Source organism: Clostridioides sp. ZZV15-6388 (assembly GCF_020657755.1).
Taxonomy (GTDB): Bacteria; Bacillota; Clostridia; order Peptostreptococcales; family Peptostreptococcaceae; genus Clostridioides.
This window is the reverse complement of sequence record NZ_JAGWCU010000024.1, coordinates 1-55,840: the sequence shown is the minus strand read 5'-3', so window position 1 is coordinate 55,840 and position 55,840 is coordinate 1. Positions and strand designations below refer to the sequence as shown.

Annotated in this window: 48 protein-coding genes; 38 read left to right on the top strand and 10 right to left on the bottom strand. The window is 30.1% G+C overall.

Going from position 1 to position 55,840, the window contains the following annotated elements; translation table 11 throughout:
• Positions 1-558 precede the first annotated feature (558 nt).
• The 3 genes from KGF48_RS14085 to KGF48_RS14075 all read left to right on the top strand — a co-directional run bounded on the left by KGF48_RS14085 (position 559) and on the right by KGF48_RS14075 (position 6,851).
• A complete protein-coding gene (locus KGF48_RS14085) occupies positions 559-2,262 on the top strand; it encodes an InlB B-repeat-containing protein (RefSeq protein WP_227839509.1) in 1,704 nt (567 codons plus the stop codon).
• A 176-nt stretch (positions 2,263-2,438) separates the two neighbouring features.
• On the top strand, positions 2,439-5,054 hold the full coding sequence (locus KGF48_RS14080) for a cell wall-binding repeat-containing protein (RefSeq protein ID WP_227868161.1): 2,616 nt from the start codon (positions 2,439-2,441) through the stop codon (positions 5,052-5,054).
• Between the two features lie 126 nt (positions 5,055-5,180).
• The gene (locus KGF48_RS14075) at positions 5,181-6,851 is read left to right on the top strand and encodes a bifunctional diguanylate cyclase/phosphodiesterase (RefSeq protein ID WP_227868160.1); all 1,671 of its coding nucleotides are present in this window, start codon (positions 5,181-5,183) and stop codon (positions 6,849-6,851) included.
• 102 nt (positions 6,852-6,953) lie between these two features.
• On the opposite strand, the gene pflA is transcribed toward KGF48_RS14075, so the two are convergent.
• Positions 6,954-7,688, bottom strand: coding sequence for a pyruvate formate-lyase-activating protein (pflA, locus tag KGF48_RS14070; protein WP_227839506.1), 735 nt, complete (start codon positions 7,686-7,688; stop codon positions 6,954-6,956).
• A 159-nt stretch (positions 7,689-7,847) separates the two neighbouring features.
• Positions 7,848-10,079: a formate C-acetyltransferase gene (gene pflB, locus KGF48_RS14065; RefSeq protein ID WP_227839505.1), complete on the bottom strand. Its 2,232-nt coding sequence runs from the start codon at positions 10,077-10,079 to the stop codon at positions 7,848-7,850.
• A gap of 360 nt (positions 10,080-10,439) precedes the next feature.
• Between pflB and KGF48_RS14060 the strand changes: the two genes are divergently transcribed.
• From KGF48_RS14060 to KGF48_RS14015, 10 genes are all read left to right on the top strand, one after another.
• Positions 10,440-11,435 (top strand): calcium/sodium antiporter, encoded by a 996-nt coding sequence (locus tag KGF48_RS14060; protein ID WP_227839504.1) that lies wholly within the window; start codon positions 10,440-10,442, stop codon positions 11,433-11,435.
• Between the two features lie 90 nt (positions 11,436-11,525).
• Positions 11,526-13,139 (top strand): DEAD/DEAH box helicase, encoded by a 1,614-nt coding sequence (locus KGF48_RS14055; protein ID WP_227839503.1) that lies wholly within the window; start codon positions 11,526-11,528, stop codon positions 13,137-13,139.
• Between the two features lie 593 nt (positions 13,140-13,732).
• Entirely contained in the window at positions 13,733-15,823 is a 2,091-nt protein-coding gene (locus KGF48_RS14050; RefSeq protein ID WP_227868159.1) for a molybdopterin-dependent oxidoreductase, read from the top strand.
• Between the two features lie 86 nt (positions 15,824-15,909).
• A complete protein-coding gene (gene spoIIAA / locus KGF48_RS14045; protein WP_227829681.1) occupies positions 15,910-16,245 on the top strand; it encodes an anti-sigma F factor antagonist in 336 nt (111 codons plus the stop codon).
• A 13-nt stretch (positions 16,246-16,258) separates the two neighbouring features.
• A complete protein-coding gene (gene spoIIAB / locus KGF48_RS14040) occupies positions 16,259-16,687 on the top strand; it encodes an anti-sigma F factor (protein WP_227829680.1) in 429 nt (142 codons plus the stop codon).
• A gap of 22 nt (positions 16,688-16,709) precedes the next feature.
• Complete coding sequence (sigF, locus tag KGF48_RS14035) at positions 16,710-17,474, top strand: RNA polymerase sporulation sigma factor SigF (RefSeq protein WP_227433403.1); 765 nt, start codon at positions 16,710-16,712, stop codon at positions 17,472-17,474.
• Positions 17,475-17,702: 228 nt separating this feature from the next.
• On the top strand, positions 17,703-18,140 hold the full coding sequence (spoVAC, locus tag KGF48_RS14030) for a stage V sporulation protein AC (protein ID WP_003418420.1): 438 nt from the start codon (positions 17,703-17,705) through the stop codon (positions 18,138-18,140).
• A gap of 135 nt (positions 18,141-18,275) precedes the next feature.
• The gene (spoVAD, locus tag KGF48_RS14025; RefSeq protein WP_227839501.1) at positions 18,276-19,289 is read left to right on the top strand and encodes a stage V sporulation protein AD; all 1,014 of its coding nucleotides are present in this window, start codon (positions 18,276-18,278) and stop codon (positions 19,287-19,289) included.
• A gap of 12 nt (positions 19,290-19,301) precedes the next feature.
• Entirely contained in the window at positions 19,302-19,664 is a 363-nt protein-coding gene (spoVAE, locus tag KGF48_RS14020; protein WP_169468704.1) for a stage V sporulation protein AE, read from the top strand.
• Between the two features lie 170 nt (positions 19,665-19,834).
• A complete protein-coding gene (locus KGF48_RS14015; protein WP_227839500.1) occupies positions 19,835-20,854 on the top strand; it encodes a LacI family DNA-binding transcriptional regulator in 1,020 nt (339 codons plus the stop codon).
• Between the two features lie 123 nt (positions 20,855-20,977).
• Here KGF48_RS14015 and KGF48_RS14010 read toward each other — a convergent pair whose 3' ends face one another.
• Positions 20,978-21,847: a LysR family transcriptional regulator gene (locus tag KGF48_RS14010; RefSeq protein WP_227839499.1), complete on the bottom strand. Its 870-nt coding sequence runs from the start codon at positions 21,845-21,847 to the stop codon at positions 20,978-20,980.
• Positions 21,848-21,995: 148 nt separating this feature from the next.
• Between KGF48_RS14010 and KGF48_RS14005 the strand changes: the two genes are divergently transcribed.
• Genes KGF48_RS14005 through KGF48_RS13990 form a run of 4 tightly spaced genes read left to right on the top strand, consistent with a single transcriptional unit; the run spans position 21,996 to position 25,450 of the window.
• Positions 21,996-22,838, top strand: coding sequence for a DUF3100 domain-containing protein (locus KGF48_RS14005; RefSeq protein ID WP_227839498.1), 843 nt, complete (start codon positions 21,996-21,998; stop codon positions 22,836-22,838).
• Positions 22,839-22,852: 14 nt separating this feature from the next.
• Complete coding sequence (locus KGF48_RS14000; protein WP_227829675.1) at positions 22,853-23,317, top strand: hypothetical protein; 465 nt, start codon at positions 22,853-22,855, stop codon at positions 23,315-23,317.
• A gap of 13 nt (positions 23,318-23,330) precedes the next feature.
• Entirely contained in the window at positions 23,331-24,476 is a 1,146-nt protein-coding gene (locus KGF48_RS13995) for a M20 family metallopeptidase (RefSeq protein WP_227868158.1), read from the top strand.
• Between the two features lie 38 nt (positions 24,477-24,514).
• Positions 24,515-25,450: a DUF1177 domain-containing protein gene (locus KGF48_RS13990; protein WP_227839496.1), complete on the top strand. Its 936-nt coding sequence runs from the start codon at positions 24,515-24,517 to the stop codon at positions 25,448-25,450.
• A gap of 184 nt (positions 25,451-25,634) precedes the next feature.
• Here the strand turns inward: KGF48_RS13990 and KGF48_RS13985 are convergent, their stop codons facing one another.
• Entirely contained in the window at positions 25,635-28,304 is a 2,670-nt protein-coding gene (locus tag KGF48_RS13985) for a transglycosylase domain-containing protein (protein ID WP_227839495.1), read from the bottom strand.
• Between the two features lie 214 nt (positions 28,305-28,518).
• On the opposite strand from KGF48_RS13985, the gene yunB reads away from it, so the two are divergent.
• Complete coding sequence (yunB, locus tag KGF48_RS13980; RefSeq protein WP_227433393.1) at positions 28,519-29,217, top strand: sporulation protein YunB; 699 nt, start codon at positions 28,519-28,521, stop codon at positions 29,215-29,217.
• A gap of 260 nt (positions 29,218-29,477) precedes the next feature.
• Here the strand turns inward: yunB and KGF48_RS13975 are convergent, their stop codons facing one another.
• Positions 29,478-30,485, bottom strand: coding sequence for a SpoIVB peptidase S55 domain-containing protein (locus tag KGF48_RS13975; protein WP_227868157.1), 1,008 nt, complete (start codon positions 30,483-30,485; stop codon positions 29,478-29,480).
• Positions 30,486-30,712: 227 nt separating this feature from the next.
• Between KGF48_RS13975 and KGF48_RS13970 the strand changes: the two genes are divergently transcribed.
• The 4 genes from KGF48_RS13970 (at position 30,713) to KGF48_RS13955 (ending at position 34,809) form a co-directional block, all read left to right on the top strand.
• Entirely contained in the window at positions 30,713-31,597 is an 885-nt protein-coding gene (locus KGF48_RS13970) for an N-acetylmuramoyl-L-alanine amidase family protein (RefSeq protein WP_227839493.1), read from the top strand.
• Between the two features lie 342 nt (positions 31,598-31,939).
• Positions 31,940-32,116, top strand: a complete 177-nt coding sequence (locus tag KGF48_RS13965) for a hypothetical protein (RefSeq protein WP_227839492.1) — start codon at positions 31,940-31,942, stop codon at positions 32,114-32,116.
• Between the two features lie 472 nt (positions 32,117-32,588).
• Entirely contained in the window at positions 32,589-34,139 is a 1,551-nt protein-coding gene (locus tag KGF48_RS13960) for an ABC-F family ATP-binding cassette domain-containing protein (protein WP_227839491.1), read from the top strand.
• Between the two features lie 28 nt (positions 34,140-34,167).
• On the top strand, positions 34,168-34,809 hold the full coding sequence (locus tag KGF48_RS13955; RefSeq protein ID WP_227829668.1) for a TIGR01906 family membrane protein: 642 nt from the start codon (positions 34,168-34,170) through the stop codon (positions 34,807-34,809).
• 108 nt (positions 34,810-34,917) lie between these two features.
• Here the strand turns inward: KGF48_RS13955 and KGF48_RS13950 are convergent, their stop codons facing one another.
• On the bottom strand, positions 34,918-35,178 hold the full coding sequence (locus tag KGF48_RS13950) for a cysteine-rich small domain-containing protein (protein WP_227839489.1): 261 nt from the start codon (positions 35,176-35,178) through the stop codon (positions 34,918-34,920).
• A 208-nt stretch (positions 35,179-35,386) separates the two neighbouring features.
• Here KGF48_RS13950 and hflX point away from each other — a divergent pair, with 208 nt between their 5' ends.
• The 4 genes from hflX (at position 35,387) to KGF48_RS13930 (ending at position 38,829) form a co-directional block, all read left to right on the top strand.
• Entirely contained in the window at positions 35,387-36,670 is a 1,284-nt protein-coding gene (gene hflX, locus KGF48_RS13945; protein WP_227829666.1) for a GTPase HflX, read from the top strand.
• Between the two features lie 7 nt (positions 36,671-36,677).
• Positions 36,678-37,346 carry a HEAT repeat domain-containing protein gene (locus KGF48_RS13940; RefSeq protein ID WP_227829665.1) on the top strand — a complete coding sequence of 223 codons (669 nt, stop codon included), beginning with the start codon at positions 36,678-36,680 and terminating at the stop codon, positions 37,344-37,346.
• 85 nt (positions 37,347-37,431) lie between these two features.
• A complete protein-coding gene (locus tag KGF48_RS13935) occupies positions 37,432-37,875 on the top strand; it encodes an NUDIX domain-containing protein (RefSeq protein ID WP_227433384.1) in 444 nt (147 codons plus the stop codon).
• Positions 37,876-38,184: 309 nt separating this feature from the next.
• Complete coding sequence (locus KGF48_RS13930; protein WP_227839487.1) at positions 38,185-38,829, top strand: YigZ family protein; 645 nt, start codon at positions 38,185-38,187, stop codon at positions 38,827-38,829.
• 118 nt (positions 38,830-38,947) lie between these two features.
• On the opposite strand, the gene KGF48_RS13925 is transcribed toward KGF48_RS13930, so the two are convergent.
• Complete coding sequence (locus KGF48_RS13925) at positions 38,948-39,319, bottom strand: sulfite exporter TauE/SafE family protein (protein ID WP_227829663.1); 372 nt, start codon at positions 39,317-39,319, stop codon at positions 38,948-38,950.
• Complete coding sequence (locus KGF48_RS13920; RefSeq protein WP_227829662.1) at positions 39,319-39,705, bottom strand: sulfite exporter TauE/SafE family protein; 387 nt, start codon at positions 39,703-39,705, stop codon at positions 39,319-39,321. The genes KGF48_RS13925 and KGF48_RS13920 overlap by 1 nt, the downstream gene beginning before the upstream one ends.
• A 177-nt stretch (positions 39,706-39,882) precedes the next feature.
• Between KGF48_RS13920 and nadE the strand changes: the two genes are divergently transcribed.
• Positions 39,883-40,638 (top strand): NAD(+) synthase, encoded by a 756-nt coding sequence (nadE, locus tag KGF48_RS13915; protein WP_227433380.1) that lies wholly within the window; start codon positions 39,883-39,885, stop codon positions 40,636-40,638.
• 82 nt (positions 40,639-40,720) lie between these two features.
• Positions 40,721-41,440, top strand: a complete 720-nt coding sequence (locus KGF48_RS13910; RefSeq protein ID WP_227829661.1) for a YebC/PmpR family DNA-binding transcriptional regulator — start codon at positions 40,721-40,723, stop codon at positions 41,438-41,440.
• Between the two features lie 191 nt (positions 41,441-41,631).
• Here KGF48_RS13910 and KGF48_RS13905 read toward each other — a convergent pair whose 3' ends face one another.
• Positions 41,632-42,636 carry a substrate-binding domain-containing protein gene (locus KGF48_RS13905; protein WP_227839486.1) on the bottom strand — a complete coding sequence of 335 codons (1,005 nt, stop codon included), beginning with the start codon at positions 42,634-42,636 and terminating at the stop codon, positions 41,632-41,634.
• A gap of 280 nt (positions 42,637-42,916) precedes the next feature.
• Between KGF48_RS13905 and KGF48_RS13900 the strand changes: the two genes are divergently transcribed.
• From KGF48_RS13900 to KGF48_RS13855, 10 genes are all read left to right on the top strand, one after another.
• The gene (locus KGF48_RS13900; protein ID WP_227839485.1) at positions 42,917-43,822 is read left to right on the top strand and encodes a hydroxymethylglutaryl-CoA lyase; all 906 of its coding nucleotides are present in this window, start codon (positions 42,917-42,919) and stop codon (positions 43,820-43,822) included.
• Positions 43,823-43,891: 69 nt separating this feature from the next.
• Positions 43,892-45,154 (top strand): SLC13 family permease, encoded by a 1,263-nt coding sequence (locus tag KGF48_RS13895; protein WP_227839484.1) that lies wholly within the window; start codon positions 43,892-43,894, stop codon positions 45,152-45,154.
• 76 nt (positions 45,155-45,230) lie between these two features.
• A complete protein-coding gene (locus KGF48_RS13890; protein ID WP_227839483.1) occupies positions 45,231-46,424 on the top strand; it encodes a CoA transferase in 1,194 nt (397 codons plus the stop codon).
• Positions 46,425-47,033: 609 nt separating this feature from the next.
• Positions 47,034-47,828: an enoyl-CoA hydratase-related protein gene (locus KGF48_RS13885; protein WP_227839482.1), complete on the top strand. Its 795-nt coding sequence runs from the start codon at positions 47,034-47,036 to the stop codon at positions 47,826-47,828.
• A 95-nt stretch (positions 47,829-47,923) separates the two neighbouring features.
• Positions 47,924-49,264 carry a GntP family permease gene (locus tag KGF48_RS13880; RefSeq protein WP_227839481.1) on the top strand — a complete coding sequence of 447 codons (1,341 nt, stop codon included), beginning with the start codon at positions 47,924-47,926 and terminating at the stop codon, positions 49,262-49,264.
• A 137-nt stretch (positions 49,265-49,401) separates the two neighbouring features.
• On the top strand, positions 49,402-50,634 hold the full coding sequence (locus KGF48_RS13875) for a CaiB/BaiF CoA transferase family protein (RefSeq protein WP_227482977.1): 1,233 nt from the start codon (positions 49,402-49,404) through the stop codon (positions 50,632-50,634).
• Between the two features lie 18 nt (positions 50,635-50,652).
• Positions 50,653-51,795, top strand: a complete 1,143-nt coding sequence (acrC, locus tag KGF48_RS13870; protein ID WP_227839480.1) for an acryloyl-CoA reductase — start codon at positions 50,653-50,655, stop codon at positions 51,793-51,795.
• Between the two features lie 10 nt (positions 51,796-51,805).
• On the top strand, positions 51,806-52,600 hold the full coding sequence (locus tag KGF48_RS13865; protein ID WP_227829652.1) for an electron transfer flavoprotein subunit beta/FixA family protein: 795 nt from the start codon (positions 51,806-51,808) through the stop codon (positions 52,598-52,600).
• 13 nt (positions 52,601-52,613) lie between these two features.
• Positions 52,614-53,633 (top strand): electron transfer flavoprotein subunit alpha/FixB family protein, encoded by a 1,020-nt coding sequence (locus KGF48_RS13860; RefSeq protein ID WP_413841237.1) that lies wholly within the window; start codon positions 52,614-52,616, stop codon positions 53,631-53,633.
• 98 nt (positions 53,634-53,731) lie between these two features.
• The gene (locus tag KGF48_RS13855) at positions 53,732-55,108 is read left to right on the top strand and encodes a sigma-54 interaction domain-containing protein (RefSeq protein ID WP_227829650.1); all 1,377 of its coding nucleotides are present in this window, start codon (positions 53,732-53,734) and stop codon (positions 55,106-55,108) included.
• Between the two features lie 162 nt (positions 55,109-55,270).
• Here the strand turns inward: KGF48_RS13855 and KGF48_RS13850 are convergent, their stop codons facing one another.
• Positions 55,271-55,615: a hypothetical protein gene (locus tag KGF48_RS13850; protein WP_227433370.1), complete on the bottom strand. Its 345-nt coding sequence runs from the start codon at positions 55,613-55,615 to the stop codon at positions 55,271-55,273.
• Positions 55,616-55,840 lie beyond the last annotated feature (225 nt).

The following is a 55,840-nucleotide window of genomic DNA, read 5'->3' as shown; positions in this document are numbered from 1 at the left end:
CTATACTTTTACTGATAATCAATTATTAGAAATGTGAAAAAATTTTGAATGGCTTTGATATACATTTTTTATAATATTATTATAGTTTTTTTTACATAAAAAAAAACCCTTTTATAACAAATGGAAACTATGATAACCATAGTTAAAATAATTATTTTAATTAAAATAATTATTTTAATTAAAATAATTATTGATACTCTGAACATATATCACAACTAATTTTCATGAAATTGAAAACAATTAAAGTTAATTACTTTAAGTAATATAAATATATAAAATATCTTACGCTATTGTTTTTTTAGGCTGTTTAATTCTACAAAAATAAAATCAAAATATCTAGTCTATAAAGTATTAATATATTTGTGTAAAAATTAAATATATTTTTTATTTAATAAAAAGGATTTCAAGTAAAAATTAAATAAACTATAAAAACTTCACTTTTAAGATAGACTTCATAATAGATTAATTAGACTTTAAATAAATAGTTTTGATAAAGACTATGCAAAATAAAGTATGAAAAATCTGTTTGAAATAAAAAATATTGGAGGGGGATTTTTAATGAAACACAGATTAAGTAAACTAACATCTTTTGTGGCAACCTTAGCTTTAGTTGTTGGTGTAGGAGTACCATCATATGCACAAACTTTACCAGATAAAGTTAATAATGAAGTACTACAAAGTACAGAGCGAAGATATGATATTAATGGAAGATATCAAGTTGACCTTCGTGCAAATATGGGAAATGGATATGTAACATTTTTCTCATTATTTGTCCCATGTGGTGGGAACTCATTAAATGTAAAGTATGTATGGGGAACTGATCCAAAGGGAGGTTCTCAAGAAGGTTGGGTATTACAAATTAATGGGGAAAAAGTTTCAACTATTTATGGAACAAGCTATGGATTCCCTAATGGCATACCATCTGCAGGAATAACAGGAAGTCAAATGACAGGAATTTATTCTTTTGTGACAAATCGAGACATGTCTGGAGTAAATTGGAGCTATACATCACCTAATACAGGGAATGGAAACGCTACAAGAACATCATATGCATCTACTGAAATTTCAAATGCAAAACTTTCTATTAAGGTCAATTATAAAAATAAAGAAACAGGAGCTATAGTTGGGTCATATACAACTCGAGTTCCAGCTAAGTATGGAAATAGCACAGTTACACCTGATGCTACACAAATTCCTGCTGGATATAAATTAGAACCAGCAAGTCAATCTAAAGTGGTGAATCTTGCTCAAAATGGAGTTAACCCAAATGAAGTTAATTTTACAGTAATTCCTGATAAGGCTGGAGTGCCAGAAGAAAATCGTGTTCTTATAGTTGGATTTAAGGATAAAGATGGAAATAATGTTGGAAGTACTTATATAGAAGAAATTCCAGATATACTAGGCTCACATGACGTAACACCAAACACATCAAAAGTTCCTAATGGTTATAAGCTTGATCCTTCTAATCAAACTCAGACTGTTAATTTACAACCAACAGGGCTTGACAAGAGTATTGTTTACTTTACAGTAAGTCCTGATATTCCACTTGTAAATCGTATAGTTACAGTTAACTTTAAAGATAAAGATAGTGGAGCAATAATTGGAGACCCATATACAGTTACACTACCAGCTAAATATGGAAATCATAGAGTGGAATCTGATTCTACAAAGGTACCAAATGGATATGTACTTAATCCAGACAACCAATTTGAAATGGTAAATCTTAGTACAAGCGGTCTTGTACCAGATAGAGTTTACTTTACAGTAAGTAAGATGCCTTCAGAAGCAGAACGTACTTTAACAATTGGTTTTAAAGATAAGGATGGTAATATAGTTGGAGATACGTATACAGAGGTTGTTAATGCTGTACTTGGAGACCATACAATAACTCCAGACTCTACAAAGGTTCCTGCTGGATACAACTTAGACCCAGTAAGTCAATCTCAAATAGTTGCACTTGATTCTTCTGGAATTAATCCAAACACAATTTATTTTACTGTAACTGAAAAAACTTATAGGGTAGCTTATAGTGCAAACTTCCCTTCAGGAGTAACTGTTTCAGGTATGGCTCCTGTTGATACAACAGAATATAAAAAAGGAGATACTGTGACTGTTTTAGGAAATGTTAATGGGCTTAATGCTGATACTTATACATTTGTAGGATGGAGTACAGTTAGAAATGACTCATCAACAATAGTATCAGGTACAATCACTATGGACGAAAGAAACATTATATTATATGCAGTGTGGCAAAAAAATTAATAATATAAGTTGTTTATTATTGTAATTTATAATCTAAAATCGTATTTAATATTTATATAAGAATAAGATTTTAATAATTATAAGAAATACTGATATAGATTTTATCAGTATTTCTTTATTTTACAAATTACAAAATGAAAAATAAAATTAATTTTTATATAAAGGGGAGGGTTTTGATGAATAAAAAGTTAAAAAAGTTAACTATATGCATACTTACATTTGCTATAATTCCTTTAAATTATTCAAATGTTTTTGCTGATTATGATTTAAATAAGATATTTAATAAGCAGATTCAAGATAAAAGCTTAAGGCGAGTTAATAATATTACAATAACTTATGATGATAATGGGGCTACTGGAGGAACGATAAATGAAGCTATATTTAATGGGGGAAATGTTATTCCTGGACCAGTAATAACAGGTCAAAAAGTATATGACCTTGATAATTTTGATTCTTATTTAGCGTTCAGTAATAATCTTACAAGAGCAAACTATCATACTGATGCTTGGAGTGTCTCAAGGGACCATTTGGCAAGTGGTACTCAACCATATGGAAGCGGAGAAATTCTAATAGGAACAGATATCGATAGAGATACAACACTTTATGCCATTTGGATTCCAGACTTTTTACAAGTAAGATATAACGGAAATGGAAATACTTCAGGTAATGTTCCATCAGATTCAAATAAGTATCATCAGAATGCTACTTTGCAAATTAAAGGAAATGAAGGTGACCTTAAAAAAACAAATTATAAACTTACAAAATGGAATACAAAAGCTGATGGTACAGGAACATCTTATAATTTAGGCTCAAGTTTTGAGGTATTATTAAACGATTATGACAATTTTAACGTAGATCTTTATGCACAATGGGAGTATGATTTGCAACTGGATGGTAATGGAGGAACAGGTACACTTCCAGAACTACCAAAACCAGGAGAGGCTGACAAATTCCCAGGGTCAGGTGGACTTATCAATGGTGATGAAGAATTCATAGGGTGGAATACAGAAGAAGATGGAAGTGGCACATCTTTCAAAGAAGGGGACCCTATTCCGCCAAATATAGCAGGAGATACGATATATGCACAATGGGGATATAAATTAGATTATAACTTAAATGGAGGAACAGGAAGTATATCAGAAGAAAAACATAAAAAAGGCGCTGAAGTAACTGTTACAAGTCAGATACCATCTAAATCTGGAGCAATATTTATGGGATGGAATACAAAAAATAATGGTGAAGGTACTTCATACAGAGATGGTGATAAATTTAACCTTACAAAAAATACAACTTTATTTGCACAATGGAAAGAAGAATGTAGAGTAACATATGATAAAAATGGAAGTACAGGTACAGCGCCAATAGATAATAATATATATGGAAAAGGAGATGAAGTTACTATACTTGGTGATAATGGTTTAGTAGCACCTTCTGGTAGAGGAGGCAATTTTTATTGGAGTACAAAAGCAGATGATACAGGAAGTAGGTATAAAGCAGGAGAAAAGTTTAACATAAAGGATACAAATACAACTCTTTATGCATTTTGGACAGATAAATACAGAGTTAAATATGAAAATAATGGTGGACAAGGAGATGTACCTGAAGATGAACTGCATGATGGAAATACAAATACAAGTGTAAAAGCGAATACAGGAAATCTTACAAAAGAAGGGTACAAATTTATTGGATGGAATACAAAACCAGATGGTAGTGGAACTCCATATAAAGGTGATGGAAGTGATATAATTAATGTTGATGATAATATAGTACTTTATGCGCAATGGGAGAAGATACCTGATAACCAAGGAGATAATGATAATTCAGGTGGAAATAGTGGTGGAAACAGCGGAGGAAGTAGTGGAGGTTCATCCACTAATACAACTAGTCCATCAGAAGAAAATTTAACAGGTGATGATAGATACAAAACTGCTATAAAAATAAGTAAAAGAGGTTTTGAATCAGCTGAAAATGTGATACTGGTAAATAGTACATCAATACCAGATGCCCTATCAGCAACTCCATTTTCATCTACTAAAAATGCACCTATTTTATTAACTGAAAAAGATAAATTAAATGCAAATACAGAAGAAGAGATAAAAAGATTAAAAGCAAAAAATATTTATATAATAGGTGGAGAAAATACATTAAGCTCTGATTTAGAAAAAGAATTAAAATTAAAAGGGCTTACTATTATAAGAATAGGTGGAGTAGATAGATATTCAACTTCTCTAAGACTTGCTAAAGAAATAGATAAAATAATAGATGTAGAAAAAGTATCTGTAGTCAATGGACATGACGGATTAGCAGATGCAATAAGTGTTGGTGGCATTTCAGCACAAAATAAAACTCCAATAATTCTTACAAATGTAAAAAATGAGATAACATCTATTAAAAAATTTATAGATGAAGAAGAAATATCAAAATCTTATATTATAGGAGGAGAAACTTCTTTGCCAAAATCTATAGAAAAACAGTTTCCAAATCCAAAGAGAATAGGTGGAGAAGATAGAAATAAAACAAATTCAAAAGTAATAGAAGAGTTTTATAAGGATAAAGAACTAAGAAATCTTTATGTAACAAAAAATGGGATGTTAAGAGAAAATGATTTAATAGATGCTTTAACAGTAGGTGTTTTAGCAGGTAAAAATAAATCACCAGTAATGATTGTAGAAAAATCACTTGATGAGTCTCAAAAAACTTTAGTTAAAAGTAAGAAATTTGATAAGATAACTAAGGTAGGAGGAAATGGAAATGAAGATGCATTTGATGAGATAAAAAGATTAGTAAAATAGTATAATATAAATAAGAATATTTTGTTGATTAAACTACACCAATAGTAATAAATTATAACCCTACTTTATTTTTATTATAAGTAGGGTTATAATCTTACTATATTACTTATATTGTAGGGGGAAAAGATGAGAGAAGAATCGAACTCTTTAAATTTAGATCATATAGAAATTTTCTTTGAACTTTTGTCTCAAAGCACAGAAGATTATATATTTTTTTGGGATATAAATAGGAATAAATTTAAAATTTCTTCAGCAATTTTTGATGAATTTAACTTAAGTAAAGATATGGATTCTGATGTAGTCAATTGTTGGAGTAAAACTGTTTATCCAGATGATGTCAAAGTATGGAAAGATGATATACAAGCGTTGGTAGATGGAAAAAAAGATGAACATAATTTAGAATATAGATTAATTAATAAATATGAAGAAGTAGTATGGATTTCTTGTAGAGGGAAGGCTTATGTATCAGATGACCAAAAAACTATAATTATAGTTGGTAGAATAAAGAATATAGGTGAAAAGAATAAATTTGATTCTATCACAGGAACCTGGAATAGAGAACAATTTGAATACAGAATGAATTGTATTATAAAAGAGAAAATCTATACAAGTGGAGCTATATTTATCATGGATATTGATAATTTTAAAAATATAAATGAGAAATATGGGCACTCTTATGGTGATAAGGTTTTGCGTGCAATTGCTACAGAAGTTTTAGAATATTTACCTAAGGATGTTAGATTGTACAGATTAGATGGAGATGAATTTGCATTTTTTTACCCTATGTGCAATAAAGAAACGATAGAGAATTTATATGAAAAAATACAATTGTATACAAATACTCAGCATGAAATCGAATCAAATAAGTACTATTGTACAGTAACTGCGGGGGTTGCTATGTACCCAGAAGATGGAGATAATTATTTGGACTTATTTAAACATGCTGACATTGCACTAGATATCGCAAAAATGGGTGGTAAAAATAGAATGAAGTTTTTTTCAAAAGAACTCTATGAAAATAAGTTGAAAGTAATTTCAATGCAACAGAAATTGAGAGAGTGTATTGAAAATGATTTTAATGACCTTGAGTTATTTTTCCAGCCACAGGTAGATGCATCTACCAAAAACGTTATAGGAGCAGAGGCACTTTTGAGATGGCATTCAAATACTTATGGAGAAGTATCTCCTGTTGAATTTATACCAATACTAGAACAAAGTAATCTAATTATACCAGTAGGAAAATGGATTATAAAAGAGGCCATAAAACAGTGTAAAGAATGGCATAAAGTAAATCCAGATTTCAAAATATCTGTAAATGTATCGTATATTCAATTAAAAGAGGATTTTTTTAGAGATTTTATAATAGAATGTTTGATAGAATATCAATTAAAACCTGAGTTTTTGATTTTAGAACTAACAGAGAATTGTTGGATACCAGATATAAATTTATTGAATGACAAGTTTATCAGTTTAAAAAGTATTGGAGTACATATTGCAATTGATGATTTTGGTACTGGGTATTCATCTTTAAATTATCTTAAAGAGTTATCTGTTAATATAATAAAGATTGAAAGAAGTTTTGTTAAGAATATTACATATAATAGTTATGAACATACCTTTCTAGAATATATTATTAAATTAGCTCATATTATCAATTTGAAAGTTTGTGTTGAGGGTATTGAGTCTTATGAAGAATACAATATAGTGAAGAGTTTAGGTGTAGATATTATTCAAGGTTTTTTATTTGGCAGACCTGTAAGTGCATCTGAGTTTTATAGACTTAAATTATCAAATTGATGAGTGTAGATAAAGTATATTAAAAATAAGGTAAAATATAAGGTTTTTTAAATCGTATATTTTACCTTATTTTATTGTGATAGTTATTAATCTCAAGGAGTATTAGCTATTATATACTTTTGCTCCAAACTTAGAGATTATTTCACTAGCTTTTTTTATATCTTCTTTGGTAGCATCAGGAACATCTTTTAACTCATAATCAACGCCTAAATTTTCCCATTTGTGTATTCCCATAGAATGATATGGTAGCAATTCGAATCTCTCTACATTTTTTAATGTAGCAACGAATCTACCTAATCTTTCTAAGTTATCTATATCATCAGTAATCCCAGGAACTAAAACATGTCTTATCCATACTGGAATATTTCTTGATTCTAAGTGTTTAGCAAGTTTTAAAGCTTTATCCATACCCACACCAGTCAAATCAATAGATTTTTCTTCAACCATATGTTTTAAATCAAGCAAAACTAAGTCAGTATTATCTAAAACTGAGTCTATAGTTTCTATATCTACAAATCCAGATGTATCTAGACAAGTGTGTATGTTATTTTCTTTAGCTTTTTTAAATAGTTCACTTAAAAACTCTGGTTGAAGAGTAGACTCGCCACCAGAAGCAGTAATACCTCCACCAGAAAACTTCATAAAAGAAGTATACTTAAGAGCATCAGTTATTATTTCATCAACTGTATATTCTTTTCCAGATTTGGTATCCCATGTATCTCTATTATGACAGTATTTGCATCTAAGAGGACATCCTTGAAAGAATAGTATGTATCTTATTCCTGGGCCATCTACAGTACCAAATGTTTCTATAGAGTGTACTTTTCCCTTAATCATAGAGTTCACCTCACAATATATTTTGATAACTTTATTAATAGTTATAATATTTCTCTAAAAAAGGCCATCTTATACCAGAAATAATCCGAATATAAGATAGCCATTTATTTTTATTTTCTACACAGTAGTAATCTTAGCTAAAGTATAAAAATTTAAAGACTAAGCCATTTTACCGTGGAATGTTCTGTTTATAACATCTAATTGTTGTTCTTTAGTTAATTTTATGAAGTTAACTGCATATCCAGAAACTCTTATAGTTAATTGTGGATATTCTTCTGGATGTTCCATAGCATCTTCTAAAGTAGCTCTATCAAATACATTAACATTTAAGTGATGAGCATTTTGAGCGAAGTAACCATCCATCATTGCAGAAAGATTATTTATTCTTTCAGCCATATCTTTTCCTAAAGCACCAGGTACTATAGAGAAAGTATTAGATATACCATCTTGAGCATGCTCATATGGTAATTTAGCAACTGAAGATAATGAAGCTAAAGCACCATTAGTATCTCTACCATGCATTGGGTTTGCACCAGGAGCAAATGGAGCACCAGCTCTTCTACCATCTGGTGTATTACCAGTTTTCTTACCATAAACAACATTTGAAGTTATTGTAAGTATAGATTGAGTAGGATAAGAATTTCTATAAGTTTTATTTTTTCTTATCTTATTCATGAAGCTTTCAACTAGCTCTACAGCTATACTATCAACTCTATCATCGTTGTTTCCGTATTTTGGATAATCTCCTTCTATTTCGAAATCAACAGCTATTCCTTGTTCATTTCTGATAGTCTTAACTTTAGCATGTTTTATAGCAGATAATGAATCCGCACAAACTGATAATCCAGCCATACCACAAGCCATAGTTCTAAATATATCTCTATCATGTAATGCCATTTCTAATGCCTCATAAGAGTATTTATCATGCATATAGTGTATTACATTTAAAGTATTTACATATAAGTTTGCTAACCAATCAGTAAATGGTTCAAATTTACTCATAACTTCATCAAAATCTAAATACTCAGAAGTTATAGGCTCAAATCTTGGCCCAACTTGAGCACCAGATTTTTCATCAATACCACCATTTATAGCATATAATAAAGTTTTTGCTAAGTTAACTCTAGCTCCGAAGAACTGCATTTGTTTACCTATTTTCATTGCAGATACACAACAAGCTATACCGTAATCATCTCCCCAGTATGGTCTCATTAAATCATCATTTTCATATTGAACTGAACTTGTATCTATAGATACTTTAGAACAGAAATCTTTGAATCCTTGAGGTAATTTAGTTGACCATAAAACTGTTAAGTTTGGTTCTGGTGATGGTCCTAATGTATATAGAGTATTTAACATTCTAAATGAGTTTTTAGTAACTAATGTTCTACCATCTACTCCCATACCTCCTATACACTCAGTTACCCAAGTTGGGTCTCCAGAGAATAAGTTGTTGTAATCAGGAGTTCTTAAGAATTTAACCATTCTTAACTTCATAACGAAATGGTCCATATATTCTTGTAGTTCTTCCTCTGTTACTGTTCCAGCTTTTAAATCTCTTTCAAAGTATATATCTAGGAAAGTAGATGTTCTACCTAAAGACATTGCAGCACCATTTTGGTCTTTAACAGCAGCTAAATAACCAAAGTATAACCATTGTACAGCTTCTTTTGAGTTAGTTGCTGGTTTTGATATATCAAATCCATAAGATTCAGCCATTTTTTTAAGTTCGTTTAAAGCTGATATTTGTTCAGTTATTTCTTCTCTTAGTCTTATAACTTCTTCATCCATACAAGAAACTTCTAATGATTTCTTTTGTTCGATTTTATCTTCTATTAAGGCATCAACACCATATAAAGCAACTCTTCTATAGTCACCTATTATTCTACCTCTACCATAAGCATCTGGAAGACCTGTTATTATACCAGATTTTCTAGCAGCTCTCATTTCTGGAGTATATGCGTCAAAAACTCCTTGGTTATGTGTTTTTCTATATTTAGTGAATATTTCTTTTATTTCAGGGTCTAATTCATATCCAAAAGCATCACATGAATTTTCAACCATTTTTATACCACCATATGGCATAACCGCTCTTTTTAAAGGGGCATCCGTTTGTAATCCAACTATTGTTTCTAATACTTTATCTAAATATCCTGGAGCATATGCAGCTATTCCAGAAATAGTTTTTGTATCTACATCTAAAGTACCACCATTTTCTCTTTCTTTTTTAAATAAGACCATTGCTTTGTCCCATAATTTTTTAGTGTTTTCAGTAGCACCAGCTAAGAAAGAGTCATTTCCTTCATATGGAGAATAGTTTAATTGTATAAACTCTCTGACATTTACTTCTTTAGTCCATCTTCCTGTTTTAAATCCTTGCCATGCATTCATTAAGTATTTCCTCCTTAGATTTAAATGATAAATAATGTTATTAAAATTAATTTTTATATACTTAATTTATTTTATATATTTTTTAAAAAATATATTTTCTAATATAATAATAACATATTATACGTATCCTGTATACATGAAAAATAAAAAAATGTCGTTTTAAAGTATAAAACAAATTATATGTTAGTAATGTGATGAAATTATACCCATATATTAATAAAATGAAACAAATAAATGTCTAAATTAATAAGGTAATATTTGAAAAAATTATAAATTAGAAATAAATAAATCTCAGTACAAAAAAGAAAAAGCATACATCTTTACAACTTGAATATTTATTTAATAGGGGGAGGTGATATATTGTTTATCACAGTGATATTATTTTTAGTAGGTTTCCTATTAATTACTAAAGGCGCAGATATCTTTATAAATTGTACTGTAGAGATAGGTAGAAAAACGAATATTTCAGAAATTATACTTGGAGCAACTATTGTTAGTTTTGCAACAACATTGCCTGAATTTACAGTGTCATTACTTGCTTCTATTGATGGTCACACTACAATGAGTTTAGGAAATGCAATTGGTTCTATAATATGTAATACAGGATTAGCATTAGGGTTAGTTGTTTTTATAAGTCCATTTAATGTAGATAAAAAAATGTTTTTTTCTAAGTCTTTACTATTAATAGTATCTGTTATAGTTTTAATTTTATTGGGGTTAGATGGAGTTATAACAAGAGGAGATTCATTATTACTTATAATAATATTGATTTTTTATATGGTTAATAACTATAAGAGTGTTGTAGGGAAATCGCATACTAAAAATAGAGGTGTTCAAAAAAATACTATTAAAGAAATACCTACAAAGAAGAGTAAACAGTACAGAGGTTTCTCTATAGCAGAAATCATAAAAATACTAATAATTTTTGCTACAGGCTTAATAATGATGATAATAGGTTCTCAAATTCTTATAGAGAGTGGTGTAAGAATAGCTAGTTTTCTTAATATACCTCAAGGTATAGTGAGTTTGACTATAATAGCACTTGGAACTTCTTTACCAGAGATAGTGTCTTCAATTACTGCCATAAGAAAAAATCATCATGAAATATCTGTAGGAAATATTTTAGGTGCAAATATATTGAATATAGTATCAGTAATAGCTGTATCAGCAATACCAAATAACATACCAATATTATCTCAAAATAGAAAACTTGATATACCATTTATGATATTATTATTGTTATTAGTAATAGTACCAACTCTTAAATCAAATAGACTTAGTAGATTACAAGGTATATTAATGTTATTTACATATTTTATATATATATCAATTTTGTATTTTATGTATATTATTTAATCATACTGTTAAAAATATTAATTGCAGAATATCCTAAAAAAGTATATAATGGATAGGTTAAGATTAATTGATAACGGAGAGGAATAATATATGAATATAACAAAGTTTGAAGATTTACCAATAAGTGAGGGAATAAAAAAAGCTATAGCTGAAATGGGGTTTGAAGAGCCATCTCCTATACAAGCACAGTCTATACCTGCAATTTTGTCAGGTAAAGACGTTATAGGACAAGCACAAACTGGTACGGGGAAAACAGCAGCTTTTAGTATACCTATACTAGAAACAATAGACCCAAATAATAGAAGTTTACAAGCTGTAGTACTTTGCCCAACAAGAGAACTTGCAATACAAGTATCTACAGAAATAAGAAAACTAGCTAAATACTCGTACGGAATAAAGACATTACCTATATATGGTGGTCAACCAATAGATAGACAGATAAAATCTCTAAAGAGTGGTGTTCAAGTTGTAATAGGTACACCTGGACGTACAATAGACCATATTAATCGTAAAACATTAAAGATGGATAATGTAAAAATGATTATACTAGATGAAGCAGACGAAATGCTAGATATGGGATTTAGAGAAGATATAGAAATGATTTTAAGTAAGATTCCTGAGGAAAGACAAACAACTTTCTTTTCAGCAACTATGCCAAAAGGAATTTTAGATTTAACTAAGAGATATCAAAAAGACCCAGAACATATAAAAGTTGTTAGAAAAGAACTTACAGTTTCAAATACAAAACAATATTATATAGAAACTAGATCATCAAATAAATTGGAAGTATTATGTAGATTAGTTGATGTGTATGACCCTAAATTGTCAGTTGTTTTCTGCAATACTAAGAGAAAAGCAGATGAATTAGTGGGAGATTTACAAGCAAGAGGATATTTTGCAGATGCATTACATGGTGATTTAAAGCAAACACAAAGAGATATAGTAATGGATAAGTTTAGAAATGGTACAATAGATATACTTGTTGCTACTGATGTCGCAGCTAGAGGTATAGATGTTGATGATGTTGAATGTGTATTCAACTATGATTTACCACAAGATGAAGAATACTATGTTCATAGAATTGGTAGAACTGGTCGTGCTGGTAGAGAAGGTATGTCATTTACTTTTGTATTTGGAAAAGAAATGAGAAAGATGAAAGATATAGAAAGATATACTAAATCTAAATTAATCAAGCATAATATACCAACAATAACTGATGTTGAAGAGAAAAAAGTAGGTACTTTCTTTGCACAAGTTAAACAAACTATAGAAGAAGGTCATTTAACTAAACAATTACAATGGTTAGAAAGCTTCTGTAATGATGAAGATTATGCAATGGTTGATATTGCTGCTGCACTTGTTAAGTTATCTCTAGGTGAAGAAATGAAAGAAGAAATAATAGAAGAAAAACCTAGGAGAGAACGTGGAGATAGAAAAGGTGTTACTGGAGCTAGAGATGGTATGATTAGATTGTTTATCAATATTGGTAGAAATCAAAGAATACAAGCTAAAGATATCGTTGGTGCTATAGCTGGAGAAGTTGGAATACCAGGTAAAATGGTAGGGACTATAGATATTTATGATAAGTATACTTTTGTTGAAATACCTAAAAAAGATGCAAAAACAGTAATTGAAAAAATGAAAGATATTAAGATAAAAGGTAACAAAATTAATATAGAAAAAGCCAATAAAAAGAAAAAATAATATATGGTATATAAAAATATAATCGCAAGATATATAAAATAGTATATTGAATATTTAAAAAGCCTAATGTGTTTTCAAAACAGATGATAAGCAATCTGTAAGAGTCAACAACATAAGGCTTTTATTGTTTTATATAATAGTATTATTAAAGACATTTTAAATTTTGTTTGTACTTTATTTCTGTAAGTATAAAAAATACATTAGAAAATAAATAATCAAATAAAAATTAATTAATCGCTTAGAATTCTTTGTAATCCATGTGGTTAACAGAATTTTATGTTTATACTGGAAAAGGGGAAAACATTGAAAACTAGATTGAAATGTGTAAAGAGTATATTATAATATAATGTGTTTATAACTTTCAAATATAGCACTAATATAATCATATTATAAGTATGTTATAGATAAAAATCAATTTAACTTATCAAGTTAACTTTTAATGTGATACAAAAGAGAAAATGAAAAATGTCTAAGGTATTTTTAAATTTATTTTGATAAAATATATTTATGTCTTCAGCAGAATATTTTAAGTATACAAATTTTAATAAAAATATAGTGAATAGGTAGCGGTTATAAGGAGAGAAAGATATTTTATGGATACAATAAAGAAATTAAGTCATGGATGTACACTAGATTGCCATGATTGTTGTAAATTTAATGTTTATACTAGCGGAAATAATGTGATAAAAATTGAAGGAGATAGGAATCATCCTTATACAAAAGGATTTATATGTAAAAAAGGGTTGGCTCATTTAGATAGATTAAATCATAAAGATAGGATAGAGACTCCGATGTTAAAGGTAGACAGTCTATGGAAAAAGATTTCTTTTGATGAAGCATTAGAGATAATGGCAGATAAACTCCTATATTATAAAGAACATTATACATCAAAGTCTATTATGCACTATGACCAATATGGAAGTGGGTCTATATTAAAATATATAGGAGATGTATTTTTTAATTTTTATGGAGGAGTTAGTAGACATAAGGGAGGGCCATGTTGGAGTGCAGGAATGCATGCCCAAAGGTATGACTTTGGAGTAGCTAAGGGACATGCTATAGAAGATATGCTAAACAGCAAGAGTATCTTTATATGGGGAAAAAATCCAGCATATACTACCATTCATACTATGCAAATAATTAAAAAAGCTAAAGAAAAAGGGATAAAAATAGTAGTCATTGACCCTATATATACAAAGACTGCTCAAATGGCAGATAAGTACATACAAGTAAGCCCTGGAACAGATGGAGCATTAGCTATGGCTATGGCAAAAATTATAATAGAAGATAACTTGCATGATGAAGAATATATAAATTCATATGTTGTTGGTTTTGAGGAGTATAAAAAATATTTGGATTCATTAGATTTAAACTTTTTAAGTGATGAATGTGGTGTTAAAGAAAAGGATATAAGAGAGTTAGTTAATTTATATGCTAATAAATATTCAAGTATAAACGTAGGTTATGGTCTTCAAAAGTATAAAAATGGAGGAAATACAATAAGAGCGATAGATGCCTTAGGAGCTATAACAGGTCAAATAGGATTTAGTGGTGGAGGAGTGAATTATGCTAATAAGGTTTATCCAAATGTGATAGATGCTGACCCTTATAATAGTCAATCATATGGAGAAGATAGGGAGTTTTATGTAAGTAATATTAGCAAGTTTATAGAAGAATCTTTAAAAGACAATACACCGAATGAAGCTAATAATATGTTAGAGAAAACAAATAATATATTGAGTGAATTTGATAATATGTCAAGTAAATTACTAAAAGGAAGTATTCCTATAAAGATGGCAGTAATAACTAAAAGTAACATGTTAAATCAGTTGCCAGATTTAGTAGAATTAGAAAGAGTTTTTTCAAAGATTGAATTTAAAGTATGTTTTGATATGTTTATGACTGACACAGCTACTTTATGTGACTTATTTATACCTTGTACAAATACGCTTGAAAGTGAAGATATAATTTATAGCTCAATGACTAATCCATATATAACATACAATGAAAGAGCAGTAAAACCAAAGCATGAATTGATGGATGAGTATTATTTCTTTATGGAGTTAGCTAAAAAGATGGGGCTAAGAGACTATCCTTTTGTATCAAAAAAAGAATACTTAGAAAAAGTAATTGAACCACTTAAACGCTTTGATAAAAGCCTAGATATAGAAAAACTTAAAAATAGTTATTTTACTATACATAATCCTATTGCTTGGGAAGATAAGAAGTTTGAAACTCCATCTGGAAAGTATGAACTTTATTCAGAAAGGATAAGAGATTTAGGAATTAGTCCAATTCCAGTGTATATAAGTAACAAAACTAGAAACTTTGAATATGAAAATAGAAAAAATATTTTTAGACTGTTAACTAATCACCATGCAGATACTTTGTTTAGTCAACACTTTATGGATAAGACATCTATAGCTCAAGCATATATAAATCAAAGTATGGCTAAAAAAATAGGTGTTAAGAATAAAGAGATTGTAGATTTAAAGTCAAAAAAAACAAAGATAGATGTTCAGATAAATATAGATAACAGAGTAAGTGATTATATAGTAAAAATGTATGTTGGATGGTGGAAGAAACATGGCAATCCTAATAGTTTAACAGATACTGGTATATCGGATATTGGTGGTCAAGTAACATATAATGAAACGATGGTAGAAATAATACGACAAAACTAGTTAAATTTCATTGAAGGAATAGAAATAAGATTATAGAATTGATTAAAAGTTACTATTTTTACAAAACTATTGAAGGAGGGATTTTGATGGTAAAATATTCCTTAGAACATAAGAATCTATACATAGAATTTATGTGCTCAGAACTAGACCACCATGTAGCTAATGAAATAAGGGAAGAAATAGATAACTTATTAAGTGTTAATCAAGTAAAAAATGTTGTATTTGATTTTGGAAATATTAATTTTATGGATTCTTCAGGTATAGGTGTCATTATAGGTAGATATAAAAAAATTTCTAATGAAGGGGGACGAGTTTCAGTAATTAATATAGGTTCACGAGTTAAGAAAATTTTTGATTTATCTGGGTTAAATAAAATTATTGGCATTTATGATACGTATGAAGAAGCTCTAAGTTCTTTGTAGGGAGGAGTATGTGATGAATAATATTATGGAAGTTAAATTTTCGGCACTATCAGAAAATGAAAGTTTAGCAAGAGTTATAGTAGCATCATTTGCAGCAAAATTAGACCCAACAGTAGATGAATTAGTTGATATAAAAACTGCTGTCTCTGAGGCTGTTACAAATGCTATAATACATGGATATGAAGAAGACAGTTCTAAGTTTGTTTTTTTGAGATGTGAGATAGAAGGAAATACTATAAAAATTGTAGTTGAAGATGAAGGGTATGGAATAGAAAATGTGGAGAAGGCAATGGAACCACTTTATACATCAAAACCAGAACTTGATAGATCAGGAATGGGATTCACAGTTATGAAAAGCTTTATGGACGATGTAGAGGTAAGTTCTAGAAAAGATAATGGCACTAGAATTGAAATGACTAAAAAAATAAATTTGCCTAAATAAAGTCCAAAAGTGAGGTTTTATTATGGAAGTAACTGTTGCCAGAGAAGAAAAAAAACCTCTTCTTAGTCATGAAGAGACTCTAGAACTTATTGATAAAGTTCAAAATGGAGATGAAGAGGCAAAAGAAATATTAATATCAAGTAATTTAGGTCTAGTTAGGAGCGTTGTATCTAGATTTTTAAATATAGGGTATGATAGAGAAGATTTATTTCAGTTAGGTTCTATAGGTTTAATAAAATCAATATATAAATTTGACCCAAAATTTAATGTTAAATTCTCTACTTATGCAGTACCGATGATTCTAGGTGAAATAAAGAGATACTTAAGAGATGATGGTATGATAAAAGTATCAAGGTCATTGAAGCAAATAGCTGTAAAGGCCAAGATGGAAAGTGAAGCTTTAACTAAAAAGCTAGGTAGAGAGCCAAGTATAGAAGAAATAGCTCAAGCATTAGATGTAGAAAAAGAAGATTTAGTAATGGCTATGGAAGCTAACTTTAATGTAGAGTATTTGCAAGGTGTTATTCATGAAGAAGAAGGTTCTCCAATCTGTCTTATTGATAAGATAAGCATGAAAGGAGAAAGTGAGGAAGAAAAAGTTGTAGATAATATATTATTAAAGGACATACTTGGAAGGCTGGATAAGAGAGAACGTCAAATAATAGTTCTCAGATATTTTGAAGATATGACTCAAAGTGAAATAGGAGAAATGCTCAATATATCACAGGTTCAAGTATCAAGAATAGAGAAAAAAGTATTGTCTAAGTTAAAAGAATATATATCATGATAATACTTATAATATATTAAGTTTTTATATTAAGTTTTTAAGTTTCGATTAAAAAATTATAAGTTCAAATAAAAAATATTAAAAAACAAGGTGTCTTTATAATAGAAAATAAATTATTTTCTTTATTAGGCATCTTTTTTATTTTTTGACAAAACTTTAGGTGTCTAAAATAAATTATAGGTTTATTTTTTTAAAATTAACAAATAATACTTTAGAGAGGTGTTTAGTATGGATAAAAATTATAAAAAGTATGTAGACCAAATAAGCCCAAAACCTACATATTTAAAAAACTATACACTTGCATTTATTGTAGGTGGAATTATTTGTATGATAGGGCAAGCTATAAATGATTTATACATGAAAGTTGGAGGGCTTGATAAATTAGGTGCTAGTTCTGCTACATCAATAACACTAATATTTATAGGGGCATTTCTAACTGGATTAGGAGTTTATGACCTAATCGGAAAAAGAGCAGGAGCTGGTTCTATAATACCAATAACAGGTTTTGCTAACTCAATAGTATCTCCTGCAATGGAGTATAAAAGAGAAGGATATGTATTAGGTGTAGGTGCAAACTTATTTAAAATTGCAGGACCAGTTTTAGTTTATGGTATAGGTTCTTCTATTTTATGTGGAATTATTTATTATATTTTTAAAATGTTTTAGATGATTTTTATTTAATTTAAACTTTATTAATTAACTATTAGCTAGAAAATTTATCTATTAGAAAATAGCTATGAAAATTTCAATTAATATTAAAGGATTAAATAGTAAAATTCAAAATTAAAAAGGTGTGAAAATATGAAAAATAAAAGAATTGGAAAAAGAACAGTCAAGCTAGAGAATAAACCAACAATAATATCAGCGGGTACTATAGTAGGTTCTAAAGAAGGTGAAGGACCGCTAAAGGATTATTTTGATATGATTATGACCGATGATTTATATGGTGAAAAAACTTGGGAATTAGCTGAAAGTAAAATGGTAGAGACTGCTTCACAGAAAGCCATACAAAAGTCAGGAAAAAAACTGTCAGATGTAAATTACATGTTAGGTGGAGATTTAATCAATCAAATAGTACCAGCATCTTTTGCTGCAAGAGAACTAGCAATTCCATTTTTGGGTATATATGGTGCTTGCTCTACAATGGCAGAAGGACTTTGCATAGGTTCTATGCTTGTAGATGGTGGTTTTGCAGATTTAGTGCTATCAGGTACATCAAGCCATTATTGTACAGCAGAAAGACAATTCAGATTTCCACTAGAACTAGGAAATCAAAAGCCAATGACAGCTCAATGGACAGTTACAGGAGCAGGAAGTGTTTTACTAGCTCCTAATGGAGAAGGTCCTAAAGTAAAATATGTTACAGTTGGAAAAGTAATAGATAAAGGTATTGATGATGGTAATAATATGGGACCAGCCATGGCTCCAGCAGCAATAGATACTATATATTCTTATTTTGAAGACACTAATGATGACCCAAATAGCTTTGACATAATTGCCACTGGCGATTTAGGTACACTTGGAAAACAGATAACAGAAGATTTTTTAAAACAAAAAGGTGTAGATATTTCAAAGTGTTATACTGATTGTGGTATAGAAATGTTTAACCTTAAAGAGCAAGATGTTCACTGTGGTGGAAGTGGATGTGGATGTTCAGCTACAGTATTTGCAGGATATATATATGAAAAGTTAAGAAAAAAAGAATTTAACAAAGTAATGCTCGTATCAACAGGAGCACTATTATCACCAACAAGTACACTACAAAAGCAAACAATACCATGTGTTGCACATGCAGTAGTAATAGTAAATGAGTAGGATGTGATATATATGTTAATGGACTATGTAAGAGTATTTATTGTAGGTGGAATTATATGTTTAATAGCCCAAGTAATGATGGATTATTTTAAGATGCAAACTCCATATGTTATGGTAACATATGTAACATCTGGTGTAGTTTTAACTTTTCTAGGACTTTATGAGCCATTAGTTAAGTTTGCAGCAGCAGGTGCAACCGTTCCTATAATAGGATTTGGATATTCACTTGCAACAGGAGTGATAAAATCAATACAAAGTGATGGATTTTTAGGTATTTTTCTAGGTGGAACAACTGCTACAGCTGGTGGAATAGCCGCAGCTATATTTTTTGGATATATTATGTCAGTAGTATTTACACCAAAAGCAAAACCATAAAATCACTTAAATATATGATAAGTTTTTTTATTAAAATAGGTAGATATCTTTTTAGATTCTACCTATTTTTTTATAGTTACAAGCGTTTACATAATCAAGTTGACAATTATTTACAACATGGTGTAGTATTATATTAGCAAAAATAAAATGAAGTGAAGTAGGGGATAAAGATGGTAACTATTAAAGATATTGCAAAGAACCTAGGCATTAGCTATTCAACTGTCTCTAGGTGCTTAAACAATAATCCTAATGTATCTGAAAAAACAAAAAAGAAGGTAGTGGAAGAGGCTAACAGGCTAGGGTTTCATTTTAATGTAAATGCGAGAAATCTAGCAAAAAAAGAAACAAATAGAATAGGGGTAATCTTTTCAAATAATTTTAATCATCAAGACACTAGAAAATTTTTTAGTGATATAATGGACAGTTCTATAAATTCTATTGAGACTAATAAGTACGACTTTATAATACAGCCTAATAATAACATTAGTGGTGACAGTAATGTCTATAAAATGGTTAATGGACAAATGGTTGATGGATTAGTAATAGTGTCTCAATCAATAAAAAAAGAAGAGTATGAGTTTTTAAAAGACAATAATTTTCCACATGTATTCATATATTTTAAGCCATCTTTTGTAGGAGAAGTAGATAATTTCTTTTGGGATGATAACGTATATGGAGGTTATATAGCTACTAAGCATTTAATAGATCATGGTCATAAAAATATAATAACAATAACTTCAGAAGATAAGAGTTCAAAAATGCACGAAGATAGAACAAAAGGGTATTTAAATGCTATGGAAGAAGCTAATTTAAAGACTGATGTAATTGAATCTAGAATGGATTTTGAATCTCAAGTTGAGCTATTAAAAAAATATATTGATAAAATAAAAAAAGCCTCAGCTATATTTGTGCAACAAGATGTACCAGCTATTTCTATAATACAAGAATTAAAAACTACTTATAGTATAAATGTACCAGAAGACATATCTGTAATAGGATATAATAATATTGAATTGATATCTTACTTTAGGTCACACTTATCAACAATAGATGACCCAAGAGAACAAGTTATAAAAAATGGAGTAGATAGTTTAGTAAATACAATAAATAAAAAGAGTACAGAACATATCCCAAGAAAACTTTATCCAAGACTAATTATAAGAAACAGCGTTAATAGAATAAAAAACTAAAAGTAGTCCAGTTGATTATAAAATTTAATATGAATAAAAACCTGCATAAAAATAAAAATACTGGAATGAAAACTCATTCCAGTATAAAGTCCAACCTTTTGGGTCTCAGTGCAACATTGAGCTTTACCATTTATTAAGATAGTTTTTTATAAAATCAATAAACATCCTTGTTGACTTGTTTAAAAATTTATTATCTGTCCAATATAGCTCAATAAATTGCTCACATCTTATATCATTAATAGGCAATAGTTTAATAGAAGATTCATAATCTATACACCATGATTTTTCAGGAATAAATCCAACTCCATGACCTTCTTTTATCAAATTATAAACAGTTGAAGGAGAATCACATTCAAAACATACATTAGGTTCAAAGTCAGCATAGTTACAAAATCTATCTGTAATTTTTCTGAAATTTGTACCTTCTTCTAAACATATAAAATTCTCATTTTGTACATCTTTAAAATATATACTGTTAAGCTTTGATAGTGGATTGTTATAAGGTATACCTATAAATATTTCTTCACTAGTTAATACTTCATAATTTGATGATTTAAATTCAAAGCAATATGAAGTAATACATATATCAAAATCGTAGTCAAATGTTGATTTTGGAACATGTTGCATTAATTTGAATGAAATATTTGGATGTAATTTTTTAAATTCACTAAGTACATCTAAAATTAACCTTGATGCAGTAAGTACGATTAATTTGATTTGGTCAAACTCACTACAAGCTAAATCTTTTATTTCTTTAGTTGATGTATCTAATAAATTAAGTATTGAATCAACTCTTTTAAGAAAAATATTTCCGCAATAGTTTAATTTAATAGACCTTCCTTTCCTGTCAAATAATTTTACACCTAAATCCATTTCAAGTAGAGCTATACTTTTACTAAGTGCTGACTGTGTTACATGTAATTGCTTAGCAGCATTAGTCATATTTTCAGTACGAGCTATAACTTGAAAATATTTTAATTGTAATAAATCCATGATGTTTAATCCTCCTTTTGCTTTATGACTAAAAGCATATAAAAATAATGAAAAATTTATATTATACATTATCGATGAGAGAATATATAATTAAATCACTAACAATTATATTGTAAGAAAATTATAAAAATTGCAAGGAGGTACAGAAATGAAAGGAAAGACAGGAATTAGAAATGCTCTGATAGCAGCCTGTATAATTACAGTATTGGCTGAATTAATTGGGCCTATTTCATTTAAAGTTATGGGTATTAATATAACTTTACTTAGTATACTATGGGCTATCTTTATAGGTATGGCTGTGTCCCCTCATTTGTTAGGAAGGATTATACCAGCTTTAAAAAAGTTTATAGGAGATAATGAAATAAATGTATCTCCATATCTTTTATCCTTAACTCTATATCCATTGGGAATCATGTTTGGAATTAATGCAGGGCCTAAAGTTGGTATATTACTTCAAGCAGGACCAGCACTTTTATTACAAGAGTTTGGTCATATGGGTACAATGTTAATAGCATTACCTGTTGGAGTAGCATTAGGTCTTGGAAGAAGTGCATTAGGAGGAACTTTTTCATTATGTCGTGACACAGCACTAGGAATTATTGGGGATAAGTATGGATTGAATTCACCAGAAGGTATAGGAACATTAGGAACTTATATAAGTGGTAGTATCTTTGGAACATTATTATTTTCATTTTTGGCACCACTGGGTGTTCTTATAGGCTTTCATCCATATGCTTTAGCAATGGCATCAGGAATGGGAAGTGGTTCTATGATGGGGGCTGCAACAGCAGCATTGATGAATACTGTACCAAATATGTCTGAACAGATTTTAGCTTATTCAGCAACCAGCGGATTGATTACAGCTGTTACTGGAATATACATAGAATTATTTTTATCATTACCAGTTGCCAATTATTATTATAGTAAAGTGGCTCCAATTATTGAGAAGTTTAGAAGTAGAAAAAAAACAAAAACAAGAGATGTTTTATAATGGAGGGTGTATAGATGGAAAAGACTTTGAAGACTATTATGGAACAGATAAAGATAGTAATGTTCATATATATTATTATTTGCTTTGGACAGGCTATAGCACTTAAAACACAGGCTAAAGATTTGTTGATTGGAAGTGTATTTGGTTTTATATTAGTAATAATTGCTATTGTAATAAAGAATTTTGTTAAGAGACCAAATTTACCAGGTTTTGCATGGGCTACTTTGGTTGCGTTTGTATTATCACTTCCAATATCACCAGTTGGAGATTTTATAGCAAGTAATATAGGAAAAATAAATTTTATGTCTACAGTAACACCATTATTAGCTTTTGCAGGAATTTCTGTAGGTAACCAATTGGATATATTAAAGACTTTGAGCTGGAAGCTAGTAGTTATATCATTTATAGTTATGACATCTACTTATTTTGGTTCTGCTTTTATATCTCAAACAGTTCTAAAAATAAATGGAATGCTTTAAGGAGGTAGTAAGTATGGAAGAATTAAAATTAAAAATCAAAGAAGATATAAAGTTGTTATCTGATGAGAAAAAAGTATCATTTGAAAAGGTATCTAAATCTTTATTTGAAAATCCAGAATTAGCATTTGAAGAATTTAAATCACAAAAAGCATTATGTGATTTATTAGAAGAAAATGGATTCAATGTGACAAAAGGGGTAGGAGGATTAGAAACATCTTTTGAGGCAGTCTACTCAAATGGAACTGGTGGAAAGACAGTGGCTTTTTTAGCTGAATATGATGCACTTCCAGGTATGGGACATGCTTGTGGACACAATATTATAGGCACAAGTTCTGTTGGAGCGGGTATTATTTTAAAAGAAGTTATAAAAAAATATGATATAGAAGGAACTGTAAAAGTGTTTGGAACACCTGCTGAAGAAAGAGTAGGTGGAAAGATAACTATGATTAGAGAAGGAGTCTTTAAAGATGTAGATTCTGCATTAATTTTACATCCATGTGATGCTTCAATACCTGATGATATATCATTTGCTCAAGTTAATTTAAAATTTGATTTTAGTGGAAAAGCTTCTCATGCTGCTGCTTATCCTTGGGAAGGAAGAAGTGCATTAAGTGGAGTAATAGCATTGTTTAATAGTGTAAATAGCATGAGATTACATCTTAAAGATTATGCAAGAGTACATGGAATTATAACTGATGGAGGTAGTATACATAACATAATTCCCGAAAAATCTACAGCTATATTTAATGTAAGAGCATTAAGCATAGAATACCTAAATGAAATTTGTGATATGCTTAAAAATTGTGCTAAGGGAGCTGCAATTTCTACAGGAACTAGTGTAGAAGTAATTCAATTAGATGAGATATATAAAGAAATAAAAAATGATTCAAGATTAGTAAATATAGTTAGAGAAAATTTTGAAGTATTAGGTGAAGACTATATTGAAAGAGATTTAACTCAAGGTATTGGCTCAACTGATACTGGAAATTTAACTCATGAAATACCTGCAATACAAGCGTATATCAAATTAAAAGAAAACACTGCAACTCATACAGAAGAATTTGCTGTAGCTGCTGGTGGAGAAGAAGGAAAAATAGCACTTATAAAAGCAATTAAAGTACTAGCAATGTGTGGTGTAGATGTTTTGTACAGTAAATAATGTATTACTAAAAAATACATGAAGAAAGGACATTAAATATGATATTAAAACAAGTATTAGAGGTTTATGATATTTTAGACAAATCAACTGCAAGTGGAGAAGAAGTAAAGACATACTTACAAAGCTATGGTGGAGAAAATATAATAGTAAAAAAGCTTTCATCAAGTAAAGGTTCTACAGATTTAGTTAAGCTTACAATTGCTGGCAAGAATGGTAAATTAAAAGGAGGAAGTGCTCCCACTCTTGGTATTTTAGGCAGACTTGGAGGTATTGGGGCAAGACCAGAGGTAATAGGTTTTGTTTCAGATGGTGATGGAGCATTGGTAGCAATTTCAGTAGCAGCGAAACTTTTAGATATGCAACGAAAAGGAGATGTATTAGAAGGAGATATTGTGATTTCGACTCATATTTGTCCAGATGCTCCAACTAAAGAACATTATCCTACACCTTTTATGGATTCACCAATAGATATGATAACTATGAATGAAAATGAAGTTGACAGTAGTTGTGATGCAATACTTTCAATCGATACTACTAAAGGTAATAGAATAATCAATACTAGAGGATTTGCAATATCGCCAACTGTCAAAGAAGGGTACATATTGAAAACTAGTGATAATCTTTTAGATATTATACAGACTGTAACTGGAAAATCTCCATTTGTATTTCCTTTATCCATTCAAGATATAACACCATATGGAAATGACTTGTATCATTTGAATAGTATTTTACAGCCAGCAGTTGCTACAAATTCTCCAGTAGTTGGAGTAGCAATTACTACAGAAATGCCTGTTGCTGGATGTGCTACAGGTGCAACTCATTTTAGTGATTTAGAGTCAGCTGGTAGATTTGCAATTGAAGTTGCCAAATTATTTGGTGTAAATAAGTGTGATTTTTATGATAAGGAAGAATGGGATATACTTATCAAAAGATATGGTAAATTAAACACATTCCAGACTTTTGGTATACAATAAGCAAAAAATATAAAATTTATATAATTTGTAATACATAAATATTATAACAATTCCCACATTAATTATAATTACTAAAAAAGGAGTGTCTCATTGAGGATTTCTAAAAATCACTTTGAGGCAACTCCTTATATTTTTGTTTGAATTTTAAGTATTTATTAATATTTAAATATAATCTTTTATTAAACTAAGGTGTTGTATTTCCACCACCATCAGGAGGGGTGACAGTACCACCACTGTTTCCACCATCATCAGGAGGAGGAGTACCACCACTGTTTCCACCATTATCAGGAGGAGTAGTACCACCGCTATTTCCACCATTATCAGGAGGAGTAGTAGTACCACCACTATTTCCACCATTATCAGGAGGAGTAGAGCCACCACTATTATTACCTGAATTATTGTTGTTATTATTATTCTCTTCTTCTTGTTGATTATTATCTGGTTTCTTTGTATCTTCAGGAGATGGTTGAGAACTTACTCTAGAAGGAGCAGTACCTTCAATAAATGCTGCTTTAGAGCCAGAAGATTGCTTTCCTCCATCTTCTAAATTAATTTTTGTAAAATATACATTTTTAGGAACTTCAAATTCAGTAACTGTTAAATTTGCATGTATTTTTGACATAATTTTTTGCCAAAGTTTTGCTGTACTAGTACTTCCATGTGGAACATCTCTACGTTTTATGGTGTTACCAGCATCATCTTTTCTACCAGCATCATCTCCAATGTATGTTGCTCCTACATAATAAGGTGTATAACCAACAAACCAAGCATCATATGCGCTATTTGTAGTACCTGTTTTACCTGCAACAGGCATTTCTTTTGGAAGTGATGCAATACCACCTGTACCTTCAGTAATTACACTTTCTAACATATCTGTAACAACATAAGCTACTTCTGGGTCTACAACTTTATGTTCCTCAGGAGCGTTTTTAACTAATAATTGGCCATCAAAAGTAGTTATAGTAGTGTAAATAGATGGTTCTACATAAACTCCTTGATTTGCTAATGTACCATAAGCAGCAGCCATCTGAAGTGGAGTAATACCACTTGCCATACCACCAAGTGTTAATGATGGAAACTGTCTATCAGTTGCTCCTGTTTGGCTATTTTTAACAGTTGTTATACCAAAGTTCTTTAAGTAGTCCATCATTATATCTATACATTCATCGTAAGAATCTCCAAGCATTTCAGCAGTTTTAACTGCTATTGTATTTGAAGATTTAGCAAGTGCTTTACGTAAACTCATAGAACCATGACCACTAGTAGTAGTTCTTGGATTCCACTTATTATTTTCTTCAAATTTATATCCTCCTCTAACATCATTTAGAGCAGTTGATTGTGTAATCTTTAAAGTATCAATAGCTGGTGTATAAATTGCTAGAGGTTTTATAGAAGAACCTGGTTGATGAGGGCTAGTAGCACGATTTAAAGTTTTTCTGCCACTTATGTTTCTACCTCCAGCTAGTGCTCTTATTTCACCATTCTTGTAATCTAAAATTACCATTGCAGCCTGTGGCTGGCTAACTCCATCAGGTCCAACCATATGGCCTGGGAAATTGCTATTTTTATCAAATTCTTCTTCTAAAGCATCTTGCATTTTAGGGTCTATAGTTGTATTTACAATTAGACCACCATTGTAGAATAAGTTTTGAGCTTCATCATTTGTATGACCTTGTTCCATTAGGGCATTTATAACTTCACTTTCAATAAGGTCTTCTACAGATGAAGAAACTTTATCTGCTGATTTAGGTAATTTTATTTCTATCTTAGCATTAATTGCTTCATCATATTCTTTTTGTTTTATATATCCTAGGTCTAACATTTTCTTTAGAACAATTTCTTGTCTTTTCTTAGCTTCAGGATTGTTTATAGCTTTTCTGACAACTAATGTACCTGCTTTTAGTTGTCTATAAGTATCACTAGATATAAGTTCCCAAGTCTTTAATTTCTCAATCATATCAAAGTCTACTTGAGTTGGGTCATCTAAATCATCATCAGTTGTATTAACAAAAAATAATAATTTATTCTCTAAGTCACTCTTAGCTTCACTTCCATCTAATTTAGAAGTTTTGTAAGCTGAGAACCTAGATGGGTTTTTAGTTGAACCAGCAAGAAGTGCTGACTCAGCTATAGTAAGGTCAGCTGCAGACTTATCAAAATAACCACGTGCACCAGCTTCAGCTCCTGCAAGACCTTTTCCAACGAAGAAGTTATTTAAATAAGTTTCTAATATTTTGTCTTTACTTACTGTCTTACTCATCTCATATGCATAATAAATATCTTTTATTTTACGAGGTAGAGTTTGTTGCTCAGTAGTCAACAGCATCTTAGATACCTGCATAGGAATAGTACTACCACCTTGCTTGGTACCTGTAAGAGTTTTTAATACTGATCTAAATAAACCTTTAATGTCAACACCCTTGTGTTCATAAAAACGTTCATCTTCTATTGCAATTACTGCATGTTGAAGATGAGTTGAAATTTTATCTAATGGAACGGGTGTCTTTTTATTTACACTTGGAGCAGTAGATAATGTTTTTCCATTAGCGTATTTAATTGTAGTTGTTTGGTTGGTTTGTTTGTCTAAAACAGCTTCTGTAACTGGAGAGACATCTCTTAATGATGCAAATACTAATCCAGCAGTACCTGCTGCACCAACAACTAATAAAACTAAAAATACTATACCAAATACTCTTAGTCTTTTAAATTTATCGCTTTTTTTAGGTTTATTCTTGTTTTTAGTTGAACGAGTTTTGTTAGCTGAATTTCTATTAACTGGTTTATTTGAGTTACTAGATGAGCTAACCTTTTTTCTTCTGATTTTATTTCCATTTTTATCATTATCGTTATTCATAAGATTTTAACCTCCTTACTTAATGCAATATTATAACACAAATAGGAGTAATTTTGTAATTAATAGAAAAAATGAATTTGCTATAATATTCTTTACATTGTAGATATGTATAAACAAAATGTATTAATAAGTCTATATTTTTATTTATTTATTTTTGACAAATATTATAAAAATTATGCCAAAGTTACATATAAATAAATAGGAGGGGATAAATTTGAATAGAATAGTAGATAGAAAAAAGAAAAATGAATTTAGAAAAATTGTAGCTATTTTCTTGTTAATTCTTTTCTTGTCTGTATTTATAGGCAGTTTTATATATATAGATAAAAGTTTAAGACCAACAATTACAGTTCTAGCAGAAACAAAAGCTCTTGAATTAGCAAACAGGTCTATAAATAAAGCTGTTGCTGAAATGGTAGAAGGAAAAATAAATTATGAAGATTTAATGGATATACAGCTTGATAATAATGGAAAAATAACTATGATACAAGCAAATACTATTATGATGAATGAAATTGCATCTGCAATAGCTTTAGAAATACAAGATGAATTAAAAAAAGGTAAAACAGCAGACTCTTACATACCTATAGGAACAGCATTAGGAAGTCCTATATTAGCTAAATACGGTCCTAAACTTGAAGTATCTATTGAACCTATAGGAACAGTATCAGTAAACTTTAAAACGGAATTTGAGTCTTCAGGCATAAATCAAACAAGACATAGGATATATTTAGAAGCTCAAACCCAAGTAAAAGTTGTAATCCCACTTATAACTTCAACAAAACAAATTAAAGCTCAGATACCTATTTGTGAGACTATAATAGTAGGTGATGTTCCAGAAAGTTATGTAAATATACCTGAAAAGAACCTTGGGAATGTTCTACCTAACACTGGAAAAAATGCTAACAAGTAATATAGTGATGTTTATTTTTTGATAAATTTGAAATAATAGTTTATAAATAAAAATTTTGTAAATAATAAGTAATAAATAATAATTAAAATGGTTGTAATAAAAATTAATATAATTGTAATAAAAATTTGTGTTTTAAAGTATGTAAAATATTTAATATATTTGGTCTGTAGAGTGAAGGAATATATCTTCAGACCAAATATATTAGTAACATTTATTGAATGATGATTTAAAGTTTACAAATTACTTATAATATTTATTATCTATAACATCCATTTAATAAATACAGCATAACCGACAGCTGGGTCATTTTCAATGGCATGAGAGACTGCTCCTATTATTTTATCATCTTGTACTATTGGAGTACCACTCATACCTTGTACAATACCACCAGTTTGAGCTAAAAGTTTTTTGTCAGTGATTTTAATTTTAAAACTTTTACTCTCAGGATGATTTTGGTTTTCTATATCTACAATTTCAATATTATATTTTTTACATTCATTAAAGTTGTTTTGTAAAATTATTTGAGCTTTTCCTAGTTTAACTTCATTCAATGAAGCTACTTTATATTTTTTTAAGCTAGAAATATCAAAATTATTAATTTGACCTCTTATTCCAAAGTCAGTGTTTTCCGTAAAACTACCAATAATATTTTCTCTTTTTGCATTTATACATCCAACACTACCTCGATAAGATTTTTCTATATCAAGATGTTTAGTTGTAGAAATTGAACCTGATTTTATAGGTATTTTTCTTGAATTACCAACACTTATTGGGTGACCTACAGCACCGAATTCTGAGGTTTCTGGATTGATATAAGTCAAAGTAGCAAATCCAGAAAGTAAGTTATTAAAACTAATTTTTTCTAATATGTGTTTAGTTGTTTTCATTGTTAAAAGTTGACCACCTCTATTTAATAAAATAGAAACTGGTTTTTCTTCTGCTAAAGCATTTAGTGTATTAGCAAAATCACTATATCCATCAACTTCTATATTGTTTACTTTGATTATAGCATCACCTAATCTAAATGGAGATGCTTCACCAGGACTTCTAACAATGATATTTTTTAGTTCTGCATCAATTTGAAGAACATTTCCTATAGGTATTAAATATTGAGGTTCACTTTTTTGTAAATTTTGTGCATAAATTAAATTATTTGAGAAAAAATATAATAAAAATAAAAATGTTAAAACAATTGTAAATTTAGACTTAGCTAAGTTATTTCTTTTACTTAAAGCTTTATCTTTAAAATAAAAATTTTTAAATTGCATAGAATACCTCTTTCTTATTAAAATATTTTAATAATAAAATTGAAATTTTCTTGCTGCCTCAATATTATGTTGCTCAAGAATCAGTTTTTGATGCTTGGAAAACTGACTCAATAACACCTTAGTTTTCATAAAAATAAATAAATTAAACAAGGTATATGATAAAATAGATACATATTCATATAAATTTAAAATAGATAATAGCTGTCTATCATTGAAAGGAGCAAAAGATGAAAAAATATAGATTGTTAGTTACTTGTATAATTGCCATGGGAATTATAATTATAGGAACATCAAATCCAGTTACCAATTTTTACAAGACAACAAATTTAATTAATTCAGGTACTACTAAAAATGAAAAAACAGATAAAGATAAAGATGAAAATAAAAATATAAAAGATAAAGATGAAAATAAATCAAATTCAAAAAGCAAAAATGATAATAAGTCAGAGGATAATAAATCAGATAGTAAAACAGAAACTCAAAAAAATAAAAAGTTTTTAATTTGTATAGACCCAGGGCATCAAGGAAAAGGAGATAGTAATTTAGAACCAGTAGCTCCAGGTTCTTCATCTCAAAAAGCAAGAGTATCTTCAGGAACAGAAGGTATAGCCACAAAGAAAGCAGAGTATGTTTTAAATCTTGAAGCATCTGTAGTTTTAAAAAATATATTAGAATCTAAAGGTTACAATGTAATAATGACTAGAGAAACACATGATGTAAATATAAGTAACTCAGAAAGAGCGATACTTGCTAATGAGAAAAAAGCAGATATGGTTGTAAGAATACATGCAGATAGTTTAAATAATTCTTCAAAGACTGGTGCATCTATATTAGTTCCTGAGAAGGATGGAAAATATACAGCTCCTATATATGAAGATAGTAATAGATGTGCAGAATTCATCAAAACAAACATGGAACAAGCTGGAATACAAATAAATGGAATTGTTCAAAGAGGAGATTTGACTGGATTTAACTGGTCAAAAGTGCCAGCTGTATTAGTAGAGATGGGATTTATGAGCAATTATAATGAGGACCAAATGATGTCAAATCCAGAATATCAAAGAAAAATGATGCAATGTGTGGCAGATGGATTAGATGAGTATTTTAAATAAAACGTGAATAGAGAAAAAATTAGGTTGGTATTATTTTCCTAATTTTTATCTCTATTTTTTATTCAAAAAATAGTGAAAAAGCAAATTGCAAGGCTACATAATTGTTTGTATAAGAGCTTACAAATCTACATTAAATGGACAGATAGACATTTACACATATGACCTATATTTTCACAATAAATCCCAACTATATGGTTTTGTAAGGTTAGATAAGATTTAGGAAGAATTTAAATTTGATATACTTTATTAAGAAAAGACCAAAAAAAGAAGAAAACAACAAAAAGAATTATGTGTATTATAGGAAGAAAACTAAATAAAGAAAACTTTTTACTATTACGAGTTTTGATTAATGAAATAATATATGAGACAGGATATAAACCAGCAAGTAGCATAGTAACTAAAGCAATCACAGATTGTATAAGTTCACTGAAAATTTTCCAGTCTACCATTCCTAAATCAGCAACAGAAATGATAGTTCCAATCCATGTTATTAGAGAAAAAGGAATTGGCAATGCATAAATAATATACATAATAATGAAATATTTTTTCTGTTTCATAACTATTTCTCACCTCCGTTTAGATAAATAACCTGTAGTACCAACTTATCGCCTAAAGCAAGCAAATGTAAATCGGTTTTATTCCATTCTAATAATTGTATTTATAAATATCAAATGATTTGTATTATGTCACAATTTTATATTACTGTTCATAATAAATTTTGTTTATTTGAGAACAAATCAGAAACCATTTTATAATTTCAAGATTAAACAGGCTACAAAGAAATTATAGCATGCATGTGCTTTTTTAGTCGATAAATAAGTTCTATTATTGATGAAAGTATCTATTTTTTATTTTACATAATATAATGATGAAGTTTATTTTTGGTTAAATTGTTGTAAATATAACTAAAAATATTGGTAATACTTGATTTAACTTTCAAAAGAATATATTATAGTATAGAATGTGTAAAATTTTTTTGAGAGGTGTTAAAATGCTAGTAGTAGAAAACGTAAGCCACGGATTTGGTGCAAGAACAATATTAGAAAATGTATCCTTTAGACTTAGAAAAGGTGAACATATTGCACTAGTTGGCGCTAATGGAGAAGGAAAATCGAGTTTTTTAAATATAATAACGAAAAAGCTTATGCCTGATGCTGGAAATATAAAATGGTCTTCAAGAGCTACAGTAGGTTACTTAGACCAACATACAGTATTAAGTAAAGGTAAAAGTATAAGAAAAGTGCTTAGAGAAGCTTTTAAGCATATGTTTGATTTAGAGCAAGAAATGATTGCTATGTACGACAAAATGGGAGAAGCTAGTGATGATGAGATGAGTAAGCTTCTTGAAGAAACAGCAGAGATACAAACTATACTTGAAAATAGTGGTTTTTATATGATAGATGCAAAGATACAAGAAGTTGCAAATGGTCTTGGTCTTGGAGAAATTGGTCTTGATAAGGATGTAACTGATTTAAGTGGAGGTCAAAGAACAAAAGTACTTCTGACTAAACTTTTACTTGAAAATCCAACTATTCTTATACTGGACGAGCCTACAAACTATTTAGATGAGGAACATATAACATGGCTTACTAGGTATCTTCAGGAATATGAAAACAGTTTTGTTCTAGTATCACATGATATTGACTTTATAAATAATACTTGTAATGTAATATATCATATGGAAAATGGTGAGTTAAATAGATATAAAGGTAATTACGATGAATTTGTAAGACTGAATGATATAAAGAAACGTCAAGAAGAGCAAGCTTATGATAAACAAGTTGAAGAAAGAAAGAGATTAGAAGATTTTGTAGCCAGAAATAAAGCTAGAGTTGCAACAAGAGGAATGGCTAATAGTAGACAAAAGCAACTAGATAAGATGGAAATACTAGAAAGACCAAAGGAAAAGATAAAACCTACTTTCTCTTTTAAAGATGCCAGAGCAGCAAGTAAAATAATTTTTGAAACGGAAGACTTAGTTTTAGGTTATGATGAAGCATTAACAAAGCCACTTAACTTCCATTTAGAAAGAGGAAAGAAGATTGCTTTAAAAGGGATGAATGGTATTGGAAAATCTACTTTATTAAAGACTTTACTTGGAATAATAAAACCATTTGAAGGAAGTGTTAAGCTAGGTGATTATTTGGAGCTTGGATATTTTGAACAAGAGAGTTCAAGAGAAAATAGTAATACACCTATGGATGAAATTTGGAGTGAATTCCCAGGGCTTACAAACTTTGAGGTTAGACAGGCTCTTGCAAAATGTGGACTTACAAATGAGCATATAACTAGTCAAATGAGAGTACTAAGTGGTGGAGAAGCTGCAAAGGTTAGACTTTGTAAAGTAATGCTAAAAAATATAAACTTCTTAGTACTAGACGAGCCTACAAATCACTTAGATGTTGAGGCAAAAGATGAATTGAAGAAAGCTATCAGAGAATTTAAGGGAACAGTTCTTTTGGTATGTCATGAACCAGAATTCTATTCAGACATTGTAGATGATGTATGGAATATAGAAGATTTTACAACTAAAATCGTGTAGTGATTTAATTTATTACTGGGGGGATTTCATGAAAAAGTTTCTAAATATAATTTTTTCAGTGTGTATCAGTATAGTTATAATAGTAAGTGCTATTAATTTTACTGTTGGATTTAAACAACTTTATTATTTTGATATTGATTATTTAAACATATCAGAGTTATCTGGTTTATCTAAAGATAATATAAAATTAAATTATGATTACTTAATAGATTACAACCTAAGTAAGGATGTATCTGAGTTTAAGTTACCAACATTAGAATCTTCTCCAGAAGGGAAAATACATTTTGAAGAAGTGAGAAATATATTTCAAAATATCAATAAATTATCTAAGTTATTAATGATAATTTCTTTGATAGGAATTATATTAAGTGTAAAAAATAAAAATATAAAACTACTAAAAACTACATCAATGACATTGATAATCATGCCAGTAGTGTTGGCACTTCCTATTTTGTTGAATTTTGAAAAATCATTTATTATTTTTCATAAATTATTATTTAGAAATGATTATTGGATATTTAATCCTGACTTAGACCCAGTTATAAATATGCTTCCAGAAGAATTTTTCTTTCATGCTGGACTGATGATTTTGATATTGATTTTTGCAGTAAGTATGTTGCTTTTTGCAATGTATAAATTATGTAAATTATTTAAAAGTAGAAAGATATAAGGTAGAACGATATAAATTAAAACTTATACAATAAAAATAGCTATGTAATACTATTTAGACTAAAAGTAGTCAATAAATATTTATACATAGCTATTTTTAATAAAAAAATTATTTTTTGCAAGTAATTTTAACTAAGTCTTGAAATTTTCCCATAATATAATTATAATTATCTTTTTTATGAGGTAGCATACAGCTACTGCAGTCTTTAATGCCTTTCTCTGTGTACTTAAAGTTTCCTCCACAATTTTCTCCTAAAGCATATAAAGGACAATAGCAAAATAAACAGTTAAATTCTTTTGGTTTATTCGTTTTATGACAAGGGAAAAACTCACAATCTTTGTGATTAAAAAATTTATAATTTTCGCCCATATTTTCCTCCTAATTTAAATAAAATATCAAATCTTTTATAAGTATATAAGATTTTGGTGATAATATAATTATACTAAATATTCTTATTAATAGTTGATAATATAGTATTATTAATCATATTATTAATGGTATAATTAGTAAATAGATAAATAATGTAAGTGTTTAATACAATTATATTATGCTTTATAACAAAAAATGAGGTGATTAAGTGAAAGAAATTCAAGAAAGAGCACTTCTTGTAGGTCTAAATTTGACAACAATAATTAAAAAAAGTGATGATATAGACACTAATGAATCCATGGAAGAGCTAAAAGAATTAGCGAAAGCTGCTGGTGCAGAGGTTGTAGGTAGCTTAATTCAAAATAAGCAAGCTGTTGATGCAGCTTATTATATAGGAAAAGGTAAGGTAGAGGAAATAAGAGCATATAGTGAATCATTAGATGCTACTTTAGTAATTTTTAATGACGAATTATCTGGCGCTCAAATTAGGAATATTGAAAATGTTGTTGGAAAAAAAGTAATAGATAGAACTACCTTAATTTTAGATATATTTGCTCAAAGAGCACTTAGTAAAGAAGGTAAATTACAGGTTGAATTAGCACAATTAAAATACAGATTACCACGACTTTATGGAATGGGTGGTGAGATGAGTAGAACAGGTGCAGGAATTGGAACTAGAGGGCCTGGAGAACAAAAGTTAGAAGTAGATAAAAGACATATACTTAATAAAGCAGCAGATATAAGACGTGAACTTAAAGAGGTAAAAAAGAATAGAGAGACACAAAGAGTTAAGCGTTTAAAATCAAATATACCAATTGTTGCACTTGTTGGGTATACAAATGCAGGAAAATCGACCTTACTAAACGAATTAATAAAGACACACAAGGATTATGAACAAGAAAAAGAAGTTTTTGTAAAAGATATGCTTTTTGCAACTTTAGATGTAACTTTAAGAAAAGCTCTTTTGCCAAATAAAAAAGAATTTTTAGTAGTAGATACTGTTGGATTTGTCAGTAAACTTCCCCATGATTTAGTAGAGGCATTTAAGGCTACACTAGAAGAAGTACAATATGCAGATTTAATTTTACATGTAATTGACACAACTAATACTAGTTATGAATTGCAAAAAAGTACAACTGAGGGTGTATTAAAAGAACTTGGTGCAAATGATAAAAAACATATACTTGTATACAATAAAGTAGATAAGTTAGAGTTAGATATATATCCTAAGAGTCAAGAAGATATTGTGTATATATCTGCAAAACAAGGCATAAATATGGATAAGCTATTAAATATGATAGAAATTGCTTTAATGGAAAATACTTATTCAGTAAGTTTGATGTTACCTTATGAAAGAGGTGATATATTTAGTAGAATAAAAGATAAATACAATGTGGAGAATTTTGAGTATGGGGAAAATGGTATAACATTAGATGTAAATTTAGATGAAGAAGATTTTAATATCTATAGAGAGTACATATTAGAAAAATAGGTTTGATATGGATATAAATTGGGAAAATATAGATAATCTTGAAGATTATTTTATAACCTATCTTCTTTACAAAGAATCTAAAACAGTATCTCAAATTAGTAAAATTAGAAATATTTCAAATGTTGAAGCAAGTGAGCAACTTATACAAGCAAAGTTGAAGATAAAAGAAATGCAAAAAGATGATTTTGAGGCATCTAAGGATATTTTAGATAAATTTTTAGAATTAGATAAAATTAAGAGACTTGATTTTATGGATAGCTTAGATGACGAAAAAATGGTATACTTTAAGAGAAAGGTTTTCAAAAGAATCCTTGTAGAAAAAAATGCTGAAGATTTGATTGTTTTAATTTGGGCAACAGGTGAGCTAAGAGATGATAGGTTTTTGAAGTTACTCCATCAGCTCACAAACCACAGACACTCAGATATTAGAAGAATAACTTATTCAGCAATAAGAAAGATTGAGTCACCAAGTAGTAGAGAAGTTTTGCAAAAAGGTCTCTACGATAAAAATGCACAAACTAGACAATATTGTGCAAAAGCTCTTTCAAAATTAGGAGATGAAAACAGTTTAAAGATTTTACAGCAGTTAAAAGATAAGAATAAGAATTTTGAAAAAGAGTACGTGCTTAGAGCTTATGATGAAGCCATTAAAGCATTATCAAATTTGAAAAAGTGATTTTTTATTAAAGTAATTTGTTTACTTAATGATTTATTTATGGAGTTTAACAAGGTAATTAATAAATTAATGGGAGGGGTTTCAAATGATAGTAAGACGTTGTGCAGGTGGAGTAGTGTTTTATGCTAATAAAGTACTTATTGTAAAAAATGATAGAGGTGAATGGACACTTCCAAAAGGAAAGATACTTGGAGGAGGACTTCCATATGAAAGTGCTGTTGAAAGAGTTAAAGTAGAAACTGGCATAGATGCTAAAATGATAGATGTAGCTGGCGATACTATGTATGAATTTTTCTCAAGAAGTAGACAACAAGAAGTTTGTAATGCGATAATGTGGTATGTTATGGAAGCTTGTAATACTGAATGTGTACTTGCTCCTGAATTCCAAGAAGGTGGATTTTACAAGATAAAAGATGCTTTAGAAATGTTGTCACATCATAAAGAGCAAGCTTTAGTTGAAGTATCTTATAAAAAGTTTAAAGAATTAAAGAAATTAGTTTCAGAGGGCGACGATGTTCCAGCAAACTAGTAGTGAATTTATAGAATTTTGAGGAAGGGTTAGACCCTTCCTTTTTTAATTCCAAGTTTTAGAAGTGTATACTTTATAGTTTATCTGATTTGTATATTAATAAATTATATTGTATATTAATAAATTATATTGATTTATGTCTCAATAAATTATATTAAAAATAAAAATTAAAAATCGTGTGATTTTATTATATAATTGACTTATAATGTTAACAAAATGAATACTAAAAATTCTATTTACATTTTAAGCGGAGTAATTTTTATAAATAAAGATATATTTTAGCAAATGACAAAAATAGGAGGAGTTATAATGAGTAATTATAGGACATTACACGAATTTGGAACAGATGAGATAACAATTGAAAAATCTGTTTTTATTGGATATGCTAAGCCTATACAAAGTGAAGAAGAAGCAGTAGAATTTATAAATGAAATAAAGAAAAAACACAAAGATGCAAATCATAATGTGTGGGCTTATACAGTTGGACAAAATATGAATATACAAAGGTATAGTGATGATGGAGAGCCACAGGGAACAGCAGGAATACCAACATTAGAAGTCATAAAAAAAGAGGACTTGAGAGACGTAGTAGTAGTTGTTACTAGGTATTTTGGTGGTATAAAATTAGGTGCAGGTGGTCTGGTTAGAGCTTATACAAAAGGTGCTAAGTTAGGCTTAGAATCTGGAAAAATAATTAGTAAGGTAATGTACCAAGAAGTTAAAGTTAAGATAGATTATACTCAACTTGGAAAGGTACAAAATGAACTGATGAATTTAGGGTACTTTATAAAAGATACCATATATGAGGATAATGTTGAGATAATAGTATATTCAAAGTTAGAAGATGTGGAAAAACTATCAGAGAAAATGATTGATATAACAAGTGGAACAGGGAAGATAGTTTTAGGAGAAGAATTTTATTTATCTGAACAGGATGGAGAAATTTTAATATAAAAATCTTACTGTAATTTAACCTAAAAGTAAAAAAGTAGAATAGCAATATAGAAAATAAAAACATAAAAATAGAATAGTTATATAGAAAATAAAAGCCATTAATTTATATTAAAATAATTTAATGGCTTTTATCAGACTTTGCACAGAATCCTTTTTTAACTTCAAATAAACCAACTAAAAGTAAAAACACTCCAAATATTTTCTTCAATATATCAGAAGACAAATAATTAGCTAATAGTGAACCAAATATAGCTCCTAACACTCCAAATACAGCTATTGGGATAACTAATTTGAAAACTACGTTTTTATTTTTGATATGTATAGCCAGTGCTATAAGTGTCATAGGTATGGATGAAAGTAAGTTGACACTCTGTGCTATTTTAGTATCTATACCAGCAAGTAAAACGAGAGCAGGAATAAGAATAGTTCCACCACCCATTCCCATTCCTCCAATAATTCCTGCAAAAAATCCAATTAAAGCAAATAACATTAAAACACCATCCTTAATGCTGCAATTATCATAATTAATCCAAAAGAAATTCTAAGAAACTTTCCAGTAACTTTATTTAGTAATTTAGCCCCTATAATGCCGCCAACAATACTTCCTGCTGCAACTTTTATTGTTAAGTTAATATCGTAAGTTCCTTTAGAAACATATAAAACAGAACTTGCTGTTGTCAAGAAAATTATTATAGAAAGAGCTGTTGCATGAGATTTATGTTCTTCTACCTTCACAATATCATTTAGTATTGGTACTAAAAGAGTACCACCTCCAGAGCCAAATACCCCATTTATAAATCCTGTAAATACTCCAATTATCGTATTTTTTATATTGAAATCAAAATATTTTTTCTTTAAGTTATTAGTATTTTTCATAAAAACCACCTTCTGAAATAGTTTTACCAAAATAGGCAAATTATATTTATATAAAATAATATTAAATATAATCCTTCATTTTTGCTTAAATTTGCATAAAAAAAAACATGTTAAAACAACATATTAATATATGGTATAATATATTAAAACAAAGTAGTAAATTGAGAGGAGATAATGATGTCAAATATAAAAATACAAATAGACAAAACTGTAGAATGGCTTAAAAATAAAGTTAATGAGGCAAATGCAAAAGGATTAATTGTTGGTGTATCTGGAGGAATTGATTCAGCAGTAGTTGCTAATTTAATTAAAAAAGCTTTTCCAGAAAACTCTATGGGAGTTATAATGAGCATAAAAAGTAATCCTCAAGATAGAGAAGATGCACTTAAGGTTATAGAAGGATGTGATATAGAATATCTTGATTTAGACCTTATAGAACCACAAAGTGCTATATTAGACATGGTAGTAGGAAATTTAAAAGAGAAACATTTATATAGAGAAGAATATTTAAAAATGACAGATGCAAACTTAAGAGCAAGAGTAAGAATGAGTACTATTTACACAATTGCTAACAATCTAGGATACTTAGTTGTTGGTACAGATAATGCTGCAGAAATACACACTGGATACTTTACTAAGTTTGGTGATGGTGGAGTTGATATTTTACCAATTGCAAATTTAACTAAAGCTGAAGTATATGAATGGGCAAAAGAACTTGGTGTTCATGAAGATTTAATAAATAAAGCTCCTTCAGCAGGTCTTTGGGAAGGACAAACAGATGAAAATGAAATGGGAACTACTTACAATATGATAGATGCTGTATTAGAAGGTAGATTAGATGAAGTTCCTCAAAGAGACCAAGAGATAATAGAAAGACTTCATAGAATAAGTGAACACAAGAGAAAAACGCCTGCACAACCTCCTAAGTTCTAATTTACTATTTTCAGGATTTGTGATAAAATTTACAAGTGATAAAGGTTAGAATAATTAATTGTACGTATTAAGGAGTGGAAATATGGGACGTATAGGAAATATAATTAATAGAAAAGGTAAACAAGATGCTCAAAGGGCAAAAATATTTACGAAACATGCTAGAGCAATAGCCGTTGCAGCTAAAGAAGGTGGTGCAGACCCAGAATATAATGCAGCATTAAAAACAGCTATAGAAAAAGCTAAGGCAGATAATATGCCAAATGATAATATAGATAGAGCTGTTGCTAAAGGTGCAGGGGCAGGTGCTGGAGAAGACTATGAAACTATAGTTTATGAAGGATATGGACCTGGTGGGGTTGCTGTTATAGTAGAGACTTTAACTGACAATAAAAATAGAACTGCTGGTAATGTAAGATACTATTTTGATAAAAACGGAGGAAACCTAGGAACTACTGGATGTGTGTCTTTTATGTTTGATAACAAAGGACAAATATTAGTTGGTGCAGGAGATGGCGTTTCAGAGGAAGAATTAATGGATGTTGCATTAGAAGCAGGTGCTGAAGACTTTATAACAGAAGAAGATGGTTATGAAATAATAACTACACCAGAAGATTTTTCTAGTGTTCGTGATGAATTAAAAGCAAAAGGGTATGAATTTATATCTGCTGATGTAAAGATGATACCTCAAACTACAACTGTTTTAACAGAAGAATCTCATCTAAAAATGATGAATAAATTAGTTGATATGCTTGAAGAAGATGATGATGTTCAAGATATCTACCATAACTGGGAAGTAGAATAAATATTATATCACATTGAGATTTGTAATTATTACATTAATTTTACTATGTGATAAATTTCATAAAATAAGTAATTATTAAAATGAACATATACACCTCTAAACTATGTCTGCATAAATAATATGTGAACATGGGTTAGAGGTGTTTTTTTGTGTATGGAAGATAGCTGTAATGTATTTATAAGTTAAGAATTTTAAAGTAAGTTCTGAGCAGGACTTGATTGCCTATAAATAATTGATGGGTATATCATCTGTTGCTGAATACCGCTTATACGACCAGTTACTATATCAATAATCATCCTAAGACTACGCTCTGCTGTCTCTTCCATCTTCAAATCTATAACTGTCAAAGGAGGAATACTTCTTGCCATTAGTCGTGCAGGACCATTGCTTGCTGCAAATATTTGAACATCCTCTCCAATTACAATTCCCGATTCATTAAATGCATTCATCATACCAAGAGCTACCACGTCATGATTACAGAAAATTACTTTTTTTAGTGAATTTTTTGCAAGCATTTTCTGAGCAATATCGTATCCACTATCTATTTTATTAGAACAATAATATATAGAGTCTGATAACTGTACTCCATGTTCCTTACATGTTTTTAAAAAAGATTTACCTCTCAAGGTCATGCATGTGAAGGATGTTGGGTTGAATACAACAGCAATATCATTTTTACCATTTTGGATAGCATGTAAAGCTGCTATACGACCTGTTTCTTCATTATCAATAGAAACACTTGAAAAACCAGGTATTTCACGATTTACAACAACTACAGGAATTTTAGGTTTATTTTTTAATAGATACTCTATGTCATCAGCATTGATACCTGTTAAAACAACTCCATCATAATAATTATTTGAAAAAAGATATTCATCATTACATAGATGGCCAACACTGTAAGGTCGTATTATGATATTTATATTTAAATGTTCTAAAGAAACTATGTGGTTTATTGCTTGAAATATATTAGTTGATGCCAACTCAAATCCTGCATCTTGCCAATAAAATGCTATTTGAATATTGTTGTGTTTAATAGGAGTAGAGCGTTTATATCCAAGCCGATTTGCTGAATTTAATACAAGTTCTTGTGTCTGTAGTGGAATTCTACGCTCATTTCCTTTACCACTTAAGACATACGAGACAGTTGCTGAAGAAAGGCCACAGTCCTTTGCGATATCTTTGATTGTTGCCATGATAAAATCCTCCTTGAGTAGTTGCTTAAATTTGCTTATATCAATAATCTTAACATATATTCAACTAAAGAACAATATTCTACAACACGTATATTTTACATGTCTAGAATAAATAAATTTTAAAAAATTTATTATTATGTTGGCAGATTATGTTGACAGAATTTAGTTTATAGGATTATAATATGCTTAAATAAGCTTATTAATTAAGTCAAATTAAGCAAAGTTAAGCAGGAACATACAATGCTAGCTTGTTATGTGACTGTAAAAAGGGGGAAAAGAAATGAGTAAGGTAAATATATTTGAAGTTGGTCCTAGAGATGGATTTCAAAATCTGAAGGAATTTTTAGATACTGATAAAAAACTTAAGATTATTGATGGTCTTATTTCATCTGGGATTAAACAGCTTGAAATTAGTTCATTTGTAAGCCCAAAAGCAATACCTCAGATGAAAGATGCAAAGGAAGTAGCAACTTACTGTGTAAAAAATTATCCTGATGTGAAACTTTATGCATTAGTTCCAAATTTATATGGAGCTAAAGTTGCATGGGAGTGTGGTATAAGAGATATATCTTATGTTATTTCTTTGAGTGAAACCCATAACAAGAAAAATATAAATCGTACTCATGAAGAGTCTATTGATGAGCTTAAAAAAATAATGAGTACTTATCCAGATATGAATATATGTATTGGAATGGCTACTGTATTTGGATGTCCCTTTGAAGGTTTGCCAAAAATTGAAGATGCCATAGCATTTGCCAAACGTCTTTGGGAAAACGGTATCAGAGAGATAAACCTAGCAGATACAATAGGCATTGCCGACCCTAAACAAGTAAGAGATACTATTAGTGCACTAGTTGAAGCTTTGCCAGAGTGCAGATGGCAGGTACATATTCATGACACTAGAAATATGGGGATGGTTAATACTCTTGCTGCTATTGAATGCGGAATTACCACTGTGCAGTCTACACTTGGAGGATTAGGAGGATGTCCTTTTGCTCCTGGAGCATCTGGAAATACTGCAACTGAAGATTTAGTATACATGCTCGAACGCATGGGGTATGATACAGGCGTTGATTTTGTTAAACTTCTTGAATTATCAAAGTATCAGATGAGTTATGTAAATGGTGTATATAGTGGTCATCATGTAAATATAAAGTCTGAGAGTTCTAATTGTCAGTCCTATTGATTAACGAAACATATCTATTAATAAAGTATATCGATTAATAAAATAAATAAAAGAATTGAGGGGATTAGTATGGATGTTATAGCTTTACTTTTATTCTTAGGAGTTATTATTCTTGCATTTGTACGTAAGAATAATGCAGGTATTTTAGCTTTAGCTATTGGTGTTATAGCTGTTAGAATTTTTGGTATGGATGATAAAGATCTTTATGGAGCTATAAGTAACTCAATGTTTACTACGCTTGTTGGTATAACATTACTTTTTGCAATAGTGAATTCAACAGGAGCATTGAAGCTTGTTGCAGAAAAAATTGTAGCTGCTTCAGGTAAACGTGTTTGGCTTATACCTATAGCGGTTTTTATAGCAGGATTTGTTGTTGCTGGTGTTGGGCCTGGAGCAATCCCAGCACTTGCAATTATTCCTGCAATGGCTGTTCCTGTAGCAATAACTGTTGGTTATAATCCTGTGATGCTTGCACTTATAGGTGAATGTGGATTAATGGCAGGACGTATGACTCCTATTACTCCAGAAGGTCAAATCATAACAACTGTTGCAGAGGGAGTTGGAATTGAAAATGTTATGCCTGCTGTTTTAGCTTGTCAGACTCTTTCAACAATTGTATTTTCAATAGTATTGTTTATAATTTTTAAAGGATATAAACTTAAAAAGCCTATAAATGTTATAAATAGTAAGGAAATAGAAAAATTTAATGTAAAGCAGATAATTTCTCTGATAAGTATAGTGGTTATGATTGCTTTTATCATAATCTTTGATATGAATGTTGGACTTGCAGCTTTTTCAGTTTCAGCTGTACTTCTTCTTTTCAATATTGCTGAAGATGGAGAATGTATCAAAGCAATTCCATGGAGCACGATAGTAATGGTACTTGGAGTAGGTGCAATGATGACAATCGTAGACGCAGCAGGAGGGATTGATTTAATGAGTAATGCATTGTCATCATTAATGAATAGTAAAACAGCTACCCCAATTATGAGTATTTCAGCAGGGCTTATGTCTATGGTTAGTTCAGCATTAGCAGTAGTGTATCCAACCATGATGCCTATGTGTGTTGATATAGCTAAGTCAGTTGGAGGAGTAGACCCACTAGCACTTATTGCAGCAGTTGGTGTGGGTGGTTCTCTTGCTGGTGTAAGTCCACTTTCTACTGGTGGTGCATTGATTTTGGCAGCTATGGGGTCAAGTAAAAAAGACTTCAATAAAGAAGAACAAAATAAGGTGTTTGTTCAACTTTTCATTATGAGTGCAGTTGGACTATTGGTTATTGCAGTAGTATCAGTTCTATTTTTTAATGGAATAGCACATATAATGCATTAATTTCGATAATCGGAGAATTTGTTATTAAACTCAACTTTTAATATTGAGTAATATAATATAAATTGGGGGTATAGTTATGAAAAAGGGAGCATTAAGTAATATAAAAGTACTTGACCTTACTAGAGTTCTTGCAGGGCCATATTGCACAATGATGTTGGCTGATTTTGGGGCTGATGTTATAAAAATAGAAGTACCAAAAAAAGGTGATGATACAAGAGGTTTTGGACCTTTTGTAAATGGAGAGAGTCTATATTATGCAAATATAAATAGAAATAAGAAAGGTGTAACTTTAAATCTTAAGTCAGAAAAAGGCAAGAAGATATTTTTAGATATGGTAAAGCAAGCTGATGTTGTAGTAGAAAATTATAGACCAGGTGTTATGGAAAAGCTAGGATTGGGTTACGATGAGCTAGCTAAAGTGAACAATCAAATAATTTATGGAGCTGTATCAGGCTTTGGATGTTATGGGCCATATTCAGAGCGTCCAGGATATGATATTATTGCACAAGCAATGGGTGGTCTTATGAGTATAACAGGAACTGAAGGAGGAGAACCAACAAGAGTAGGTAATGCTATGGGAGATGTATTGGGTGGAATGAATTTAACTATTGGTATACTTGCAGCACTTAATGCTAGAAAGATAATAGGAAAAGGGCAAAGAGTAGATGTTTCCCTCGTTGATTCTGTTGTATCATCTCTTGAAACTGGTATACAGAGATATTTTGATTCAGGTCAACCTGAACTTATGGGAAATAGATATGCCTCAGCTTATCCTTATGATTCTTTTAAAGCAAGCGATGGTAACTTTGTAATAGGTTGTGGTAATGATAAACTTTTTGAAAATTTATGTAAGAAGGTTCTTTTTAGAGAAGACCTTTTAATAGATGAAAGGTTTAATACAAATCTTAACCGTTGCGAAAACCATGCATCTCTCAAACCAGAGATAGAAAAATGGTCTATCAACTATACAATAGAAGAAGCTGTTGATTTAATATCGAAAGCAGGAGTTCCTGCTGCTCCTATATATGACCTCGGTCATGTTACAACAAATGAACATATTGCAAAGGCAAGAGAAATGATTGTAGATATTAAACATCCTATTATAGGAGATATGAAAGTCAATGGAAATCCAGTTAAGCTTATGACAACAAAAGCTCAAATTAATGTACCAGCACCATCTTTAGGTGAAAGTAATGAGGAGATTTATAATAGCTGGCTTGGGTTTGATGGTGTAAAAATAAATGAGTTAAAAGAGAGTGGAGTTATTTAACTTTAGAATAATATCAAATAAAAGATTAAATCAACATTATAAATCAAATCTAAAATTATCAGGAGTATTTAAGATAGGAAAAACTATTTAGACATTAAGTCTTTGTGGTTTTTCCTATTTTCGTTAAAAAATTTATACTATTGGAACATATACATAGATGTATTAAACTAAAGTATTAACAATTTAAATTAATAGAAAATAAACTACCTAATATGTTAAATAAAGACTCTTTTACTAGAGTGCAAATAAACTTAGTGCAAATAAACTTATGGATATACAACTTAAACTATTTTAATGGAAATATCAAAAATGAGACTGCATTCTCAAAAATGAGACTGTGTTTTTTAAGTATTTTCTCGAAAATGAGACAAAAATATGGTTTTATAGGTTTTGTTGGATAAAAATTCTTTAGTGAATTATAATTTAATCAATTCTAAAGTTAAAAATGATTAAAAATTAAGTGAAATTTATGTATATTTTGTTTATTTTATCAAAAAAAATAATTTTTTAACAAAAATAAAGGAATTTAATATAAGTTGGCGTAGAACTTGCTATTATATATTAACAAGAAATGTAGAAAAAATAACAATGCATAATGGGAGGAATATGATGGGATTTGTAATGGAAAATTTGAAAAATCTTAAGGTGGAAGTTAAGGATAAAGTCTGTGTTATTACTATAAATAGACCTAAAGCTTTAAATGCTCTTAACAATGACACTCTTAGAGAATTATCTCAAGTTATTGATGTAGTATCAGAAAAGGAGGAAATATTAGGAGTTATTATTACTGGAGAAGGTAAAGTTTTTGTAGCTGGAGCTGATATACGTCAGATGCAGAACTATAAAAGTGAAGAAGGCAGAAAATATGCAGGTTATGCCCAAGGGATTTTTGATAAAATTGAAGCTCTTGAGAAAACAGTAATAGCAGCAGTTAATGGATATGCATTAGGTGGTGGATGTGAACTTGCTATGAGTTGTGACATTAGAATTGCATCAGAAAAGGCTATATTTGGACAACCTGAAGTTAATTTAGGAGTCATTCCATGTTTTGGTGGAACTCAAAGATTATCAAGACTTGTTGGAACTGGGATAGCCAAGGAATTAATTTTTACAGGAAGGCAAGTAAATGCAGAAGAAGCTAAATCTATTGGTCTTATTAATAAAGTGGTTCCAAGTGATGTGCTTTTAGAAGAGACAATTAAGATGATGAACCAAATAGTTGAAAAAGCACCAATAGCAATAAGATATGCAAAAGTTGCTATTAATAAAGGGATAAATATGGATTTAAAAAATGCTCTTGAACTAGAGAAAGATATTGCAGGCTTAACTTTTGCTACAAGAGATAAGCAAGAAGGCATGGATGCATTTATAGAAAAGAGAAAACCGATTTTTGAAAATAAGTAATTATTATAACTAAAATTAGAACAAATATAGAATATATTCAAAATCTAAATTTCGTGAAAAAATACATATAGTTTAATTTTAAAAGGAGTTAATTTATGAATACGGGAGTAATTATAAGTTTAGTAGGGATTATCATGGCCCTATCCCTTCTAGTTGTAATGGTTATGAAGGGAGTAAATATTTTTATAATAGCAATTGTATGTTCATTATTAGTTGCTATAACAGGGAATTTAAATGTGTATGATGCACTTAAGGTGGATTATATGACAGGATTTGTTGAATTTCTTCAGGCAAATTTCTTTATTTTCCTAACAGGTACCTTAATGGGAAAAATAATGGAGATTACTGGTGGAGCAAAATCTATTGCTAAGATGATTGTAAGATGGATTGGTAAGGATAAAGCATTACTTTCTATTCCAATAGCTTGTGGAATATTAGCTTATGGAGGAGTAAGCGTTTTCGTTGTAAGCTTTGCAGTGTTTCCGATAGCTTTAGAAATTTTTAAAGAAGCTGATTTGCCACGACGATTTATACCAGCAGCCTTGACTTTTGGATGTTCAACTTTTGCTATGGTTGCACCAGGGGCACCTCAGATTCATAATATTATTCCAGCTTCAACATTAGGGACAGATATTATGGCTGGAGCAGTAAATGGATTTATATCATGTGCAGTAATGTTTATAGTTGGAAGCACCATTTTATACAAGATGGTTTCAAAAGAAAAAGCCAATGGTGGGCATTTTATAGCACATGAATCAGATATATTTGATGAAGTAGCAACAACTAATTCTAAGAGAGAAAATGGTCCTAATGGTCTAATTGCGTTAATTCCATTAATAGTATCAATCTTAATAATTAATGTGAAAATTAATGGACAAGCAATAGTACCAATTGAGGTAGGAGTATTTATTGGAGCTTTATTAGTATATTTATTGTTAAATAAATATCAAGATAATGCAAAAATAGTTGGCCATGTTGGTGATGCATGTAAAACTACAGTAGTAGCAATATGTAATACTTGTGCTGTAGTAGCATTTGGTTCAGTTGTAAAATCAGCAGTTGGTTTTGACTTCATAGTTAATGCCATGACTAATATTCCTGGACCTCCTATTGCAGGGGCTGCAGTTGGAACTACAGTTATTGCGGGTATCTGTGGATCAGCTTCCGGTGGACTTGGAATTGCGGCTCCACTTCTTGGACCAGTATTTTTAGCTAAGGGTGTCTCTGCTGCAGCATTAACTAGAACTATGGCAATTTCGTCAGCAGCATTAGATTCACTTCCACACAATGGTTATATTGTTACTGTAACAAATGGTCTATGTAATGAATCACATAAGGATGCTTATATGCCAATATTCTGGGTAACTGTTTTAACGCCGATTATTGGAACTGTAGTAGCAGTTCTTATGTTTACAATGTTCCCAGGATTACCATAACAGAAAAGACAAAAAGTATAAATTATATTTTGATATTGTAAAATCAATTTTCAAAGTATATACAATAAATTTTATGTTTTAATACCATAAATACCATATTTAAAATACCAAGTTGACAGTATAAGGAGGAATTGAAAGTGTTAAATAAACCATTAGAAGGAGTTAAGGTCATTGACTTAACATATTTTGTAGCAGGTCCAGGAACTTCCAAAATATTAGCTGACTGGGGTGCTGATGTTATTAAGGTGGAGCCAAGCTTTGGAGACCCAGGAAGAAAGACAGGGGCAACAATGACAATGCCAATAGATGATTATAATAATCCTTTCTACAGCACATATAATTCAAATAAAAGAGGTTTGTCTATAAATCTTAAGAGTGAAGCTGGAATTGAAATTATGGATAAGCTTTTAAGTGAAGCAAACGTATTTGTTTCAAGCTATAGAACAGGAGCGTTAAAAAGACTAGGTCTTGACTATGAATCATTAAGCAAAAAGCATCCACATCTTATCTGGGGACAAATAAATGGTTTTGGCGATTTTGGACCTGCTAAGGATAATGCAGGTTTTGATACAGTTGCCTTTTGGGCAAGAAGTGGAGCTATGCTTGATATCGCAGAGAAGGATACAAGCCCAATAAACCCACCTATAGCCTTTGGAGATGCCACAACTTCTTGTAGTTTATCTGGAGGTATATGTGCAGCTTTGTATCAACAAGCTAAGACTGGAAAAGGACAAAAAGTAATGGCATCTTTATTTGGACAAGCAATATGGAATGCATCATCTTTATTAGCATCTACACAGTTTAGCGATGAGTATCCAAAAACTAGAAAAAATGCTATTTCTCCAGTAATAAACTCTTATCGTTGTAAGGATGGAAAGTGGATATTCTTAAGTATCCTAGAGCATGAAAGATATTTTGAGGCACTTTGCAGATTATTTGGAAGAGAAGATTTAATAAAAGAAGAGAAATTTGCATCTTCAGTAGAAAGTAAGAAAAATGCAACAGAGCTTATTAATATTTTGGATGGTGAATTTGCAAAATTTACTCAAAATGAGATGGTTGAAAAGCTTACTACTGCGGATATAGCCCATGAAAGAATTCAACATGTTAATGATGTAGTAACTGATGAACAGGCTATTGCTAATAACTATATATATGAACATACAAGTAAAAATGGAAATAAGACAATGCTTGCGTCCACTCCAGTTAAGTTTGGAAATATTGAAGTTAACATGACTTGTGATGCTCCACTTATAGGAGAACATTCAGATGAGATATTGAGAGAACTTGGATATAGTGATTCTGATATAGAAGTTCTAATTGAGTCTGGAATTGTAGCAATGAATAAAGAAACATGTGAAGTACGTTAATAAATAGGAGGAAATTTTATGGATTTTAGATTAACAGAAGCACAATTAATGCTTCAAAGAGTAGCAAAAGAATTTGCAGAGAAGGAAATAGAACCAATAGCTGCTGAAACAGATAGAACAGGTATTTTTCCAAGAGAGCTTTTTAGCAAAATGGCTAAAATAGGCTTTAATGGTATTGGAACACCTGTAGAGTATGGCGGTTCTGGTGGAGCAGATATAGAAAAGGTAATTGTTGTTACTGAGGTTGCCAAAAAATGTGCAGCATCTGCAGCAATATTATCAATACACACAATATATGCTCAAGCTATTTTGAAATTTGGTACTGAGGAACAAAAGAAAAAATACCTTCCGATGATGGCTGAAGGTGGGTGTGTAGGTGCTTTTGCTTTAACTGAGCCTAATGCTGGTTCAGATGCCGCAAGAGCTGCAACAACTGCAATCATTGATGAAGCAACTGATGAATATGTCTTAAATGGGACTAAGTGCTTTATTTCTGGTGGAGGTCAAGCAGAATCATTAATAATATTTGCACTTACAGAGCCATCAAAGGGAATAAAGGGAATGTCTGCTATCATCGTTGACAAAGGTACTCCAGGTTTTTCAATAGGAAAAATTGAAGAAAAAATGGGTATACATGGTTCAGAAACTGCAGAGTTAATATTTGATAACTGTAGAGTTCCAAAGTCTAATTTATTAGGAAAAGAAGGAAAAGGCTTTAACATAGCTATGACTTGCCTAGATGGAGCAAGAATTGGAGTTGGAGCTCAAGCTGTAGGAATTGCTGAAGGGGCTTTAGAAGAAAGTATCAAATATTCTAAAGAAAGAGTTCAGTTTGGCAAGCCAATTTCAGCTTTGCAAGGTATTCAATGGTATATAGCAGATATGGCGACTATGGTGGAATCAGCAAAGTTGTTGGTATATTATGCTGCAGACTTGAAAGCTAGAGGAGAAAAACATACTAAAGAAGCTGCCATGGCAAAATATAATGCGTCACGTACTGCAAGAGAGGTTACAAACCTAGCTCTTCAAATCCATGGAGGATATGGATATATGAAGGATTATCCATTAGAAAGAATGTACAGAGATGCCAAGATAACAGAAATTTACGAAGGTACTTCAGAAATACACAAGGTTGTTATTTCAAGAGCAGTACTAGGATAGGAGGAAGAGCATGAATATAGTTGTTTGCTTAAAGCAAGTTCCAGATACTAATGAAGTTAAAATAAATAAAGAGACAGGTACCCTAATAAGAGATGGTGTACCAAGTATAATCAATCCAGATGATAGAAATGCTTTAGAAGAAGCTTTAAAAATAAAAGATGAACTGGGAGCAGTGATTAAGGTTATAAGCATGGGACCTCCTCAGGCTAAAAGTGCTTTAAAAGAAGCTTTGGCAATGGGCGCTGACGAAGCATACTTAATTTCAGATAGAGCTTTTGGTGGTTCAGATACCTGGGCTACATCTACAATTATTGCTGCTGCTATAGAGAAGGTTGGAAAGTATGATGTAATATTCTGTGGAAGACAAGCTATAGATGGAGATACAGCTCAGGTTGGACCAGAGGTTGCAGAATTCTTAGGGGTACCACAGGTTACCTATGCAAAAGAAGTAAAGGTTCAAGATGATAAATTACTAGTAACTCGTTATACAGAGACAGGAGATTATTTAATAGAAGCAAAGATGCCAGTTTTACTAACTGCTATAAAAGAGTTAAATAATCCAAGATATCCAAGTGTCAAAGGAATCTTAGGAGCTTATAATAATGGAGATGCAAAGATTACTGTGTTAACACTTGAAGACTTAGCTGTTGATACAACTCAAATTGGATTAAAGGGTTCACCTACAAATGTTTACAAGTCTTTTGTACCAGTTAAAGACAAGCATAATGAAATAATCGAAGGTATAAATAAAAAGGAAAAAGCTGAGAAATTAGTAGAAATACTATTCGATTTGAAACTAGTATAGGAGTGTTAAGATGATGAGAGCAAAAGTTAATCAAGGTATAAATTTAAATGATTATAATGGCGTTTGGGTAATAGGAGAGCAAAGGGAAGGCAAAATCAATCCTGTTACTATAGAACTTATTGGTGAGGGAAGAAAGCTTGCTGACCAATTAGGAAAAGAGCTTGCAGTTGTAATAGCTGGATATGAAGTAGAGAAAGAAGTAAAGGAGTTACTTCACTATAGTGTTGATAAAGCATATTATATCAACGACCCTCTTCTTAAAGATTTCACAACTGATGGATATGCAATTTCAATAGCAGGTTTAATTGAAGAGAAAAAGCCAGAGGTTGTACTAGTTGGAGCTACTTCTATAGGAAGAGATATCGCACCTAGAATTGCAGGTAAAGTTGGAACAGGTCTAACTGCTGACTGTACAAAACTTGAAATAGATTCAACGGATAATAAGTTATTACAAACAAGACCAGCCTTTGGTGGAAATTTAATGGCTACTATTGTTTGTCCAAAAAATAGACCACAGATGTCAACAGTTCGTCCAGGGGTTATGGCAAAAGCTGTAAGAAGTGAATCAGAGGCTGGAGTTTTAGAGGTTATTACTCCAGAACTTAATGAAAAAATGATTAGAACTAGATTAGTAGAAATGCTTCCACAAGAAAAGAAATCCATAAATCTAACTGATGCTAGAATAATAGTATCAGCAGGAAGAGGATTAAAGAAGGCAGAAGGATTTGAACTAATAAAAGAATTGGCGGATAAATTGGGGGCAGAGATTGGTGCTTCAAGAGCGGCAGTAGATTCAGGGTGGATAGAGCATTCTCATCAAGTGGGACAAACAGGAACTACTGTTAGACCAGAGTTATACATTGCATGTGGGATATCTGGAGCAATACAGCATTTAGCAGGTATGAGTGATTCTAAATATATAGTTGCTATAAATAAAGATTCCAAAGCCCCTATTTTCAGTATATGTGACTATGGAATTGTAGGAGATTTATATGAAATTCTACCTGAAATAATAGAATCATTAAATAGGTAACTTCTAGAAAACATTGAATACATAGAATGGTAAGTCTTATAATATTGTATTGTAAGACTTATTATTTTTGCTGAAGGTTATAGTGGAGGGATGAAACAATGAAAGAGCACTGGTATAAGGATATATTTGCAAGAGTGTTATCCATGACTGATGATGGTTTTATTGTTGTAAATAAAGATGGAGTAATCATAGATATTAACGATAAATATTGTGACTTCTTAGGGAAAGAAAGAGACGATATAATAGGACACAATATACAAAGTATTATACCAAATACAAAAATGCTAGACATTATGAGAGATAAGTATTGTGAAGAAGGAGCTATACATCATTACTCAGGTGGAAATACAAAAGAAAAAAGTGTAATAGTAAGTAGGTCTTATGTGGAAAATGACAATGGAGAAGTAGTTGCAGGAGTAGCTCAAGTTAAATTTAGATTGCAATCCTTTGATGTAGCTAAAAAGTTAATGTCAGAATATATGGAGCTCCAATATTATAAAGAACAGTTTAAGGATAACTGTGGTTTTGACAAGCTCATAGGTGAAAATAGAGATTTCATAGAACTTAAGAAAACAGGTGTGAAAGCTTCTAAAACGAACTTCTCAGTTCTTTTAACAGGTGAAACTGGCACAGGTAAAGAAGTTTTTGCTAGAGCAATTCACAATAATAGCAGTAGGTCAGACAAACCCATGGTTAGTATAAACTGTGCTGCAATACCAGAAGAATTATTAGAATCAGAGCTATTTGGGTATGACGAAGGAGCTTTTACAGGAGCAAAAAAAGGCGGCAAAAAAGGTAAATTTTTAGTTGCGAATAATGGTACAATCTTCTTAGATGAAATAGGTGACATGCCTTTGACCATGCAAGCAAAACTTTTAAGAGTTCTTCAGGAAAGTGAGATAGAACCAGTTGGAGGTCTTAAAACTATAAAGATAGATGTAAGAGTAATCTCTGCTACAAGAAAGAATTTAAGTAAAATGGTTGAAGAGGGATTATTTAGAGAAGACTTATACTATAGGTTAAATGTAATAAATATTCATATGATGGAATTAAAGGATAGACAAGATGATATTTTATTGCTAGCAAATTATATATTAAATAAATTAAATGTTGAATATAAGGAATTGAAGGTTTTAAGTGATAAGGTTAAAAATTGTTTTATTAACTATATTTGGCCAGGAAATATAAGAGAACTACAAAATGTAATAAAAAGCGCCTATGCTGTAAGTGATGATATGGTCATTATGATGTGTGACCTTCCATCTAAAATGGATAATATCAGCAGAGTGGCTCAATGTAATGTGGATAGTAATTGCTCAATTCATGAAATGGTTGAAAATTATGAGAAGAGTTTAATTATTGATGTGTTAAGGAAGTACAATTGGAAATGTTCTAAGGCAGCAGAGGTTATGGGAATACACAAAAGTCTTTTGTATAAGAAAATAAAAAAGTATGAAATTGAATTAAACAATTAAGATGACTTTAATTAAGATTAATTAATTTTGGACATAACAAAACCCTCCTAGTTTTAGACAGTTTTACATATTTTAACTGTCTCCTAAGAGGGGTATCGTTCAAAATTAGAGTGACTTTTATCTAACATTTACAAAAACTGTTTTGAATAGTTCTTTTGTTATTTAATCATAATTTTCTACTTCTTTATCAAGTTCTTTTCCACAAGAATCACATTTATATATAGCATTATATCCGTAATCATATTCATCAACTATTTTCTTTTGTCTAAATACACCACCACAATCACATAAGAAACCGTTTTTTATAAGAGTAACAATAAATTGTGATTTTATAAACTTTATATCATTACATTTATCATTAGTGTAAAAATTATAAATATAAGAGTTGTCACATTCATCTCTCAATTCAAATTTTTCAATATATGTGTTGTTTTTTAACTCCTCAAACTCTTCTTTAGTTAAGTATGACTTTTGTTGCAATTCGTGTAAGCGCTTAATTTGGTCCATAATTTATATCCTCCTAATAATTTTAGTATTTTAAGCTTAGATAAGGACTCTAAGTTTTATTAAATTTATCTCAAGGAATTATTTAAATTATATTTAGTTTTATTTAATTACAACATAAATAAATTAGCTATAAATAAAAACTAATTTTAAAAATAATTTCCTATGAAAATCTAAATTACTAACCCCTTACTAACCCGAAAAACTAAAAAAGAAAATAAAAAATAT

Coding starts and splice junctions, on each gene's coding strand:
- KGF48_RS14085 (WP_227839509.1), top strand. CDS start 559: ATGAAACACAGATTAAGTAAACTAACATCTTTTGTGGCAACCTTAGCT.
- KGF48_RS14080 (WP_227868161.1), top strand. CDS start 2,439: ATGAATAAAAAGTTAAAAAAGTTAACTATATGCATACTTACATTTGCT.
- KGF48_RS14075 (WP_227868160.1), top strand. CDS start 5,181: ATGAGAGAAGAATCGAACTCTTTAAATTTAGATCATATAGAAATTTTC.
- pflA (WP_227839506.1), bottom strand. CDS start 7,688: ATGATTAAGGGAAAAGTACACTCTATAGAAACATTTGGTACTGTAGAT.
- pflB (WP_227839505.1), bottom strand. CDS start 10,079: ATGAATGCATGGCAAGGATTTAAAACAGGAAGATGGACTAAAGAAGTA.
- KGF48_RS14055 (WP_227839503.1), top strand. CDS start 11,526: ATGAATATAACAAAGTTTGAAGATTTACCAATAAGTGAGGGAATAAAA.
- KGF48_RS14050 (WP_227868159.1), top strand. CDS start 13,733: ATGGATACAATAAAGAAATTAAGTCATGGATGTACACTAGATTGCCAT.
- spoIIAA (WP_227829681.1), top strand. CDS start 15,910: ATGGTAAAATATTCCTTAGAACATAAGAATCTATACATAGAATTTATG.
- spoIIAB (WP_227829680.1), top strand. CDS start 16,259: ATGAATAATATTATGGAAGTTAAATTTTCGGCACTATCAGAAAATGAA.
- sigF (WP_227433403.1), top strand. CDS start 16,710: ATGGAAGTAACTGTTGCCAGAGAAGAAAAAAAACCTCTTCTTAGTCAT.
- spoVAC (WP_003418420.1), top strand. CDS start 17,703: ATGGATAAAAATTATAAAAAGTATGTAGACCAAATAAGCCCAAAACCT.
- spoVAD (WP_227839501.1), top strand. CDS start 18,276: ATGAAAAATAAAAGAATTGGAAAAAGAACAGTCAAGCTAGAGAATAAA.
- spoVAE (WP_169468704.1), top strand. CDS start 19,302: ATGTTAATGGACTATGTAAGAGTATTTATTGTAGGTGGAATTATATGT.
- KGF48_RS14015 (WP_227839500.1), top strand. CDS start 19,835: ATGGTAACTATTAAAGATATTGCAAAGAACCTAGGCATTAGCTATTCA.
- KGF48_RS14010 (WP_227839499.1), bottom strand. CDS start 21,847: ATGGATTTATTACAATTAAAATATTTTCAAGTTATAGCTCGTACTGAA.
- KGF48_RS14005 (WP_227839498.1), top strand. CDS start 21,996: ATGAAAGGAAAGACAGGAATTAGAAATGCTCTGATAGCAGCCTGTATA.
- KGF48_RS14000 (WP_227829675.1), top strand. CDS start 22,853: ATGGAAAAGACTTTGAAGACTATTATGGAACAGATAAAGATAGTAATG.
- KGF48_RS13995 (WP_227868158.1), top strand. CDS start 23,331: ATGGAAGAATTAAAATTAAAAATCAAAGAAGATATAAAGTTGTTATCT.
- KGF48_RS13990 (WP_227839496.1), top strand. CDS start 24,515: ATGATATTAAAACAAGTATTAGAGGTTTATGATATTTTAGACAAATCA.
- KGF48_RS13985 (WP_227839495.1), bottom strand. CDS start 28,304: ATGAATAACGATAATGATAAAAATGGAAATAAAATCAGAAGAAAAAAG.
- KGF48_RS13975 (WP_227868157.1), bottom strand. CDS start 30,485: ATGCAATTTAAAAATTTTTATTTTAAAGATAAAGCTTTAAGTAAAAGA.
- KGF48_RS13970 (WP_227839493.1), top strand. CDS start 30,713: ATGAAAAAATATAGATTGTTAGTTACTTGTATAATTGCCATGGGAATT.
- KGF48_RS13960 (WP_227839491.1), top strand. CDS start 32,589: ATGCTAGTAGTAGAAAACGTAAGCCACGGATTTGGTGCAAGAACAATA.
- KGF48_RS13955 (WP_227829668.1), top strand. CDS start 34,168: ATGAAAAAGTTTCTAAATATAATTTTTTCAGTGTGTATCAGTATAGTT.
- KGF48_RS13950 (WP_227839489.1), bottom strand. CDS start 35,178: ATGGGCGAAAATTATAAATTTTTTAATCACAAAGATTGTGAGTTTTTC.
- KGF48_RS13940 (WP_227829665.1), top strand. CDS start 36,678: ATGGATATAAATTGGGAAAATATAGATAATCTTGAAGATTATTTTATA.
- KGF48_RS13935 (WP_227433384.1), top strand. CDS start 37,432: ATGATAGTAAGACGTTGTGCAGGTGGAGTAGTGTTTTATGCTAATAAA.
- KGF48_RS13930 (WP_227839487.1), top strand. CDS start 38,185: ATGAGTAATTATAGGACATTACACGAATTTGGAACAGATGAGATAACA.
- KGF48_RS13925 (WP_227829663.1), bottom strand. CDS start 39,319: ATGTTATTTGCTTTAATTGGATTTTTTGCAGGAATTATTGGAGGAATG.
- KGF48_RS13920 (WP_227829662.1), bottom strand. CDS start 39,705: ATGAAAAATACTAATAACTTAAAGAAAAAATATTTTGATTTCAATATA.
- nadE (WP_227433380.1), top strand. CDS start 39,883: ATGTCAAATATAAAAATACAAATAGACAAAACTGTAGAATGGCTTAAA.
- KGF48_RS13910 (WP_227829661.1), top strand. CDS start 40,721: ATGGGACGTATAGGAAATATAATTAATAGAAAAGGTAAACAAGATGCT.
- KGF48_RS13905 (WP_227839486.1), bottom strand. CDS start 42,636: ATGGCAACAATCAAAGATATCGCAAAGGACTGTGGCCTTTCTTCAGCA.
- KGF48_RS13900 (WP_227839485.1), top strand. CDS start 42,917: ATGAGTAAGGTAAATATATTTGAAGTTGGTCCTAGAGATGGATTTCAA.
- KGF48_RS13895 (WP_227839484.1), top strand. CDS start 43,892: ATGGATGTTATAGCTTTACTTTTATTCTTAGGAGTTATTATTCTTGCA.
- KGF48_RS13890 (WP_227839483.1), top strand. CDS start 45,231: ATGAAAAAGGGAGCATTAAGTAATATAAAAGTACTTGACCTTACTAGA.
- KGF48_RS13885 (WP_227839482.1), top strand. CDS start 47,034: ATGGGATTTGTAATGGAAAATTTGAAAAATCTTAAGGTGGAAGTTAAG.
- KGF48_RS13880 (WP_227839481.1), top strand. CDS start 47,924: ATGAATACGGGAGTAATTATAAGTTTAGTAGGGATTATCATGGCCCTA.
- acrC (WP_227839480.1), top strand. CDS start 50,653: ATGGATTTTAGATTAACAGAAGCACAATTAATGCTTCAAAGAGTAGCA.
- KGF48_RS13865 (WP_227829652.1), top strand. CDS start 51,806: ATGAATATAGTTGTTTGCTTAAAGCAAGTTCCAGATACTAATGAAGTT.
- KGF48_RS13860 (WP_413841237.1), top strand. CDS start 52,614: ATGAGAGCAAAAGTTAATCAAGGTATAAATTTAAATGATTATAATGGC.
- KGF48_RS13855 (WP_227829650.1), top strand. CDS start 53,732: ATGAAAGAGCACTGGTATAAGGATATATTTGCAAGAGTGTTATCCATG.
- KGF48_RS13850 (WP_227433370.1), bottom strand. CDS start 55,615: ATGGACCAAATTAAGCGCTTACACGAATTGCAACAAAAGTCATACTTA.